This window comes from Sphaerisporangium sp. NPDC004334 (assembly GCF_053602655.1).
Genome location: NZ_JBSGDZ010000046.1, coordinates 1 through 52,788 on the forward strand (window position 1 = coordinate 1; position 52,788 = coordinate 52,788).

General features: G+C 70.9%; 46 protein-coding genes. 31 read left to right on the top strand and 15 right to left on the bottom strand.

The genetic code is table 11. The annotated features are described in order from the left end of the window. Positions 1 to 142 precede the first annotated feature (142 nt). The 5 genes from ACWEN6_RS37930 to ACWEN6_RS37950 all read left to right on the top strand — a co-directional run bounded on the left by ACWEN6_RS37930 (position 143) and on the right by ACWEN6_RS37950 (position 3,471). Positions 143 to 1,207 carry a DUF6461 domain-containing protein gene (locus ACWEN6_RS37930; protein ID WP_452576800.1) on the top strand — a complete coding sequence of 355 codons (1,065 nt, stop codon included), beginning with the start codon at positions 143 to 145 and terminating at the stop codon, positions 1,205 to 1,207. A gap of 195 nt (positions 1,208 to 1,402) precedes the next feature. Beyond that, the gene (locus ACWEN6_RS37935; protein ID WP_452576801.1) at positions 1,403 to 1,612 is read left to right on the top strand and encodes an alcohol dehydrogenase catalytic domain-containing protein; all 210 of its coding nucleotides are present in this window, start codon (positions 1,403 to 1,405) and stop codon (positions 1,610 to 1,612) included. 130 nt (positions 1,613 to 1,742) lie between these two features. Then, positions 1,743 to 1,931: a zinc-binding dehydrogenase gene (locus ACWEN6_RS37940; RefSeq protein WP_452576802.1), complete on the top strand. Its 189-nt coding sequence runs from the start codon at positions 1,743 to 1,745 to the stop codon at positions 1,929 to 1,931. Between the two features lie 24 nt (positions 1,932 to 1,955). After that, a complete protein-coding gene (locus ACWEN6_RS37945) occupies positions 1,956 to 2,309 on the top strand; it encodes a zinc-binding dehydrogenase (protein WP_452576803.1) in 354 nt (117 codons plus the stop codon). 196 nt (positions 2,310 to 2,505) lie between these two features. Then, entirely contained in the window at positions 2,506 to 3,471 is a 966-nt protein-coding gene (locus ACWEN6_RS37950) for a Fic family protein (RefSeq protein WP_452576804.1), read from the top strand. Between the two features lie 128 nt (positions 3,472 to 3,599). Here ACWEN6_RS37950 and ACWEN6_RS37955 read toward each other — a convergent pair whose 3' ends face one another. After that, entirely contained in the window at positions 3,600 to 4,586 is a 987-nt protein-coding gene (locus ACWEN6_RS37955) for an NAD-dependent epimerase/dehydratase family protein (protein ID WP_452576805.1), read from the bottom strand. Between the two features lie 236 nt (positions 4,587 to 4,822). Between ACWEN6_RS37955 and ACWEN6_RS37960 the strand changes: the two genes are divergently transcribed. Further along, positions 4,823 to 5,050, top strand: a complete 228-nt coding sequence (locus ACWEN6_RS37960; protein ID WP_452576806.1) for a hypothetical protein — start codon at positions 4,823 to 4,825, stop codon at positions 5,048 to 5,050. A gap of 58 nt (positions 5,051 to 5,108) precedes the next feature. On the opposite strand, the gene ACWEN6_RS37965 is transcribed toward ACWEN6_RS37960, so the two are convergent. Both ACWEN6_RS37965 and ACWEN6_RS37970 read right to left on the bottom strand, forming a co-directional pair. Next, a complete protein-coding gene (locus tag ACWEN6_RS37965; RefSeq protein WP_452576807.1) occupies positions 5,109 to 5,471 on the bottom strand; it encodes a nuclear transport factor 2 family protein in 363 nt (120 codons plus the stop codon). Between the two features lie 93 nt (positions 5,472 to 5,564). Continuing rightward, positions 5,565 to 6,323 carry an SDR family NAD(P)-dependent oxidoreductase gene (locus ACWEN6_RS37970; RefSeq protein ID WP_452576808.1) on the bottom strand — a complete coding sequence of 253 codons (759 nt, stop codon included), beginning with the start codon at positions 6,321 to 6,323 and terminating at the stop codon, positions 5,565 to 5,567. A 61-nt stretch (positions 6,324 to 6,384) separates the two neighbouring features. On the opposite strand from ACWEN6_RS37970, the gene ACWEN6_RS37975 reads away from it, so the two are divergent. After that, positions 6,385 to 6,861 (top strand): MarR family winged helix-turn-helix transcriptional regulator, encoded by a 477-nt coding sequence (locus ACWEN6_RS37975; protein ID WP_354843040.1) that lies wholly within the window; start codon positions 6,385 to 6,387, stop codon positions 6,859 to 6,861. A gap of 150 nt (positions 6,862 to 7,011) precedes the next feature. Here the strand turns inward: ACWEN6_RS37975 and ACWEN6_RS37980 are convergent, their stop codons facing one another. Beyond that, positions 7,012 to 8,124 carry a Vgb family protein gene (locus ACWEN6_RS37980; protein ID WP_452576809.1) on the bottom strand — a complete coding sequence of 371 codons (1,113 nt, stop codon included), beginning with the start codon at positions 8,122 to 8,124 and terminating at the stop codon, positions 7,012 to 7,014. 283 nt (positions 8,125 to 8,407) lie between these two features. Then, a complete protein-coding gene (locus tag ACWEN6_RS37985) occupies positions 8,408 to 9,451 on the bottom strand; it encodes a hypothetical protein (RefSeq protein ID WP_452576810.1) in 1,044 nt (347 codons plus the stop codon). 485 nt (positions 9,452 to 9,936) lie between these two features. Here ACWEN6_RS37985 and ACWEN6_RS37990 point away from each other — a divergent pair, with 485 nt between their 5' ends. Next, positions 9,937 to 10,497: a hypothetical protein gene (locus tag ACWEN6_RS37990; protein WP_452576811.1), complete on the top strand. Its 561-nt coding sequence runs from the start codon at positions 9,937 to 9,939 to the stop codon at positions 10,495 to 10,497. A gap of 174 nt (positions 10,498 to 10,671) precedes the next feature. Here ACWEN6_RS37990 and ACWEN6_RS37995 read toward each other — a convergent pair whose 3' ends face one another. Next, positions 10,672 to 10,974 carry a hypothetical protein gene (locus tag ACWEN6_RS37995; RefSeq protein WP_452576812.1) on the bottom strand — a complete coding sequence of 101 codons (303 nt, stop codon included), beginning with the start codon at positions 10,972 to 10,974 and terminating at the stop codon, positions 10,672 to 10,674. 113 nt (positions 10,975 to 11,087) lie between these two features. Here ACWEN6_RS37995 and ACWEN6_RS38000 point away from each other — a divergent pair, with 113 nt between their 5' ends. The 7 genes from ACWEN6_RS38000 (at position 11,088) to ACWEN6_RS38030 (ending at position 18,186) form a co-directional block, all read left to right on the top strand. Further along, on the top strand, positions 11,088 to 11,588 hold the full coding sequence (locus tag ACWEN6_RS38000; RefSeq protein WP_452576813.1) for a hypothetical protein: 501 nt from the start codon (positions 11,088 to 11,090) through the stop codon (positions 11,586 to 11,588). Positions 11,589 to 11,894: 306 nt separating this feature from the next. Continuing rightward, entirely contained in the window at positions 11,895 to 13,133 is a 1,239-nt protein-coding gene (locus ACWEN6_RS38005; protein WP_452576814.1) for an MFS transporter, read from the top strand. 235 nt (positions 13,134 to 13,368) lie between these two features. Then, positions 13,369 to 13,512, top strand: a complete 144-nt coding sequence (locus ACWEN6_RS38010) for a hypothetical protein (RefSeq protein WP_354843022.1) — start codon at positions 13,369 to 13,371, stop codon at positions 13,510 to 13,512. A 97-nt stretch (positions 13,513 to 13,609) separates the two neighbouring features. After that, a complete protein-coding gene (locus tag ACWEN6_RS38015; protein ID WP_452576815.1) occupies positions 13,610 to 14,719 on the top strand; it encodes a HesA/MoeB/ThiF family protein in 1,110 nt (369 codons plus the stop codon). Beyond that, a complete protein-coding gene (locus ACWEN6_RS38020; RefSeq protein ID WP_452576816.1) occupies positions 14,707 to 15,945 on the top strand; it encodes a hypothetical protein in 1,239 nt (412 codons plus the stop codon). Before ACWEN6_RS38015 ends, ACWEN6_RS38020 begins: the two co-directional genes overlap by 13 nt. 499 nt (positions 15,946 to 16,444) lie before the next feature. Further along, the gene (locus ACWEN6_RS38025; RefSeq protein ID WP_452576817.1) at positions 16,445 to 17,611 is read left to right on the top strand and encodes a molybdopterin-dependent oxidoreductase; all 1,167 of its coding nucleotides are present in this window, start codon (positions 16,445 to 16,447) and stop codon (positions 17,609 to 17,611) included. Beyond that, positions 17,608 to 18,186 (top strand): hypothetical protein, encoded by a 579-nt coding sequence (locus ACWEN6_RS38030; protein WP_452576818.1) that lies wholly within the window; start codon positions 17,608 to 17,610, stop codon positions 18,184 to 18,186. The genes ACWEN6_RS38025 and ACWEN6_RS38030 overlap by 4 nt, the downstream gene beginning before the upstream one ends. 137 nt (positions 18,187 to 18,323) lie before the next feature. Here ACWEN6_RS38030 and ACWEN6_RS38035 read toward each other — a convergent pair whose 3' ends face one another. Next, positions 18,324 to 19,055: a TIGR04282 family arsenosugar biosynthesis glycosyltransferase gene (locus ACWEN6_RS38035; protein WP_452576819.1), complete on the bottom strand. Its 732-nt coding sequence runs from the start codon at positions 19,053 to 19,055 to the stop codon at positions 18,324 to 18,326. Continuing rightward, on the bottom strand, positions 19,052 to 19,708 hold the full coding sequence (locus ACWEN6_RS38040) for a glycosyltransferase family 2 protein (RefSeq protein ID WP_452576820.1): 657 nt from the start codon (positions 19,706 to 19,708) through the stop codon (positions 19,052 to 19,054). The genes ACWEN6_RS38035 and ACWEN6_RS38040 overlap by 4 nt, the downstream gene beginning before the upstream one ends. A gap of 241 nt (positions 19,709 to 19,949) precedes the next feature. Between ACWEN6_RS38040 and ACWEN6_RS38045 the strand changes: the two genes are divergently transcribed. Continuing rightward, positions 19,950 to 21,200, top strand: a complete 1,251-nt coding sequence (locus ACWEN6_RS38045) for an anhydro-N-acetylmuramic acid kinase (RefSeq protein WP_452576821.1) — start codon at positions 19,950 to 19,952, stop codon at positions 21,198 to 21,200. On the opposite strand, the gene ACWEN6_RS38050 is transcribed toward ACWEN6_RS38045, so the two are convergent. Beyond that, complete coding sequence (locus tag ACWEN6_RS38050) at positions 21,171 to 22,397, bottom strand: MFS transporter (protein ID WP_452576822.1); 1,227 nt, start codon at positions 22,395 to 22,397, stop codon at positions 21,171 to 21,173. The genes ACWEN6_RS38045 and ACWEN6_RS38050 overlap by 30 nt on opposite strands. 242 nt (positions 22,398 to 22,639) lie before the next feature. On the opposite strand from ACWEN6_RS38050, the gene ACWEN6_RS38055 reads away from it, so the two are divergent. Further along, entirely contained in the window at positions 22,640 to 23,245 is a 606-nt protein-coding gene (locus tag ACWEN6_RS38055) for a TetR/AcrR family transcriptional regulator (RefSeq protein ID WP_452576823.1), read from the top strand. Between the two features lie 223 nt (positions 23,246 to 23,468). Further along, positions 23,469 to 24,578 (top strand): aldo/keto reductase, encoded by a 1,110-nt coding sequence (locus ACWEN6_RS38060; RefSeq protein WP_452576824.1) that lies wholly within the window; start codon positions 23,469 to 23,471, stop codon positions 24,576 to 24,578. A 19-nt stretch (positions 24,579 to 24,597) separates the two neighbouring features. Here the strand turns inward: ACWEN6_RS38060 and ACWEN6_RS38065 are convergent, their stop codons facing one another. After that, positions 24,598 to 26,679: a beta-galactosidase gene (locus ACWEN6_RS38065; RefSeq protein ID WP_452576825.1), complete on the bottom strand. Its 2,082-nt coding sequence runs from the start codon at positions 26,677 to 26,679 to the stop codon at positions 24,598 to 24,600. Between the two features lie 413 nt (positions 26,680 to 27,092). On the opposite strand from ACWEN6_RS38065, the gene ACWEN6_RS38070 reads away from it, so the two are divergent. From ACWEN6_RS38070 to ACWEN6_RS38085, 4 genes are all read left to right on the top strand, one after another. Next, positions 27,093 to 29,342, top strand: a complete 2,250-nt coding sequence (locus tag ACWEN6_RS38070; RefSeq protein WP_452576826.1) for an alpha-glucuronidase — start codon at positions 27,093 to 27,095, stop codon at positions 29,340 to 29,342. 195 nt (positions 29,343 to 29,537) lie between these two features. Then, on the top strand, positions 29,538 to 30,671 hold the full coding sequence (locus ACWEN6_RS38075; protein WP_452576827.1) for a LacI family DNA-binding transcriptional regulator: 1,134 nt from the start codon (positions 29,538 to 29,540) through the stop codon (positions 30,669 to 30,671). A 162-nt stretch (positions 30,672 to 30,833) separates the two neighbouring features. Beyond that, positions 30,834 to 31,967 carry a Gfo/Idh/MocA family protein gene (locus ACWEN6_RS38080; protein ID WP_452576828.1) on the top strand — a complete coding sequence of 378 codons (1,134 nt, stop codon included), beginning with the start codon at positions 30,834 to 30,836 and terminating at the stop codon, positions 31,965 to 31,967. Beyond that, entirely contained in the window at positions 31,960 to 32,868 is a 909-nt protein-coding gene (locus tag ACWEN6_RS38085; protein WP_452576829.1) for a DUF6807 domain-containing protein, read from the top strand. The genes ACWEN6_RS38080 and ACWEN6_RS38085 overlap by 8 nt, the downstream gene beginning before the upstream one ends. A 53-nt stretch (positions 32,869 to 32,921) precedes the next feature. On the opposite strand, the gene ACWEN6_RS38090 is transcribed toward ACWEN6_RS38085, so the two are convergent. Beyond that, positions 32,922 to 33,932 (bottom strand): LacI family DNA-binding transcriptional regulator, encoded by a 1,011-nt coding sequence (locus ACWEN6_RS38090; protein WP_354842976.1) that lies wholly within the window; start codon positions 33,930 to 33,932, stop codon positions 32,922 to 32,924. Positions 33,933 to 34,277: 345 nt separating this feature from the next. Between ACWEN6_RS38090 and ACWEN6_RS38095 the strand changes: the two genes are divergently transcribed. The 5 genes from ACWEN6_RS38095 to ACWEN6_RS38115 are packed head-to-tail and all read left to right on the top strand — an operon-like array spanning position 34,278 to position 38,652. Then, a complete protein-coding gene (locus ACWEN6_RS38095) occupies positions 34,278 to 34,409 on the top strand; it encodes a hypothetical protein (protein ID WP_354842974.1) in 132 nt (43 codons plus the stop codon). Further along, a complete protein-coding gene (locus ACWEN6_RS38100; RefSeq protein WP_452576830.1) occupies positions 34,409 to 35,389 on the top strand; it encodes an ABC transporter permease in 981 nt (326 codons plus the stop codon). The genes ACWEN6_RS38095 and ACWEN6_RS38100 overlap by 1 nt, the downstream gene beginning before the upstream one ends. Then, positions 35,383 to 36,261 (top strand): carbohydrate ABC transporter permease, encoded by an 879-nt coding sequence (locus ACWEN6_RS38105; RefSeq protein WP_452576831.1) that lies wholly within the window; start codon positions 35,383 to 35,385, stop codon positions 36,259 to 36,261. Before ACWEN6_RS38100 ends, ACWEN6_RS38105 begins: the two co-directional genes overlap by 7 nt. Before the next feature lie 37 nt (positions 36,262 to 36,298). Beyond that, a complete protein-coding gene (locus ACWEN6_RS38110) occupies positions 36,299 to 37,939 on the top strand; it encodes an ABC transporter substrate-binding protein (protein WP_452576832.1) in 1,641 nt (546 codons plus the stop codon). Next, positions 37,936 to 38,652: a hypothetical protein gene (locus ACWEN6_RS38115; protein WP_452576833.1), complete on the top strand. Its 717-nt coding sequence runs from the start codon at positions 37,936 to 37,938 to the stop codon at positions 38,650 to 38,652. Before ACWEN6_RS38110 ends, ACWEN6_RS38115 begins: the two co-directional genes overlap by 4 nt. A 50-nt stretch (positions 38,653 to 38,702) precedes the next feature. Here the strand turns inward: ACWEN6_RS38115 and ACWEN6_RS38120 are convergent, their stop codons facing one another. Next, a complete protein-coding gene (locus ACWEN6_RS38120; RefSeq protein ID WP_452576834.1) occupies positions 38,703 to 39,743 on the bottom strand; it encodes a LacI family DNA-binding transcriptional regulator in 1,041 nt (346 codons plus the stop codon). 414 nt (positions 39,744 to 40,157) lie between these two features. Here ACWEN6_RS38120 and ACWEN6_RS38125 point away from each other — a divergent pair, with 414 nt between their 5' ends. From ACWEN6_RS38125 to ACWEN6_RS38135, 3 genes are all read left to right on the top strand, one after another. Continuing rightward, positions 40,158 to 41,438 (top strand): ABC transporter substrate-binding protein, encoded by a 1,281-nt coding sequence (locus ACWEN6_RS38125; RefSeq protein WP_452576835.1) that lies wholly within the window; start codon positions 40,158 to 40,160, stop codon positions 41,436 to 41,438. 76 nt (positions 41,439 to 41,514) lie between these two features. Then, positions 41,515 to 42,474, top strand: a complete 960-nt coding sequence (locus ACWEN6_RS38130; protein ID WP_354842954.1) for a carbohydrate ABC transporter permease — start codon at positions 41,515 to 41,517, stop codon at positions 42,472 to 42,474. A 10-nt stretch (positions 42,475 to 42,484) separates the two neighbouring features. Then, the gene (locus ACWEN6_RS38135) at positions 42,485 to 43,327 is read left to right on the top strand and encodes a carbohydrate ABC transporter permease (RefSeq protein ID WP_452576836.1); all 843 of its coding nucleotides are present in this window, start codon (positions 42,485 to 42,487) and stop codon (positions 43,325 to 43,327) included. Here ACWEN6_RS38135 and ACWEN6_RS38140 read toward each other — a convergent pair. After that, the gene (locus ACWEN6_RS38140; RefSeq protein WP_452576837.1) at positions 43,317 to 44,387 is read right to left on the bottom strand and encodes a LacI family DNA-binding transcriptional regulator; all 1,071 of its coding nucleotides are present in this window, start codon (positions 44,385 to 44,387) and stop codon (positions 43,317 to 43,319) included. The genes ACWEN6_RS38135 and ACWEN6_RS38140 overlap by 11 nt on opposite strands. A gap of 522 nt (positions 44,388 to 44,909) precedes the next feature. On the opposite strand from ACWEN6_RS38140, the gene ACWEN6_RS38145 reads away from it, so the two are divergent. Continuing rightward, complete coding sequence (locus ACWEN6_RS38145) at positions 44,910 to 47,783, top strand: cellulose-binding domain-containing protein (RefSeq protein ID WP_452576838.1); 2,874 nt, start codon at positions 44,910 to 44,912, stop codon at positions 47,781 to 47,783. A gap of 249 nt (positions 47,784 to 48,032) precedes the next feature. On the opposite strand, the gene ACWEN6_RS38150 is transcribed toward ACWEN6_RS38145, so the two are convergent. Next, positions 48,033 to 50,372 carry a beta-L-arabinofuranosidase domain-containing protein gene (locus ACWEN6_RS38150; protein WP_452576839.1) on the bottom strand — a complete coding sequence of 780 codons (2,340 nt, stop codon included), beginning with the start codon at positions 50,370 to 50,372 and terminating at the stop codon, positions 48,033 to 48,035. 67 nt (positions 50,373 to 50,439) lie between these two features. Next, a complete protein-coding gene (locus ACWEN6_RS38155) occupies positions 50,440 to 52,509 on the bottom strand; it encodes a family 43 glycosylhydrolase (protein WP_452576840.1) in 2,070 nt (689 codons plus the stop codon). Positions 52,510 to 52,788: the final 279 nt, after the last annotated feature.

The window sequence follows — 52,788 nt, forward strand, 5'->3', positions numbered from 1 at the left end:
GGCGGGTACGGCGGACGTGACATCGGCACTTGTGAACTCCTCCCAGGACACATCGTCCCAAGCACTCGGCTGTCCACAAGACCGGGGCAACATCAGATGCGCCTCGCGGGCCTTCTCGCGACACAAGCGGGAGCATGGTCAGATGGATTACGACGATTCGCCCGTGGTGGCGGATGACGTGTGGGAGTTGCTGGACGAGGCCATCTGCGTCACGTGGGTTCGCGGGGCCGAAACCGAGGACGTCGTCCGGGCCTTCAACGGTGAGCCCACCGACGCAGCCCAAGGCCAGGTCACCAGCATCGGCGACCAATTGGCGCTCCGGGTGGCTGAGGAGCAAGAAACCGTGGTCCTGCTGCGCAGGCAAGGCGAATGGATCATCGTGCTGGAACCGGACAGCACCATCGGCGCGCGCGGTGACGTCCTGCTCGAGGCCTGCGGCTCCGGCGAGGGGCTCAACTTGACCTGGTGCGTCAACGCGAGCCTCTCCTACGCCACCGGTTCGGCGATCGCCGTAACCTTCGACCCCGCCAGTATGGGTGACGACCACGAGGGTCTCGTCGACGCTCGCCGATGGAGCAGGTCCCTGGGGATCGATGACGAAGACTGGCGCACTTCGTGGAAGGCCACAGCCTTCGCCCTCGCAGAGGCGGTCACCGGCATCGAGACCGACGACACCTGGACGGAGCCGGTGTGGACGCCCATCCGGATACGCCCGTCCCGTCCTGCTCGTCAGGGCGCCGTCCGGCTACCGTACGCGGACATGCGGGAACTTCTGGCCCGGGCACCGCAGATCCGCGACGTTGTCGAGCACCCCGGGCCAGAGCAGGTGCCCAGGATGCTGCGGATGGTCATCACCATCGGCCTGTCCACCGCAGACGTGCGCACTCCCCTCACCGAGGGAGCCTTGGCCGCCATCGACGCGAGGCCGCCAGAAGCGGAGATCGAGCTCCTTGTTCAGCGGCTGCGGACCCTGTCCGACGAGTATGGCCGCCAGATCGACACAGCTGGTTCGCAAGCCCAGGTGGACGACCTGCACCGCAAGTGCAACGCGCTGTCGGCCGCCATTATTGCGCTGGGTCCCGACCCCCTGGATGCCTTTCCCCAGGTGGCCAGCCTCACCTGGGGCCTCGGGCTACGCCGGGACAACGACGATTATCTGAGCCTCGAAGTATTGAATATCTGCTACAGGCACATCGTCTCTACCTGAACCTGCGCCTGCGTGCGGGTCAGGGTGCATGCAGGCGCCGTCCGCCGCCTACCAAGGCCGCAAACCAAAGACCTGCGGCTATGAGTGGGAGTTTTGTTAGGTCTTGTTCCGGTTCACGGTGAACAGGCCGGGTTCTGGTTCGGTGAGGGCCCGGTCGTAAGCGCCGGTGTATTGACCGAGGGGTGCACGGTCTGGGTGTCCAGGACCATCACGCTGGGGTCCTCGCTTCGTCCGGCCCGCTCCCGGACCTGGCAGCGAAGCAGATCATTTCCCCCTGTGCTGGGCTGGGACGTCGCCGGTACGGTGAGCGCGACGGGCGCGGGAGTCCACGCCTTCGCCGTCGGCGACCGTGTCTTCGGCCCGCCGGCCTTTCCGCGGCCCCCAACGCCTACGTCGAGTACGTGACGGCCCATGTGAACGAGCTGGCCGTGCTGCCTCAGGGGTCACCTTTCCAGTGGCCGCAGGTGCGCCGTCGGCCGCCCTCACCGCGTGGCAGGCGCTCTTCGAGGCCGCGAAACTACGAGGGGGACAGTGGGTGCTCGTCAACGCTGCCGCCGATGGGGTCGGGCACATCGCCGTGCAGCTTGCCCGCGGGGGCGGTGCCGAGGTCCTCGCCATCGCGTCGCCCCGCAACCGTTCCTTCGTCGAGGGACTCGGAGCCACGCAGGTCGTGGATTACTCGCGGGAACTCGCCGCACAGGCGAAGGACCGGTCGACGTCGTGATCGATGCCCAAGGGAGAGCCGAGGATGGCCTGGCCGCGCTCCTGCGACCGGGGGGGAGCCTTCGTGCCCATCGTCTCTCCTGATCTGGCAAGGTTTCGGACGCGCGGATTGATCGCACACACCGTGTTGGTCCACCCGCAAGGGCGGCAGCTCGATCGGGTCGCCGAGCTGCTCGGGAGGGAGGATCTGCTGATCAACATCGACAGGACGTTTCCGCTTCACCAGGCCGCCGACGCACATGCGTACGCCGAGCGGGGGCAGGTGCCCGACCGGGCTGACGACCTCTTCGGAGGAGTAGCCCGATTGCTCAGACCGCCGGGCGGTGCTGGTCAGGCCTGCCCGGAGGTCTCGTCGTGGGCGGAGGAGCCCACGGCGTGATGGCGTCGTCAACCAGGCGCCTGGCCGCCTCCGACGTCTGGCTTCCTTTGGCCCGGCGCGGCGAGTTGTTCGGTTCGATTGGTTCGGCCGAGGCGAACAACAAGGGCGAATTTGTTCGGTACAGTTACTTTGGCTTAGCCGAACAAAATCACGGGAGGCACCGGTGTCGGGACCGGGGAGGCCGTCCAGGGCGACCGTGTATCAGCGCCTTGACGAGGCCGTTCGAGAGCTCCGTGACCGCTTGGGCGGTTTGCCTTCGCCCGCCGAGGCGGAGGACATCTGGTCCGACATCTGGCACCAGGAGGCCCACAACAGTACTGCGATCGAGGGCAACACGCTTGTCCTGCAGGAGGTGGAGAAGCTCCTCGAGGAGGGGCGGGCGGTAGGTGCGAAGCCGCTCAGGGACTACATGGAGGTGAGGGGGTACGGCGATGCTGCGAAGTGGGTGTATGGGCAGGCACTGGAGCCCGGAGACTGGCAGAACGGAGATCTCGTCACGCTGCAAGAGGTTCGTCAGATACACCACACCGCCATGTCGCTCGTGTGGGCTGTAGATCCCCATCCGCATGCCACCCCTGCCGAGGGGCCGGGGAACTTCCGACAGCACGAGATCGCCAGGTTCCCCGGGGGTATGAAGCCGCCGTCATGGCCGGAGGTGGATCCCCAGATGCGGGACTGGGTAGAGACGGTTGATGGCCTTCGGCACGAGTCCGACGAAGCCCTCGCCGAACGCTTGGCCCGGATTCATAACCGATTCGAGCAGGTACACCCGTTCCTCGACGGCAACGGACGGACGGGCCGCCTTGTGCTCAACTTGATACTTTGCAGAATCGGGTATCCGCCCGCGATCATCTATAAGCGCGATCGCGACAAGTACCTTCAGGCGATGCGCCGAGCTGACAATGACGAGTTCGGCCCGTTGGGCGAACTCATCGCACGCAGTGTGACGACAAATTCGTACCGCTTCGTCATGCCGGCGGTGGCCGGTCCGGTCAAGCTCGTACCACTACCGGCTCTCGCCACGCGAGACGTCACCGAAAACGCACTTCGCGTGGCCGCCGCACGGGGACGACTCCGTGCGGTCAAGGGGGACGACGGCATGTGGCGCAGCAGTAAGAAGTGGGTGAACGACTACCTCAAGTCGAGGCATCGTAGGTCGTGACGCATCTGCGGACGAGAAGCTACGACCACTCCTATAGTGCATCCATCAACGGCTACCGCGGCATCGGTGGGACCGGCGCGCAGTTACCCCGCGGGCGGCGTCATGACCCGGTTGGGGGTAGTGACTGATCAGGCGAGGGGGGCGTTGGCGAACTCCTTCATGCCCTCGGTGAAGGCGATGGCGGCCTGGAAGCCGAGCTTCTCGGCGGCTCGGTCGGGGGAGGCCACGATGTGCCGGACGTCGCCGAGTCGGTGGTCGCCGGTGACGACCGGCTCGGGGCCGCCCCGCGCGGCGGCGAGCGCGGTGGCCATCTCGCCGATTGTGTGGGGCTCGCCGCTGGCGACGTTGTACGCCGTCACCGATCCCGGCGTGCCACCGGCCAGGGCGGCGAGGTTCGCCCGGGCGACGTCCCGGACGTGCACGAAGTCGCGCCGTTGCCGGCCGTCCTCGAACACCTTCGGCGCGCGACCCGCTTCCAGGGCGGAGCGGAAGATCGCCGCGACGCCGGAGTAGGGGGTGTCCCTGGGCATCCGCGGCCCGTACACGTTGTGGTAGCGCAGGGCGACCGCCGTGCCGCCGGTCTCGCGGGCCCAGTTGGCGGCCAGGTGCTCCTGGGCGAGCTTGGTGGTGGCGTAGGCGTTGCGCGGGTCGAGCGGGGCGTCCTCTCCGATCGTCGCGGAGGTCACCGGGGAGTCGCACTCAGGGCAGCGCGGTTCGAACAGGCCTCGGGCCAGGTCACCGGTGAGGCGCGGGCCCGGTCGCACCCGTCCGTGCCGCGGGCAGTCGTAGGCGCCCTCCCCGTAGACGACCATTGAGGAGGCCAGCACCAGGCGGCGCACGTCATGCCTGGCCATGGCCGCCAGCAGGACGGCGGTGCCGTAGGCGTTGACCGAGGTGTAGTCGGGCAGGTCGGCGACGTCCACGCCGAGCCCGACCTTGGCCGCCTGGTGGACCACCGCCTCCACTCCGGGGAGCAGGCGGTCGAGGACGGCGTCGTCGCGAACGTCCTGCCCGCTTCGCAGGTCTAGACCCACTACGTCGTGCCCGGACTCCGTCAGCGCCTCGACGACATGACTTCCGATGAACCCGGCCGAACCGGTCACGAGTACCCTCACCGGGCTGAGCGTAGGCCGCGCCCGGCCCGCCGCGGCGACGGCGCCCGCGGCCGTTCGCACACCGTAAGAAATCTCGGCGGCGACGGGAAACGACCGTGTGCCGGGCTGGGGCGGGGCGCCGCGGGGGCCGCGGAGTAGCGTTGGAGACAAGAGCGCTCTCACCACGGTGGTCGCGCCGGGCGGCGTCCGAAGCCGGCCGGCCGGAGCCGCCGGCCCACTCACGAGGAGCGACAGTCATGGCCGAATCGCACACTCCAGCCGACGACATCGTCTACGACCTGGTCAGCATCCAGTACCACGCGCTCAAGGGCGCCCACGTGTACGCCCAGTACGTCGAGGACGCCGAAGGCCACAAGGACGTGGTCGAGTTCATCGAACAGGTCCGCGAGGAGGACGCCAACCGGGCCGTGCGCGTCCACGAACTGCTCGGCGAGCTCACCGCCCGGCGCGGCGGCATAGGCTGACCTCCGGCCACCGGGCAGGGAGGGATCACCGGCGGCGCGGCCCGCGTGGGGCGGGCGCTCAGCCCGGCGGCGGTCCATGCGTGCCCCATCCTGAGACGACGAGGTCGCCGTCCAGGACGAGCACTTCGCAGGATCGCCCCCCGTCCTGGTTGCGGAAGTTGATGACGACGCAGTCGACGCCGGCGTACACCCCGAGGAGGTCGAAGCGCAGCCCGGGGTTTCGCCGCAGGCCCTCCGCCCAGTACGCGCGCAGCGCCCGCTTGCCGCGGATGACGCCCTGCGAACCCTCGACGAGCCGGGCCGCGAGCGGCGAGCGGAACACGACGTCGTCGGCGTAGCGCCGCATGATGCGGTCGAGGTCGCGGGTGTTCCAGTCGGCCACCCATGCGTCGGCGAACGCCTGCGCGCGATCGAGATCCATGGCGCCATTCGAACACGGTGATCGCGACGTCCGGCACCTGAGGCCATGCCGGACCCTGCGCCGGACGCGGCGTGAGCGGCACCGGCGGGATGGCTAGCGCGTGAGTTGTCGGCCGCCGGCTATGGAGAGGGTTTCGCCGTTGATGTGGCCGTTGGCGGCTGAGCCCAGGTAGGCGACCGCGCTCGCGACGTCCTCGGGGGTGCAGATGCGTCCCGTCGGTGTTTTCGCCCCCTCGGCGTCGACGGCCTGCTGTCCGAGCCCGGGCCAGGTCAGCGCCCGGTCGGTCAGGGTGAAGCCGGGCCGGACGACGTTGGTGAGGACGCCGTGCCGCGCCTCCCGGACGGCGAGCACCTTCGCGGCCGTCTCGATCGCGCCCTTGACCGCGGGGTAGGTCACGGCCGCCGGCATCGGCTGCTCGACCACGTCGGAGGAGATCAGCACCAGCCGTCCCCACCCGGTGTCCCGCATGCGGGGAAGGACGGCGTCGACCAGGGCCATCGTCCCGGTCACGTTCGCGACCAGGCCCTCGCTGAGGATGTCCCAGGTGTCGGGCGCCATCGGCGGCCAGGCGACGGCGTTCGCCACCAGGACCGCGATGTCGCCGAGTTCGCGTTCGACCTGGTCGGTCACCGCCCGGGCCGAGTCGCGGTCACGCTGGTCGATGCGCACCGCGATCGCCTTCCCGCCCGCCTGGGTGATCGACTCGACCACGGCGCGCGCGTTCTCCTCGTTGCCGTGCCAGCCCGCGGCGACCAGAGCGCCCTCCTGCGCGAACGTCGCGGCGATCGCGGCACCGATGGCGCCGGACGCCCCGGTGACCAGCACGACACGCCCGTTGAGCCCGAGATCCATGGCTTCTCCAAATAGTTAGTCGGCTATCTATTAGCCGACTATACATCGATAGGATGGGGCCATGGACAGCAGTGAGGTCATGCGCGTCAACCGGGCGCTGAACAAGATGAGCAAGCTCTACCGCGCCGCGAAGGCGCGCAAGCTCGCGGCGCTCGGGCTGCACCCGGGGCAGGACGTGCTGCTGTGGCTGCTGGTCCAGGAACGCGACGGCATGACGATCTCGGAGCTGGCGGCGCGGCTCGGCATCGAGCCGCCCACCGCAACTCGCAGCCTGGCCCGCCTGGAGTCGGGCGGATGGTTCCGGCGTGAGCCGGTGCCCACCGATCGCCGCCAGGTGCGCATCGTGGTCACCGAAGCCGGCCACGAGCTGGTGCCCGCCATCGAACGCGTGTGGACGGAGCTGGCCGAGCAGACACTGGGGGAGGCGAGCGGCGAGCAGCGTGAGATCGTGCTGAGCGCGATCGAGGACGCCAACGACCGGCTGCGCGGCCTCGTCGGGGGCGAGGATCAGGCCCAGGCCGTCCTGGCCGACGAGTGAGTCGCCACTCCCTGGAGATCATATTCGAACCTGTGTACGAGTCTGTGGAAACTGTGGATAACTCTCGTACGGCAGGACGGCAGGGACGACAGGGACGACAGGACGGCCGGCGGCCGCGGCGCCGGGGCGGCGGCCGCCGGGATCACCGGGTCAGGGGGTGACGATGGCGAGCTTGTCGACGTAGTCCTCGGTGACCCAGAGATTGTCGTCGGAGGCGACGGTGAGCTGTAGCGGCCCGGCGACACTGGTGGGCAGGGCGTACTCGCTGACCGTGCCGGTCGTGGTGACGCTCGCGACATTGCCGGCGGACTGCTCGGCGAACCACACGTTGCCGTCCAGGCCGAGGGTCATTCCCCAGGGCAAGGCGTTGGGGTCGGTGAGGGAGTAGTCGGTGAAGGTACCGGTGGTGGTGACCGAGCCCACCTTGCCGTTGCCGTCGCCGTACCACAGGTTGCCGTCCGAGCCGGTGGTGATGCCCAGCGGCATCGCACCGGAGGGGGCGGTGAACTCGGTGACCGTGCCGCCGGTGGTGATCCGCGCGACCTTGCCGAGGAGCGGCTCGGTGAACCAGAGGTTCCCGTCCGGTCCGGCGGTGATGAACAGCGGGTAGGCGCCGGAGGTCGGCAGGGTGTACTCGGTGATGGTGCCCGAAGTGGTGATCTTACCGACCTTGTTGGCGTCGGGCTCGGTGAACCACAGGTTGCCGTCCGGCCCCGAGGTGATCGACCAGGGGTAGGAGCCCGAGACCGGCAGGGTGTACTCGGTGATGGTGCCCGAGGTGGTGATCTTGCCGATCCTGTTGCCCGTCGCCTCGGTGAACCACAGCAGGCCGTCCGGTCCGGCGGTGATGTGCGCGGGCTGGGAGTCGGCGGTGGGCAGGGAGTACTCGGTGAACACGCCCGCCGTGGTGACCTTGCCGATCTTGTTGCCGGCGTTCTCGGTGAACCACACGTTGTCGTCCGGCCCGGAGGCGATGCCGACTGGGGTGGCCGGGCTCGTCGGGATGGAGATCTCGTTGATGGTGGGCGTCAGCGCGGATCGCTCCGCGCTCGCGCCCCGCCGCTCCCGGGGCTTGGGCGGGATGGAGCAGCGGATGTGCTTGTGACGGGGCTGCAGCTTGAGCTTCAGGCAGAGCTTCACCCACGGACGCGGGGGCGAAGGCCGGTGCGGCGGTGCGGTGGACGCGGCGGCCGGCATGTGGGCCGCCAGGATCAGCGCCATGGCCATGAGCGGATATCCCAGCGATCTGCGGCTGCGAAGCATGACATTCCTTCCGGGAATATGCGGAATATGTGAGTGCATTGGTTTCTCGGGCGGCTCGAATGCTCTCGGTGCCATGGCGTCATGCTTGATGCGCGGATTTCACCGGCAGTGGGCGTCGAACGCTCTGCCACGAGCCGTCCGGGTGAAATGCCACCGCGGTTCGGCCCAGCCGGTGCAACTATCTCCCGGCGCCGCGGCCCTGCCTCCGGCGCGTTTGTTCGTGGCCGGTCAGGAGTCCGCCAATAAAGAAGGAGAATGCGGCTCCCGGCGGAGAAAGCCGCGATCAGGCGACCGCGTGGGTGATGACGCCGGTGTAGACGCCCGTCTGGACCGAGACGGGGATGGTCACCACCAGCGTCGGCTGCCAGCTGGTGGTGGCCGCCAACGGCGACTTGGTGCCCTTGAAGGCGACCACCGGCGACGACAGCGGGACGCGCTGGGCCGCGGTGGGTTGCCCAGGGGTGCGGGTGCCGGCGCCGGAGGAGGCGGTGGTCGGTCCGGACCAGTAGGCGATGTTGGCTTTCGAGATGGTCTGTGACGCCGTTCCGGCACCGGTGGTGAAGTCGGTGGCAGACACCGTCGCGGTCCAGGAGGCCGACCCGTTCCGGGAGTCCTCCACGGTCACCGTGCCGAGGCTTGAGCTGATGGTGCCGCCGAGGTGGCCGGCGCCGAGGTTCGCCGTGGCGGGCACGGCGATCGTCAAGGTGTTCGCCAGCGCCGCCCTTCTCTGCCGGCGCGCCGGGCGCGAGCCGGTGTCCCCGGCCTCCGCTCTGCCGGCACGGGGCCGGGGCCGGCGGGGTGGCGGCTCTGAGAGCGGGACCTCTCGCGGCGGTTCGGCCGCCTGCTCCGGCGACGGCTCGACGAGCGGCCCCCTGAACGGCTCGTCGGACGACGTGGCGAAGGGCGTGGCGAAGGGTGTGGCGAAGGGCGCGTCAAACGGCTCGTTGGACGGCGCGGCGAAGGGCTCGTCGGACGGCGCGGACGACGGCCCGCGAGACGGCTGGACCGGCGGCCCGGCGAACGACGGGTGCGGAGGGATGGACGGGTGCGGCGGGGACGGCTCGGAGGTGGGCCGGGTGGACGGGGAGTGCCATGCCAGGGCGGGCGGCGGCTCGGAGGTGGGCCGGGTGGACGGGGAGTGCCATGCCCGGGCCGGAGGCGGCTCGGAGGTGGGCCGGAGGGACGGGGAGTGCCACGCCGGGGCCGGGGGTGGCCGGAGGCGGTCCGGCGGCTCGGGAGCGCCGGCCGCGACCGCGGGCGTGCTCAGCACGCCGGCCAACGTGATCGAGGCCAGCAGCGATGAGCCACCGCTGTGGCGGTTTTTCATCCGTTCCCCCCGATCACCTGGTTCGTGTTTACCCTTGGGCGCCGCCTCCCGGTATGCCAAGAGAACATTGGCAGCCTAGGGCTCCGAATCGGCCGGTGTTGGCCCACCGGAACCCGCGTACGGCAAACACGGCGCCAAAAAGTGATCGTCGGCATGCGGGAGCGGTGCCAAAAGGGCGAAGGTTCCAACACGGCGCATTCAGTGCGTGTTTGGAAATACCGGTTCTATCAAGGGGGGCCGATCCGGCCGACCGTTCTGGATAAGTTGCCATCTGGCAGATCACCAGATATCCGGCGGTACTCGGCGAATCGCCCCTTAGACGATCATCGGCCCTTCAAACGGTGATCAAAAATCCCTCCGGCAACCCGCCCGTCCGGTTTCGGGCCGCTGATCACCGTGCAAGATCTGATCACGTATCAGAGCCCGCGCGTGGGGCCCGGGTCAAGGGGGATCGGCAGTTGCCTGGAACATTCCGTCGTAGTGCCATGCCGGCCGCTGCCGTCGCCATCGGCGCCGCCCTGATGGTGGCGCCCTCCGCCACTCCGGCGGAGGCCGGCACCTGCGCCGCCTCGACCACCTGTCCGACCACCGTGACGTTCACGGTGACGGCGCCGGACTCGCTGACCATCGCGGTGCCGGACGGCCCGGTCCCCATCGGCGGCAACACCCCGGGCAACCCGGTCACCGGGCAGCTCGGCCTGATCACGGTCTCCGACCAGCGGGCCGCGTTGACCGCCACCTGGACCGCGACCGTCTCGGCCACGAACTTCACCACCGGCGGCGGCACCGCCGCCGAGACCATCCCCACCACCTCGGTCCAATATTGGTCGGGACCCGCGACCGCCACCACCGGCACCGGCACGTTCGTCGCCGGCCAGGCGAACGCCGCGGCGGCGGTGACGCTGGACCAGCCGCGCACCGCGTTCAGCAAGACCACCGGCTCGGGCAGCAACTCCGCCACCTGGAACCCCACCCTGATCGTCAACATCCCCGCCCAGGCCGTGGCCGGCACCTATACGGGCACGGTGAACCACCTCGTTGCCTGATCAGCTGTCCCGGCGCGCCCGCGCGTCGCTGCTCACGCTCACCTTCGCGGCCTGCGCGCCGATCGCCGCGCACGCCGGTGCCGAGACCGCCGATCCACCCGCCCCGGGCGGGCGGATCGGCATCGGGGTGGCCGAGATCCCGGCCAGCCGGCTGGACGACCCGCGTGCGCGCGTCTACATCGACGACCACGTCAACCCCGGAACCACCTTCACAAGGGCCCTGAAGGTCTTCAACTTCTCGGCGAAGACCCGGCACATCACGCTGCACGCCGGCGGCGCGGCCATCAGGAACCATCGCTTCACCTTCGCGCCGCCCCCGGCGGGCAACGAGCTGACCTCCTGGATTCGCCTGAACCGGACCAAGCTCGACCTGCGTCCTGGCGGCAGCGCGCTGGTGAGGGCGACCATCGCCGTGCCGGCCTGGGCGGGCGAGGGAGAGCGGTACGCCGTGATCTGGGCGAGGGTCGCCTCGCCCAAACCCGGACCGGGGACCAACATCGCCCTGGTCAACCTGGTGGGCGTCCGCGCCTACCTGCACGTGGGCCCGGGCGGCGAACCGGCCACGGACCAACATCGCCCTGGTCAACCTGGTGGGCGTCCGCGCCTACCTGCACGTGGGCCCGGGCGGCGAACCGGCCACGGAATTCGAGATCGGCCAGGTGCGCCCCCGCCTCGGGGCGGGCGGCGACTACCGGGTCGTGGCGACCGTGACCAATACCGGACATCGTGCCATCGACGTGCAGGGCCGGCTGTACCTGTTGGAGGGCCCCGGCCGGCTGAAGGAGGCCGGTCCCTATCCCATCGTCCGGGGCACGACCCTGGCCCCCGGCGAGGAGGCGGAGGTCACCGTGCCGCTCGGTCGCGGCGTGCCCGACGGACGGTGGAACTACCGTCTCACCGTGCAGAGCGGCCGGGTCGGCCGGACCGCGACCGGCACGCTGACCCTGTCGCGCCGGCCGGCCGCCCCCCACCGGGCGCTCGCGCTGCTTCCCCTGCTGGTCACCGGCCTGGGCTGCGCCGCGCTGACCCTGCTCGCGGCCATCGTGCACCGCCGGGTGCGCGAACGCGTGTCCGGCCACCAGGCCGGGTGATGGCCGGTCGATGACCGGTTGACGTCCGCGTGACGGCGGTTGACGGCCGCCTGATGACCGTCTGAGGCCGGTTCCCGCGACCGAGGCCATCCGTGTTCGGCGACCGGTATCGCGGTCGTGGCCGGGACCCGGCGACGGCGCCGCCTGGCATGGCCGGAACGCGGAAAGGTGCGCAAGAATGAGGCGAGCCGCCGGAGAAAGCCGAAACAACCTCCCTTGCGGGTTCTGACTCATCGAGGTTGATTTCGTGGCATGCGCACTCGTGTGGGGAAAGCCAATCGTCCTACTCGTCCCGTAGATGGTTCTGTGACGAGAAATCGGGAGTTCCGTCTGCTATGGCTGAGCTTCACCATGTCGGTGGCGGCCGACCAGATCTTCCCGGTCACGGTGACCATCGTGGCCCTCAACGCGGGCGGCACCGCCTCGACCGTCGGCGCGATCTTCACCGGCCGGTGGGTCGCGCTGATCGTGTTCTCCCTCCTGGGCGGGCTGTGGGCGGACCGGCTGCCGCGCCGGACGGTCATGATGGCCTCGCTGGCCTTCCAGGGCTGCGTGGTCGCCGTCGGACTGCACGGCGGCGGGCCCCCGTGGCTGCTGGCGTCCCTGGTCTTCCTCGTCGGGGCGGCGGAGGCGTTCCACCGGCCCGCCTACCAGGCATGCCTGTCGTCGGTGCTCACCCCCGCGCAGCGCCCGGCGGCGGCGGCGCTGATGGCGGTCTCCTGGCGGCTCGGCGCCATCGTCGGACCCGGTCTCGGCGCGTACGTCGTGACCGCCTGGTCTCCCGGCATCGGGTTCCTCGCCGTGATGACGGCCTACCTGCTCGCCCTGCTCCTCCTGTTGCCGCTGCGCGAACCGGCCGTCGCGCCGGCGCGGCGGTCGTCGGCCGTCCGGGAGATCGCCGACGGCCTGTCGGAGGTGTCACGACGGCCGTGGGTCCTGGGAGGCACCCTCGCCATGGCGTTCCAGCACATGTTCGCCATCGCTCCGGCGCAGGTCATGCTGCCCCTGGTCTCCCGCGAGGCTTTCGGCGGCGACGCCGTCTACGGAGCCGCCCTCGCCCTGCTGTCGGTCGGCGGCCTGATGGGCGGGCTGATCAGCATGAGGTGGAGACCGAGCCGGCCCGGGGTGGCCGCGATCTGCGGGGTCGCCATGTACGGCGCCGTGCCGCTCGCGCTGACGTGGCCGGTGTCGCCGCTGATGCTGTACGGGTGCTACATCGCCGCAGGTCTGGGGCTGGAGATCTACGGCGTGCAGTGGGCGGTGAACCTCCAGCGGGAGATCCCGCCGGAGCGCCTGGCCCGGGTGATCTCCGTCGACTGGCTGGTCTCCTCGTCGATGACGCCCCTCGGCCTCATGCTGACCGGCCCGGTGAGCGCGGCGGTCGGCCGGTCGGCGCTGCTAGGGGTCAGCGCGCTGGCCGCGTTCGCCGTGCCGCTCGCCACCCTCTTCCTGCGCGGAATGCCGCGCTTCAGCAGCGACCTGCCCCCGGCCGGCGTGGAGCGCGTTTCCGCGGAGGCGGCGCCCGCCCCGCTGGGAACGCCCTGACTTTCCCGGTGGCGCCCGCGCTTTCGGCACCCGTGACGTTTTCCAAATTACGGTGGGACCGGAATGCGGCCGGAATTCGTGCCGGTCCGCCATATTGTGAAACCTCGACAAGAAAGGATCTATCGCTCTGATTGCCGGCGATCTATTCTGAGGGGCGGTCGGACGGCCGTCGATCAGGTCAAAGAGTCAGCAAGTCGGCAAGTCAGCCGAGCGTGTCGACGAGAAGAGGCAACTCGTGAGCGACATCAGAGACTTCGACGAGAACCACGAGAACAAGGCCGCAGAGGACCCCTGCTCCACCGACGCCGTGAAGATCGAGATCCGCAGGCTGGACCGCCTCGAGACCACCGAACGCCTCAGCAACCCCTCCGGGTCCTGACCGGCCCCTACCGGCGGAGCCGCGACCGGGCCTCGCGCGCGCCCGACCGCGGCTCCGCGCCCCCCTGGGCGTCCACGCCTTCACCGGGGAGGCCGCTTTGCGGTTGCCGAGAGTGAAGCCCGAGCACGCGCCCTACCGTCTCGGCGGCGGCCTGGTCCGCATCGGCGGCGACGTCTACGGGCTGGCCCACGAGATCAAGGACCCGAACGGCTGGGTGTGGACGGCTCTTGCGGCGATGAACGGCACGCGGACCTGCGCCGATGTCACCGCCCTGCTCCTGGCCGGCTTCCCCGAGCTGACCCTGCGCGACGCCGAGTCGATCGTCGCCCAGTTGCTCGGTTCCGGCCACATCGAGGACGCGGGAACGGCGGAGGCGCCCGAACTGACTCCGCGCGAGCGCGACCGGTACGGCCGCGGTCAGGCGTTCTTCCGCTGGGCGGACCTCACTCCGCGGGAGCACGGCTGGGACGCCCAGCTCCGGCTGCGCCGCTCGCGCGTCCTGGTGATCGGCGTCGGCGGCGTGGGCGCCTGCGCCGCGCAGGCCCTCGCGGCCTCCGGGGCGGGGGTGCTGCGCCTGGTCGACGACGACCGGGTCGAGTTGGCCAATCTCAACCGCCAGCTCCTGTTCACCGAGGCCGACATCGGCCGTCCCAAGGTGGAGGCCGCCGTCGAGCGGCTGAGCAGGCTGAACTCCGACATCGAGGTGTCGGGCGCCGTCCTGCGCGTCCGGAGCCAGCGGGACCTCGCGGCCCTGCTGCCGGGGTTCGACGTGGTGGCCATGTGCGCCGACGAGCCCAAAGGAGAAGACGGCATCCGCGTGTGGGCCGGCCGGGCCTGCTTCGCCGCCGGGATCCCCTGGGTGGGCGGCGGCTACAGCGGCCCGCTGGTGACGACGGGCGTCTTCGCCCCCGGCCGCGGAGCCTGCTACGAGTGCATGCAGCGCATCGAGGACCGCAGGCGCGCGGGACCCGGTCACGGCCCGCCAGGGGCCGCGGGCCGTCCCGTCCACCTCGGCGGTCCCGGCGCGATCGCCACTTCGGCCGGGATGTGCGGCCACATGGTCGCCCATGGGGTCATCCGGCTCATCACCGAGGTCCCGCCGGTCACGGCCTGCTATATCCAGGGCGCCAACCTCGTCGCCCCGGAGCAGCCGATCTTCGCCGAGTTCCCGCACGGCGAGCCGGGGTGCGCCGTATGCACGCGGTGACGGGAGCCTCCCGCGTACGGCTCCACCGGCTCAGAACGCGTCGCGACGGTTCCGGCTGGATCATCGGGCGGGTCGAGACCGGCACGTTCGCGTCCTTCCCCGACATCGGCCGGACGGTGATCGACCTGCTGGCCGAGGGCCGGACGGTCGACGAGGTCGCGGCGCGGGTCACCGCCGAGACCGGGACGAGAGTCGACGTGGCCGACTTCTGTGCGGCGCTGACCGACCTGGGGTTCGTGGCGGGCATGGACGGCCGGCCGGTCGCGGACACCGGGCGGCGAAGGCCCTCGCTTCCCTGGCTGAAGCCGCGCCACGTCCGGTGGACGCTGAATCCGGCCGTCCACGCCGGGGTGGGGTCGGTGGTCCTGTGCGGGCTGGTGGTCCTGGCCGTCCGGCCGGAGGTCATGCCGAGTCCCGGCATCATGGCCTGGAGCCGGTTCGGCACCGTCTCGCTGCTCACCCAGGTCGCCATCACCTGGGGGCTGGTGCTGCTGCACGAGCTCGCCCATCTCGGCACTGCCCGGGCCGCCGGGGTGCCCGGGCGGATCACCCTCGGCTCGCGCCTGCAGTTCCTCGTCGTGCAGACCGACGTGTCGGGGGTCTGGGGCGAGGACAGGCGCGTCCGGATGAGCGCCTACCTCGCCGGCATGGCGCTGGACGCGGCCGTCATGGCGGCCGGGCTGACGCTGCTCGCCGTCTGGCCGGGCGAGGGCGGCCCGCACACCGTTGCCGCCATCGTCGTCCTGACCCAGATCGACGCGCTGAGCTTCCAGTTCCTGGTGTTCATGCGGACCGACCTCTACTTCGTCGCCCAGGACCTCGCCGGGTGCCGCAACCTGTACGGCGACGGCGTGGCGTACGGGCGGTTCCTGATCGGCCGCCTGGCGAAGGGGGGTGGGGCGAACCCGCTCGCGGGCTTCCCGCGACGCGAGCGCGTCGCGGTGCGTCTTTACACGGTGCTGCTGGTGGTGGGCACGGCGGCCTGCCTGACCGTGGTCGCGACGCTCATGCTCCCCGCGCTCGCCGCCATCGCGGGGCCCGCGATCGGCACGCTGGTGAACGGCGGCGAGGCGCCGGCCGTCGTGGACGCCGTGGCGGTGGTCGCGGTGCTGGCCGGCGTCCAGGGCCTGTGGGCCTGGACGTGGTGGCGCCGGCACGGGCCGAAGGTCCGCCGATGGTGCGCGTCCGCCGCGGCGGCCCTGACGCCCTCCCGGCGGCACGGCTGACCCGCGGGCACCGGGCCGAAGTCCTGGGCTCCGGCCGCCCGGCCGCCCGGCCGCCCGGGCGACGGGCGGGCTCTCGAAATGGCCGGAGCATGCCGCGACGATTCTCCGGTGCGGCGGGCCCTCTGCCGGGCCGATTCCTTTCGCGGGCACAGCGTGCTCCGCATCTCCCCTTGGCGACAGAATTCCACCATGCGGTGAATCGACCGCTCAATCGCCGGCGCGATGGTATTGAGAAGCCGTTCTCCCGCAGCGCGTCCCGCCATTTCGGCCGTTGCCTCCCGAGAGACCGCTTCATGTCCGTGCCGACACCAAAGTGCAGGTCAACGGCTTACAGGCTGATCAAGACCCTCGATCGCGTCACAGGTTCGTAAGAATCGGTGAATGCCTTCCGCTGTAAGGTCGCAGAAGTCGATCGGACAGTGCGGCGCGCGCGGCCGGCCGGTGGAAATGGCCGACGCCGGAATGCGGGCGCGCGAGAACACCGGAGCGAGGCGGGACGATGGTTCGCCGTAGTGACGGAAAAAGCCTGGAGCGCCGGGCGGAGGAATTCGTGCGCGGCGTCTCCGGGCGCTTCAGCAGCGGGCTGCACTCCGAGCGGACGGCCGCTCAGCTCGGCGTGTGGCTCGGCCTGAGCTTCACGGTGGCCTTGGTCACCGGGCTGGTGAGCCACTTCATGCAGCATCCGCCGGCCTGGCTGCTGTGGCCGTCCCGGCCGGTGAACCTGTACCGGGTCACGCAGGGAGCGCACGTCATCGGCGGGCTGGCGACCATCCCGTTGCTGCTGGCCAAGCTGTGGACGGTCTACCCGCGGCTGTTCCAGTGGCCGCCCTTCCGTTCGGCGCCGCAGGCCGTGGAACGCGCGCTGGTGCTTGCTCTGGTGGGCGGATCGTTGTTCCAGCTGGTCACCGGGCTGCTGAACATCTCTTACGCGTACCTGTGGCCGTTCTCCTTCACCGCGGCGCACTACTGGACGGCCTACCTGGTCTACGGCGCGCTGGTCATCCATGTGGTGAACGAGTGGGCCAAGGTCCGTGCCCGGTTCTGGACGCGGGAACCGGTCGGACCAGGCGACATGGCCCGGCGGCGTTTCCTCGCCACGGTGGCGGCGGCCTCGGGCGTCACCGCCCTGGTCACGGTGGGCGAGACCTATCCGCCTCTCGCCCGGCTGGCCGTGCTCGCGCCGCGCGGCCCGCGCATCGGCCCGCAGGGCGTCCCGGTGAACAAGACCGCGGCCGCGGCCGGGGTGAGCGCGGTCGCCGCGGACGCGGGATACCGGCTCACGGTCACCGGGGCGGTGCGCACTCCCCTGTCCCTCACCTACGCCGACCTGCTGCGGTGGCCGCAGCACACCGCCCGGTTGCCGATCTCGTGCGTGGAGGGTTGGAGCGCGGAGGCGGAGTGGGCCGGGATCCGCCTGCGCGACCTGCTCGCCCGGGCGGGTGCGGCCCCCGACGCCGTGGTCACGGTCGAGTCGCTGGAGCGCGGCGGGGCCTACCGGTCCAGCGAGGTGCGCTCGCCGCACTGGGGCGACCCGCTCACCTTGCTGGCCCTGCGCCTCAACGGCGCCCCGCTCGCACCCGACCACGGCTTCCCCCTGCGTCTCATCGCGCCCGACCGGCCCGGCGTGCTGCAGACCAAGTGGGTCACCAAGGTGGTGGTCACATGAAGCGGCCGGACGGCACCTCTCCCGACGCCCGCACCGAACCGGGCGACTCCTTCCTCGCCGCGATGACAGGGCCCGACGGCGCCTCCTCCGACGCCGTGCACGAGCGGGACGACGCTTCGCGTGCCGGCTCGGGCCGGTGGCGGTGGGCGGGGTACGGCGTCGGAGGCGCGCTGGTCGCCGTCGGGCTGGCGGGTCTCGTGGCGGACGCCCACCACACCGACCCCCTCGGCTGGGCCCTGTGGTTCGGCGGGCTGGTCGCCGCGCACGACGGCGTCCTGGCGCCGCTGGTCGCGGCGGTCGCCGTGCTCACCGGGGCGGTGCGCGAGCCGTACCGGTTCTGGGTGCGCGCCGCGCTGGCCGTGGCCGGCGTGCTCGGCCTGCTCGCGTTGCCGATGGTGCTGGGCATCGGCCGCAGGGCCGACAACCCGTCGCTGCTCCCGCTGGACTACGGGCGCAACCTGCTCCTCGTGCTGGCCGTGATCGCGGTTGCCGCCGCGGCGGCGATGGCCGCGGCCCGGCTGCGAGCCCGGCGAACCGGACGGGCGCGGCCCTTCCGGCGGCGGCGGACGCACTGAGAGCGGGCCGTTCCCCGGCTCGGTCCATATGGTGGGGACGATCTCACGCCCGGTGAAGACGGCGAGGACGGTCTCAGGTCTGCGTAGACGGCGAGGACGGTCTCAGGTCTGCGCAGACGGCGGGGACGGTGTTCGGCTCAGTGGCCGCGGGCCGGACGTCCGTCCCGCACGTCGCGCTGACGGGCGCTGCGCCGGTCGCGGGACGCGGCCGGGGACGCGGCCGGCGCCATCTGGTGGCCGAGGGCTTCGCGCACGGTGGTCAGCGTCGCGGCGAACCGGGTGCCGGGCGCCGACGCGGCGACGTCGCAGGCGTCGGCGAAGGTGTCCACGTCGCGCAGTTCGGGCAGCACGGCCAGGCTCAGCCCCGCCTGGCGCAGGCGCCGTAGCTGGGCCGCTCCGGTGTGGGGCTGCGACATGGGCACGCCGAGCACCAGCGCCGGATCCGGGCGGCGCAGGCCGAGCAGCCAGAACCCGCCGTCCGCGGCGGGCCCGTACACCGCGTCGTGCGAGGCCAGCGCGGCGCGGGCGGCCTCCAGCAGGGGTGAGGTGAGCTGCGGGGTGTCCATGCCGACCAGGACGGTGGGCATCGCGTGCGGCCGGCCGGCGTCGGTGAAGGCCGCCGCCAGCCGCTCGTCCAGCCCGGCCCCGCGTTGCGGGATGACCGTGAACCCAGGGGGCAGCCAGGGCCCCGGCATCCCCTGCAGGGCGAGCACCCGGCGCGGCGTCCGGGTCGCCGCCACCGTGCGCAGGGTGTCCTCCAGGGCGGCGGCCGCTAGCCGGGCGGCCTGCTCGGCCGTGCACGGCGGGCAGAGCCGGGTCTTGACCCGGCCCGGCAGCGGTTCCTTGGCGATGACCAGGACCTGGGTCACGCGTTCTCCCGCATGACCCGCCGCATGTCGCCGATGGCGCGCACCGTCCCGCGCACCGTGCCCGTCACCTTGGAGCGTCCCGCGCGCGGGAGGTAGTCCACCTCGGCCTCGGCGATCCGCCAGCCGGCCGCGGCGGCGCGCAGCACCATCTCCAGCGGGTAGCCGAACCTGCGGTCGCTCAGCCCCAGGGCGAGCAGCGCGTCACGGCGGGCCGCGCGCATCGGGCCGAGGTCGTGCACCCCGGCCCCGGTGCGGCGGCGCAGGCGGCGGGCCAGCAGGGCGTTGGCGGCCCGCGCGTGCGGCGGCCAGGCCCCGGCCGAGCGGGTGATCCGCCGGCCGAGCACCAGGTCGGCGTCTCCGGCCGCGACGGGCTCGGTGACGCGCGGCAGTTGCCGCGGGTCGAGGGAGGCGTCGGCGTCCATGAAGGCGACGATGCCGCTGGTCGCGGCCAGCAGCCCGGCATGGCAGGCGGCGCCGAACCCGCGCCGCGGCTCGACGACCACCTGTGCCCCGAACCCGGCGGCGACCTTCACCGAGCCGTCCGTCGAGCCGTTGTCCACCACGATGGGCCGGCAGCCGGCCGGCATGCGCTCCAGCACCCAGGGGAGGGCGGCCTCCTCGTCCAGGCACGGCAGCACCACGTCGATCTCCATGGGCCGACGCTAAGGCAGGCGCGGCCCGGAGATTCTTACGGTGTGGTGACGCCCGGGAGGCGGTCCCGCCGCCGCGGGCCGTGATGCGGCGAGCCCGGATCGGGTGCGGTGCCGCGGGTACTACTTCCAGGGAAAGGGCACGCGTTCGCCCAGGACAGGGGCGGTTCGCCGCGTGCGCCGTGTCCGCGGCCCCGCGCGGGGCGGTGGCCGGGCGGCCGAAATCGCACTCGGAGGGGGCGCCGTGAGGGTCCTGGGCATGATCTCCGGCACCTCCCACGACGGCATCGACGTGGCGCTGGTCGACTTCGACCCGGCCTACGACGGCGGCACGCTCAGCGGAGTCGTCGAGTTCACCACCGCCACGCCCTACCCGGACCGGCTGCGCGCCCGGCTGATGAACGCGCTGCCCCCGGCGGCGACCACCCTGGCCGAGGTGTGCGCGCTGGACACCCTCATCGGCCAGAGCTTCGCCGGGGCCGCCGCCGAGGCGATCGGACGGGCAGGGCCGGTCGACCTGGTCGTCTCCCACGGGCAGACCGTGTTCCACTGGGTCGAGGGCGCGCACGCTCTCGGCACCCTGCAGATCGGCCAGCCCGCGTGGATCGCCGAGCGCACGGGCACGCCGGTCCTTTCCGACGTGCGCTCCCGCGACGTCGCGGCCGGTGGGCAGGGCGCCCCACTCGTGTGCCTGCTCGACGTCCTGCTGCTGGCCGGGCATCGCGGCACGGCCGCCGCGCTCAACCTGGGCGGCATCGCGAACCTGACGGTGGTGCGCGGCCCCGGCGACGTCGCCGCCTACGACATCGGCCCGGCGAACGCGCTGATCGACGCGGTCGTGGTGAGCCGGGGGCTGAACGAGCGCGGCTTCGACGAGGACGGGCGCGTCGCCGCCTCCGGCACGGTCGACGAGGGCCTTCTGGCGGTCCTGCTCGGCCACCCGTACTACCGGCTGCCCCTCCCCAAGAGCACCGGCAAGGAACTGTTCCACCTGGGCCACATCGAAGAGGCGATGACCAGGGCGGGCGCCCGGCCGGGTTCGGCCGACCTCGTGGCGACCCTCACCGAGCTCACCGTCCGCACGGTCGTCCGGGAGGTGGCCGCGAGCGGCGCCGGCCTGCTCGTCGTCTCGGGCGGCGGTTGCCGCAACCCCGTGCTCATGGACGGTCTGCGCCGCGCGCTCCCCGGCGTGACCGTCCGGCTGAGCGACGCCTACGGCGCCCCCGCCGACGGCAAGGAGGCGATCGCCTTCGCCCTCATCGGCTGGCACACCGCGCACGGCCTGCCGGGATCGGTCCCCGCGGGCACCGGAGCGCGCGCCGCCCGCGTCTTGGGCACCCTCACCCCCGGCGCGGCGCCGCTCGTCCTCCCGTCCCCGGCCCGCGAGGCGCCGCGCGCCCTCACCCTGACCCCGCGGCGCCACGAGCCCGAGACCGGCACCCGAGGCACCGGTCAGCACCCGGGCTCAGTCGGCGGCCGGCACGGGCCGGGGTGACTTCCGGACGCTGAGCAGCAGCAACGAGCCGACCGAGATGACCACCCCGACGGCGATGACCGGCACCAGGGCCGGGTACCCGAACCCGGTGGCCACCAGGCCGAACAACGGGGGGCCGAGCAGCGATCCGAGGCTGCCCGCCTGGGCGATCACGCCGTTGCCGACGTCGGCGTGGTCCAGACGCTCCAGCGTGAGAGGGAGTGCCGCGATGGCGAGCGCGCCCAGCAGCCCGTTCAGCACCGAGACGCCCCCCGCGCCGGCCAGCGCGCCGGCCGGCGAACTGCCGCCGCCGTAGATGAGCCAGGCGGCCGGTACCACCAGTAGCCCGGTCAGCGCCAGGACGCCGACAGGCGTGCCCCGGCGCAGCAGCACGCCCACCGCCAGCCCGCCGGCCACCCCGAGCATCGAGATCACCGAGGTCATGGCGCCGGCGGCGGCGGCCGAGCGCCCGTACTGCTGGATCAGCAGCGTGGGCAGGAGCACGACCACCGGCATGGTCACCAGCACGATCAGGCAGAAGGCTCCCGCCAGGGCGACCGGTCGCGCCAGCGCCCTCGCCCCGGGGACGGGCCCGGACGCCGCGCGCCGCTCCGCCCCGCGCGGCAGGCGCAGCCAGACGGCCGGCGCGGCGAGGAGGGTCAGCCCGGCGATCAGCCCGATCCAGCCGCGCCAGCCCAGGGCGGAGCCGATCGCGCCTCCGGCCAGTGTGCTCACCCCGATGCCCACCGGGACGAACGTCGCCCAGATGGACAGGACGACGCCGCGGTCCCGCTCGTGGGCCAGATGCAGGATCAGCGCCGGGCAGGAGACGGTGACCAGGATGTACCCGATGCCTTCGACGCCCCGGGCGGCCAGCAACCAGGCGAAGTCGCCCGCCGCCACGTTCGCCGCGCCCGCCACCGCGACCAGCGCCAGGCCGCCGACCAGCGACCTCTCGGCGCCCAGGCGGCGGACCAGGTATCCGGCGGGCAGGCCGGCGACGGCCCCCACGCCCACGACGGCCGAGATCACCCAGCCGAGCTGCGGCAGCGACAGCCCGAGCTGGGCCGCCACCGCCGGCCCGACCGAGGCGAACTTGCCCAGGCTCATCGCCGTGACCACCCCGGCGAGGTAGACGACGGCGATCGTCGCCCATCGCGTGCGTCCTTCGGAATCCTCGGGTCGCCGTGATCGGTCCGTCGTTGGCCGGGGGCTCATGAGAGTTCTCCTTCGCGCGACATCACGACGGCCGGACGCGCCATGTCGCGACGGCCGGCGGGCTTACCGGACGGTTTTCCGACTGCGGAAGGACGCCGCGCGCCCGGCACGTTCCCCTCCGATCGGACGCCGTCGCACCCTCCCCGGTCCGATCATCACCGCCCGGGCGGCTCCGCGCCATACCTGCGGGCGTCTCGTGATTGCATGGTATGGACCCGAACATCCAGTCTGAGAGAGGTGTCATGCCTGCGCTGACCCGCAAGGGCGCCGCGACGCGGGAGCGGATACTCCAGGGCGCGGCCGCGCAGATCCGCGAGCACGGGGTGGTAGCGACCACCCTCGACGACGTGCTCGCCAGGACCACGACGAGCAAGAGCCAGTTGTTCCACTACTTCCCGGGCGGCCGGGAGGAGCTGCTGCTGGCCGTGGCCCGCCTCGAGGCCGACCGCGTGCTGGAGGACCAGCAACCCCAGCTGGGTGACCTGTCGTCCTGGCCCGCCTGGTGGCGGTGGCGCGACAAGGTGGTCGAGCGCTACCGCGCCCAGGGCACGCTGTGCCCGCTCAACGCCGTCATGTCGCAGCTCGGCGGCGTCACGCCCGGGGCCCAGGCCGTGGTCACGGAGCTCATGCGCAGCTGGCAGGCCGAGATCGCCGCCGGCGTGCGCCACATGCAGCGGGCCGGCGAGATCGACCGGGCCCTGGACGCCGACCGCGCGGCGGCGGCCCTGCTCGCGGGCGTCCAGGGGGGCGTCCTGATCCAGATGTCCACCGGTTCGACCGCGCACCTGGAGGCCGCCCTGGACATCGGCATCGCCCACCTCGGCGCCGGCGACCGCGGGCCGGCCTGACGGGCCGCGGGCCGACCTGACGGAACGCCGGCGGCGCTCTGACCTGCATTTTTGGACTTGACAGTCCATTTTCAGGTGCGCAAGCTGTGGACCGTATCGGTCCCGCACCGGGAGGCACGCCAGGAATCCCGGCCGCTCGCACGAGCCGGAAAAGGGGCCGCGTACCGCGAGCCGGAAACAGCCGGCACCCGCGAGCCCGCACCCGAACGGAGTGACAGCTCTCATGTCCATGAACCACTACTACCTGCTCGGACGCTCCGGGCTCCGCGTCAGCCGGCTGGCACTCGGCACGATGAACTTCGGCACCGCCGGCTTCCACGCCGCCTACGGCAAGACCGAGGAGGAGGCGCGCACCATCTTCCGCCGCTACCTCGAAGCGGGCGGGAACTTCGTCGACACCGCCGACTTCTACACCGCCGGCCAGAGCGAGACCATCCTCGGCGACCTCATGGCCGAGGCCAAGGTGCGCGACAGGGTCGTGCTCACCACCAAGTTCACCAACAGCGTCGACCCCGGTGACCCGAACGCGGGCGGCAACGGCCGCAAGCACATGATCCGCGCGGTCGAGGCGTCGCTGCGCCGGCTGCGCACCGACTACATCGACCTGTTCCTGCTGCACACCTGGGACCGGATCACCCCCGTCGAAGAGGTCGTGCGGACCTTCGACGACCTCACCAGGGCGGGGAAGATCCGTTACGCGGGCCTGTCGGACGTGCCGGCCTGGTACGCCGCGCGGGCCCAGAGCCACGCCGAGGCGCACTCCCTCGTGCCGATGGTCAGCCTCCAACTGCCCTACTCGCTCATCGACCGGACGATCGAATCGGAGCACGTCCCGATGGGGCGCGAGCTCGGACTGGGGCTCACCGCGTGGAGCCCGCTCGGCGGCGGCTTCCTCACCGGCAAGTACCGCCAGGCCGACCAGGGATTGGCCGGAGAGGGCAGGCTGGGTGAGGCGGGCTCGTCCGGACGCTCCTACACCGATCGGGAATGGCGGCTGCTGGCGACGCTCGAGAGGGTGGCCGGCAAGCTCGGGGTGACGATGGCCCAGGTGGCGGTCAACTGGGTCGCCACCCAGCCCGGCATCGCCTCGGCGATCGTCGGGGTGAGCAGCGCGGGCCAGCTCGACGCCAACCTGGCCGCGCTCGACTTCGAACTGCCGGCCGAGCTCCGCGCCGAGCTGGACGAGGCGAGCTCGGTGGCCCTGCCGTCGGTCTACCAGATGTTCACGCCCGGCTACCAGAGCTGGCTGATCAGTCCCGGCGTCAAGGTCGCCGACAAGCCGGCCGATTACGCCCCCGTGGTGCGGAACTGGACGGCCGACGCGACCGGTTGATCCTCCAGGTGCGCTTCGATCACCGGGCCGGGCCGGACGGGCGCCGGGAGGCGTCCGCCCCGGCCCCCGTCAGCGCGGACGGCCGCCGGCACTGGATCACCGCCACGCCGAGCGGCGCGAGTGCGACATCGCCGGCGACCGGGGCTCCGGTCAGCAGATCGGTTCCGGGACGGGGGAGCGGGACGGTGGCGGCGTCCGCGCCGTGGTTGAGCAGGAACAGGTACTCGTGCCGCTCGTCCTCGCGCACCGCGCACTCGACATGGGCCGGGACGTCGCGGAAGCGGCTCTCCACGCCCGCCGCCTCCACCTCCGCGAGCAGCACGCCCGCGAAGGCGTCCTGTTCCAGCAGGGTCGCGACGTAGACCACCCGCCCGGCGCCGTAGGCGTTCGCGACGACCGCGGCCCGGCCCTTGAGCAGCCCGTCGGTGTAGGTCGCCAGCGCCGTCCCGGTCTCCAGATAGAGGTCCTCGCGCCACCACGTCGCGGTCGTCGTGCGGCCGTCGGCGAAGCGGACGGCGAACTCCTCGCCGGGACGCGCCGGCCAGTACTCGTCGATCTTGGCGCCGATGAGGTCGCGGAACGCGCCCGGATAGCCGTTCGAGCGCACGCGGTTGGACTCGTCCACGACGCCGGAGAACAAGGACATCACGACGGTGCCGCCGGAGCGGGCGAAGGCGGTGACGGCCTGGACGCCCTGGTCGTCGATGAGGTAGGCGTTGGGCACGACCAGCACCTTGTACGCGCCGAGGTCGCCGCCGGGTGGCACCACGTCGACGGCATGGTGGTGCTCCCACAGGGGCGTGTAGTGGCGCATCACGGTGTCGGCGTAGCTGAAGTCGTTGCGCGGCAGCCCGCCGACCTCCTCAAGGCCCCACCAGCCGTTCCAGTCGAACAGGACGGCGATGTCGGCGCGGGTGGCGGCGCCCGCCACCGGCGCGAGCAGCTTGATCTCGCCGCCGAGACCGGTGACCTCGCGGAAGGTGCGCGAGCCCGGCCCCGAGTGGGGCAGCATCGCCGAGTGGAAGCGTTCCTGCCCGCCCCGGCCGGCGCGCCACTGGAAGAACATCACCGCGTCGGCGCCGCGCGACACCGCCTGGAGCGACCCGAGCCGCATCCGCCCCGGCTCCTTGACCACGTTCAGCCGCCACTGGCTGACCGCGCTCGCGGCCTGCTCCATCAGCACCCAGGGCCGGCCGCCCTTGAGGGAGCGGAACAGGTCGAACTGGAAGGCCGCCGACACGTGCGAGTCGGGCCGGGCGGGATCGGGGTAGATGTCCAGGGCCGCCGCGTCCTCCTCGCGTGCCCACCTCCAGTAGTCGGCGTGCCGGTAGAAGGACATGAAGTTGGTCACGACCGGGATGTCGGCGCGGAAGGAGCGGACGATGTTGCGTTCGGCGATGTAGCACTCGAGCAGCGCGTCAGAGGTGAAGCGCTTGAAGTCGAGGATGCGGCTCGGGTTCATCCAGGTCCGGGGGATGCTCGGGACCTCGATCTGGTCCCAGTCGGTGTAGACCTGCCCCCAAAAGCGGGTGGTCCAGGCGTCGTTGAGCGTGCCGAGGTCGCCGTAGCGCTGCCGGAGCCACCGCCGGAAGTTGACCGAGGCCGCCTCGTTGTAGGCCGTGGGGCCGTACTCGTTGCCGATGTGCCACATGGCGAGGGCCGGGTGGAAGGAGTAGCGCCGGGCGAGCCGGGTGGTGATGGCGGCCGCGTGCTCGCGGTAGATCGGTGAGGAGGGGTCGTAGTGCAGGCGGTTCCCGAAGCCGAACGACTCGCCGTCGGCCATGACCGGGAAGACCTCCGGGTGCTCGCGGGTCAGCCAGACGGGCGGCGCGGCGGTGGGGGTGGCGAGGTCGACGCCGATGCCGGCCTGGTGGAGCAGGTCCATGACCTCGTCCATCCAGCCGAACTCGTACTTGCCGGGCTCGGGTTCCAGCGAGGCCCACGCGAACACGCCGAGCGAGACGAGGTTCACCCCGGCCTCGCGCATGAGCCGGACGTCCTCCCGCCAGACGGAAGGGTCCCACTGCTCGGGGTTGTAGTCGCCGCCGAACGCCATTCCGCCGACGCGCCGGCTGAAGGCGCGCATGCGGGCGTCGCTCACCTGAGCGCTCCCGCCGCGGCGACCGCCATGAGGGGGATGGGATTCTTCCTGCATGCGGGACATGAAAGGCTCCGTGCTGCCGTGGTGGGATCCCGGGAACGGTGATGTGGCGGGCCTGACAGGGGGAATGTTCGCCACAACCGCGGTGGGCCGCAAGTGAGGCACCGCTTCGCTGCCTGGATGCTAGGCAGGGCCACGTGGAGCGTCAACAACGACCGGATGAACCTGCCGCTCACCGTGTACGGCCGCCGCCGAGGAGCGTCGCTGCCGAAACTTTCGGAGTACCCTCGCCCGCGTCGCCCGCGGGCCGGAGGCGTCGGCGGCAACTCCCATGGGGGGAGCGATGCCGGTCATCGCCGTCTGACAACGCCCTTGACCGGGAGCTACCGAGCGCTTAGGTTTCCGCGGTGTCGATGGATCATCCCGAAAGTTTCGAAGTCCGCCCGGCCGCTCATGACGATCCGCCCCCGGTCCACCCGGCGTGGCTGCCGCCGGAGGCGTTCCGGCCGATCGGCTCGCGCCGCACCCTCGTGTGCGGCGGCGGCCCGCTCGCCGAGACCGTGCACGACGAGGTGGCGCGGGCCTGCGCCCGGTACGGCGGCGGTGTGCGGCACTCGGCGCCCGGCACGACGGGCGACCGATCCCCGTGCGCCGACGCCGGGGGCGACGCGGACGTTCCGGGCGGCGCGGAGGAGGGGTCCTTCGATCTGGTCCTCGCGCTCATCGGGGCCGAGCCCGTGCCGGACGCCGTGCGGAAACTGCGGACGGAGTGGCCTGACCACGGGGGCGACGACCGCCCGATCGGGGAGGAGGGGTTCGTCACCGCCCGCCACGACGGCGTCACGGTCGTGCTCGCCGACGAGCCGGCCGGGCTGCTCTACGGCCTGTTCCACCTCGTGCGACTCGGTGAGCGGGCCTTCGGCGCCGCCCGGCCGCGGGAGCTTCACCGGCCCGCGACGCGGCGGCGCATGCTCGACCACTGGGACAACGTCGCGGTGCATCCGGTGATGGGCCAGGTCGAGCGCGGGTACGCGGGCGGATCGATCTTCTGGCGGGACGGCGCCCTGACCGGCGACCTCGCCCGGGTCGGGGCCTACGCGCGGCTGCTGGCCGCGTGCGGGGTGAACGCCGTCACGGTGAACAACGTCAACGTGCACGCCGCCGAGGCCCGCCTGCTGACCGACCGGCTCGGCGACGTCGCCGCGATCGCCGACCGGTTGCGGCCCTACGGCGTCCGGGTGCACCTGTCGGTCGGGTTCGCCTCGCCCGTCGTCCTGGCCGGGCTGCCGACCGCCGACCCGCTGGACCACGACGTGCGTGCGTGGTGGGCGCGGGCCGCGGAACGGGCCTACCAGGCGATCCCCGACCTGGGGGGATTCGTGGTCAAGGCCGACTCGGAGGGACAGCCGGGCCCGTTCGCCTACGGGCGCAGCCACGCCGACGGCGCGAACACGCTCGCCGACGCCCTGGCGCCGTTCGGCGGGGTGGTCCACTGGCGCGCCTTCGTGTACGACCACCGGCAGGACTGGCGCGACCGGTCGACCGACCGGGCCCGCGCGGCGTGTGACCACTTCGCCCCGCTCGACGGACTGTTCCGCGACAACGTGATCCTCCAGGTGAAGCACGGCCCGATGGACTTCCAGCCGCGGGAGCCGGTCTCTCCCCTCCTCGCTGCCATGCCGCGCACCCGCCTGGCCGTGGAAGTCCAGGTGACCCAGGAGTACACCGGCCAGCAGCGGCACGTGTGCTACCTCGCCCCCATGTGGAGCGAGGTGCTGGCCTTCCGTCCCTGGGGGACCGCGGGCCCCGCCGTGGCGCACATCGTCGCCGGCGCGACGGCGGACGACGCGGCGCGGGAGGGCGGCGGCCTCGTCGGGGTGTCCAACGTGGGCGACGACCACTTCTGGACCGGCCACCCGCTCGCGCAGGCCAACCTGTACGCCTTCGGCCGGCTCGCGTGGGCGCCCCGGGCGGACCCGGTCGCCATCCTCGACGAGTGGATCGACCTGACCTTCGCGTCATCGAAGACCGGCGAGATCGGCGAGACCAGCGACGCGGGCGAGAGAGGCGACGCGAGCGAGAGTGGCAAGGCCGCGCGGCTGCGGCGCACGCTGCACGCGATCATGGACGGCTCGTGGCGCACCTACGAGCGGTACGCCGCGCCGCTCGGCGTCGGGTTCATGGTGCGTCCCGGGCATCACTACGGCCCCGACGTGGACGGGTACGAGTACACGCCGTGGGGCACCTACCACTTCGCCGACCGCGACGGCGTCGGCGTGGACCGCACCCGTGCCACCGGCACCGGCTTCACCGGCCAGTATCCGCAGCCCTGGTCGCAGGTGTACGAGTCGGCCGAGCGGTGCCCGGACGAGCTGCTGTTGTTCTTCCACCATGTGCCCTACGGGCATGTGCTGCAGGACGGGTCCACCGTCATCCAGCACATCTACGACACCCACTTCGCCGGGGTGGAACAGGCCGCCGAGGCCCGGTCGCTGTGGGCCGGTCTGGCCGGCGCCGGGTCGGTGCCCGCCGGCCTGCACGCCCGGGTGCGGGAGCTGTTCGACGAGCAGCTCCGGTGCGCGGAGGAGTGGCGCGACCAGATCAACGCCTATTTCTTCCGCAAGTCGGGAGTGCCGGACGCCCGGGGGCGCCGCATCCACTGACACCGAAGGCCTGGCGAGGAAACCTCGCGACGGCGCCGAAAACGCGGGTCACCGGCGTGAGGTCCGGTGAATAGCCGCGACCGTCTTCCCGTAGACCCCGCCGAAAGGCTATATAGCATGTTTACGGGGCGTTCAATAAAGGCTTCCGGTCGTGTGAGATCCGAGGTTCGCGAAGCGGACAAGGGAGGAAGTGCTGTGGGTGGACGGGAGCGTCGTGCCACGGTCGCCGACGTCGCCGCACTGGCCGGGGTGTCGGTGGGCACCGCCTCCAAGGCGCTCAACGGGCGCGGGTCGCTGCGGGAGGAGACCCGCACGCGGGTCAAGGAGGCCGCCCGGCAGTTGAACGTGCTGGTCGGCCCGGCCGGCCGCGGCGTCGCCTCCGGCCGCACCTACACCGTCGGCATGATCACCACCGACCGCATGGGACGCATCAGCCTCCCGGTTCTGATGGGCGCCGAGGACGCGCTGGGCGCCGGGCAGATGTCGGTCTTTCTGTGCGACGGGCGCGACGACCCCATCCGCGAGCAGTACTACCTCAAGACCCTGCTGAGCCGCCGCGTCGACGGGATCATCGTCACCGGGCGGCGCACCCGGCCGCGGGCGCCCATCGGCGCGAACCTCCCCGTGCCCGTCGTGTACGCCTACATCGGCTCCACCGATCCGCGTGACTGCACCGTCGAGCCCGACGAGGCCGGGGGCGTCCGCAAGGGCATCGAGCACCTGCTGGCCATCGGCCGCACGCGCATCGCGCACATCGCCGGCCCGGAGCAGCACAACTCCTCCCGGCTGCGCAGCGCCGCGGCGGCCGACCGGCTGGCGGAGGAGGGCCTGGAACTGGTGACGCCCCCGATGTTCGGCGCCTGGACCGAGACCTGGGGGCGCCAGGCCGTCGGCATCCTGCTGTCCAGCCGCATCGAGTTCGACGCGGTGTTCTGCGGCAACGACCAGATCGGCCGCGGAGCCGCCGACGCGTTGCGCGCCGCGGGGCGCCGCGTGCCCGAGGACGTGGCGATCCTGGGGTTCGACAACTGGGACATCATGGCCGAGTACTCCCAGCCGCCGCTGACCAGCATCGACATGAACCTCACGGGGCTCGGTCGCTCGGCGGCCCACATCCTGCTCGCCGGCATCAACGGCAATCCCTCGCCCGGCCGCCATCTGTACCCCTGCGACCTGGTCATCCGCGAGTCGACCACCGTTCCCCTGCTGTCGGCGCCGCGCACCTCCGAAGTCCGGCCCGCCGACCTGCGGCCGGAGGCGTCCGTGGCCGGCCTCACCGGTCATGGGATGCCCCTGGCCGGTGACGTGCCGCACGCCTCGGCGGGGTAGGCGCCGGAGCGCCGCCTCCGGCCGGCCGATCAGGTCGACGCGCCGGTTTCGGGCCGTCGCCGGGATGAAACGTTCAGATCGGCGTTGACACTTCAAAGCGCTCGTAACTATGTTGAACCGAAAAAGTGATCGATCACTTTACCGTCTCCTGAGGGAGCATCCGTGTCGGAGTCGTCGTCCCCGGTTCGCGTCGCCGTCGTCGGCGCGGGCGGCATCGCCCGCGTCGCCCACCTGCCCGCCCTCGCCGCGGCGGGCGACGCCGTACAGGTCGTCGCCGTGTGCGACGTCGACTCCGGCCGGGCGGACGAGCTGGCCGAAGCCCACGGCGTCCCGGGCCGGTACACCGTCCTGGCGGACATGCTGGCCCGCGAGAGCCCCGATCTCGTAGTCGTCGCGACGCCGCCGGTCGCGCACCGCGAGGCCGTGCTGGCGAGCCTGGACGCCGGCGCGTGGGTGTGGTGTGAGAAACCGCCGACGCTGTCGCTGGCGGAGTACGACGAGATCACCTCCCGCGAGCGGGACGGCGGGCCGTACGCCGCCTACGTCTTCCAGCACCGCTTCGGCGGCGCCGCGCGGCGGCTGCGCCGGCACATCGCCGACGGCGAGCTCGGCCGGCCGCTGGTCGCGGTGTGCAACACGCTCTGGTACCGCGGGCACGACTACTTCGAGGTGCCGTGGCGCGGCAGGTGGGAGACCGAGGGCGGCGGGCCCACCATGGGCCACGGCATCCACCAGATGGACCTGCTGCTCCACCTGCTCGGCGACTGGCACGAGGTGCACGCCGTGGCGGCCACACTCGATCGGCGGGTGCAGACCGAAGACGTGTCGTTCGCGATCGTCCGCTTCGCCTCCGGCGCCATCGGCTCGATCGTCAACAGCCTGCTGTCTCCCCGCGAGACGAGCTACCTGCGCCTGGACTTCACCGACGCCACCGTCGAGGTGGAGCACCTCTACGGCTACGACGACTCCCACTGGCGGTGGACGCCCGCGCCGCACGTCACCGACACGGGCAGGATCGCCGGCTGGGCGCCGGCCGAGAACACGCCCAGCTCGCACCGCGCCCAGCTCGCCGCCCTGCTGGCCGCCATGGCGGCCGGCGAACGCCCTCCGGCCGCCGGCGCCGACGGCAGGCGCGTCCTTGAGCTGATCACCGGGATGTACCAGTCGGCCCTGACCGGACGCCCGGTCACCCGGGCCGAGCTCGACGAGGGCAACCCCTTCTACCACTCGCTCAACGGCGGCGACCCGTCGAACGCCACCGACCGCCTGCACCATGAGGAGACCAGCCGTGCCTGAGCCCGCCCTCACCGTCCGCGACGCGGACAAATCCCTGATCGTCACCGCCGGAGACGTGCGGATCGCGCACTACGTCTACCACCCGGACGCGCCCGGCGCCGAGGCGCCCAAGCCCTACCTGCATCCCATCCGCAGCCTCACCGGCGCGCCCATGTCGGTCCACCGACCATGGGACCACCGCTGGCACAAGGGACTGCAGATGACCTGGGCCCATCTGTCCGGGCAGAACTTCTGGGGCGGCCCGAGCTTCTCGGCGGAGAGCGGCTACCAGTGGCAGGACAACCTCGGTCACATCGATCATGCCGACTTCACCGAGGTCTCCGGCGACGGCCGGCGGGTCACGGTCGAGGAGACCCTGCACTGGGTCACGGCGGCGGGCGAGCGGTGGATCGCCGAGCGGCGCCGCCAGGTGTTCCACGGCGTGGACGCCGCCCGCGGCATCTGGGCGCTGGACTTCACGACGCGGCTGCGCAACGTCCGCGGCGCGGCCCTGGAGTTCGGCAGCCCCACCACCCACGGCCGGCCGGCGGCCGGTTACGCGGGGTTCTTCTGGCGCGGTCCCCGGTCGTGGACGCAGGGCACGATCATCGGCGCCGGCGGGCGGGGCGGGGAGGAGATGATGGGCGCGGAGGCCGCGTGGCTGGCCCTGGCCGGCCGGCACGACGAGATCGACGGAGGCGGCACCGTGCTCGCCGTGGCCGGGCGGTCAAGCGCGCCGGTGCCGATCAAGTGGTTCGTGCGCCGGGAGCCGTTCGCCGTGATCAGCCCATCTCCCGCCTTCGACGAGGAGTTCACGCTGGCCGACGGGGAGGTCCTGGAGCTCGCGCACCGCTATGTCTTCATCGACCGCCTCTGCGAGCGCGCCGAACTCGACGACCTCGGCGCGGAGTTCGCGCTGTGACCCCGCTCGTCCCGCCGCCCTTCCCGCCTCTCGTCCGCCGCCCTTCCCGCCGGTCATCGACGGGCGGACGGCGGCGGGCCCACCGTCTCGCGGAGGATGATGCGGTTGATCGACCGTACCGACGGCGGCGGGGCGGGCTCGCCGCGGACCTCCGCGATGAGCTTGGCCATGGCCTCCCGTCCCTGGACCTCGCGATCGACGGCCACCGTGGACAGCGAGGGAGTGGCGAAGCGCCCCATCTCCTCGTCGTCCCAGCCGAACACGCTGACGTCCTCGGGAACCCGCCAGCCGCGCGAGAGGGCGGCGCGTACGGCGCCCATGGCGACGTGGTCGTTCGCGGCGATGATGGCGGTCACGCCGCTCGCCTCGGGAAGGCGGCGGACCGCGTCGTGGCCCGACTGGGCGGTCCAGTTGCCGATGGCGACGCCGTAGGAGGTGAGCCCGCGGCGCTGGATGGTCTCCTCGTAGACCAGCTTGCGGTTGCGCGCCGAGGTGAAGTTCTGCGCGCCCGCGATGTGGAAGAAGACCCTGTGGCCCAGCGACGCGAGATGCTCGATGATCTCGCGCACCGGGGACGCGTCCGCGAGCTCGTTGACGCCGCGCAGGTCGTCGTCGTAGGCCCCGGTGGCGACGATGGGCACCGGCGACGCCGCGGGGGCGATCTCCAGCGGCGTCAGGGACAGGATGCCCTCGACCTGTCCCGAGCCCGCGAGCTCCAGCGTGCGCTCGGCCCGGGCGCGGGGATCGCCCTCGACGCTGACGACCTCCAGCTGGAAGCCCTCGGCGTGCGCGGCCGCCGAGGCGGCGCTGAGCAGGCGCGCCGGCCACAGGTAGGTGGAGGCGGGCAGGGTGATCGCCAGCCGGTTGGTGCGGCGGGTGCGCATGGAGCGCGCCAGCAGGTTCGGCCGGTAGTTGAGCTCGGCGACGACCAGGTCGATCTTCTTGCGGGTCTCGGGCTTCAACCCCTCGTTGTGGCGGAAGTACCGGGAGACGGTCTGGTGGGAGACGCCGGCTCGCCGGGCCACCTCGTGGATGGTGATGCGCGGCGTCTCAGCCTGGCCCACGGGACCCTCCTTCGCTCCGCCGAACAGCCTAGCCGGTGGCGGACGGACCACCGTTGACACCATAGTGATCGATCACTACCATACGGCGGCAAGCAGGGTGATCGATCACTCCATATCGGGTCCGGCCCCTGGACGTCGTGGGCGCGCCGATGGCCGCCCGGTCTTCGAAAGTTTCAGGAAAACCGCCGCAGAACCAGGTCCAACCCATGGAAACGAGTCCATGGGCAGCGGCCGATCGGGCGAGGAAATAGCAGTTGATGACCCCCTTGACATGTTTCCTTGCTCCCCCTTACGTTGCCGAAATATTGAAAGACCTTCGTTGAAATTTTCGGCCGAAGGGGTGACATGAGGGGCCACGCACCGGACGACACCAGCCCCGCGACCGAGCGGTGGCGGGACACCCGGCCGTCTCCCGCCGAGCGGGCGAAGGCGCCGCTCCCGCCGGCGACGACGGGCGCCGCCTCGGAGGGCGCGTAATGAGCACGACGAGCACACTCGACGACCCGCCGGAGACCCGTCCGGCGCGCCCGGACCCCGGCCGCCGGCACGCGCGGCCGGGCACCTGGCGGCATGCGATCCGCCGCGACTGGCAGCTGTACTCGCTGGCGGTGCTGCCGCTGCTGTTCTTCCTGGTCTTCCGGTACGGCCCCATGATCGGCAACGTGATCGCCTTCCGGCGGTTCGAGCCGGGCGGCAGCGTCTTCGGCGAGTCCTGGGTGGGCCTGCGGTACGTGAAAATGTTCCTCAGCGACCCGACGTTCTGGAACGTGTTCACCAACACGCTCGTCCTCGGCGGGCTGACCCTGCTGTTCTGCTGGCCGCTGCCGATCGTGCTGGCGCTGCTGCTCAACGAGGTGCGCAGCCGCCGCGTCAAGCGGTTCCTGCAGTCGGTGTCCTACCTGCCGCACTTCCTGTCGATGGTCATCGTGGCCGGCATCGTCATGCAGACGCTGGCCATCGACGGGCCGGTGAACCAGATCGTGAAAGCGCTCGGCGGGGAGCCCACCGCGTTCATGCAGAAGCCCGACTGGTTCCGCACGATCTTCGTCTCCTCGGAGGTCTGGCAGACCGTCGGCTGGGGGACCATCCTCTACCTGGCCGCGCTGACGACCATCGACGAGCAGCTCTACGACGCGGCGCGCATCGACGGCGCCGGCCGGTGGCGGCAGACCTGGCACGTCACCCTGCCCGGCATCCGCCCGACGGCGGTCACGCTGCTGATCCTCAACATGGGCACGTTCATGACCACGGGCTTCGAGAAGGTCCTGCTGCTGTACAACCCGCTGACCTATCCGACCGCGGACGTCATCTCCACCTACCTGTACCGGATGGGCGTGGAGTCCAGCAATCTGAGCTACGCCGCCGCGATCGGCCTGTTCGAGGCGCTGGTCGGAGTGGTGCTGATCACCTCGGCGAACCTGATCTCCCGTCGCACGGTGGGAGCGGGCCTGTGGTGACCATCGCGAAGAGCCGCGGCTACCGCGTGTTCCAGGTGGTCAACGCCGTCATCCTGACCGGCGTCGTGATCGTGACGCTGTACCCCTTCCTCAACATCGTCGCCCGCTCGTTCAGCGCGGAGCGCTACATCATCACCGGAGAGGTGAACCTCCTCCCGCGCGGGTTCAACCTGACGACGTACCGCATCGTCATCGCCGACCCGATGTTCTGGAGGAACTACGGCAACACCGTGATCTACACGATCGTCGCCACGGCGATCGCGATGGTGCTGACCACGTCCTACGCGTACGTGCTGTCCAAGCCGCACCTCAGGGGCCGCAAGGTCCTCATCTGGGCGGCCGTCTTCACCATGATCTTCTCCGGCGGCCTGATCCCGCAGTACGTGCTGGTCAACAATCTCGGCCTGACGAACTCCATCTGGGCGATCGCGCTGCCCAACGCCATCAGCGTCTTCAACCTGCTGGTCATGAAGTCGTTCTTCGAGGGCCTGCCGGGCGAGCTGGAAGAGGCCGCCGCGATCGACGGGCTGAACACCTACGGCGTCCTGTGGCGGGTGGTGCTGCCGCTGTCCAAGGCGGTCGTCGCCACGATGGTGCTGTTCTACACCGTCTCGTTCTGGAACTCCTGGTTCACGGCGTTCCTGTACCTGAACGAGCAGGAACTGTTCCCGGTGACCATCTACCTGCGCAACCTCATCGCGGGGGCCACCGGCGCCGAGTCCACCGGCGCGGGGCTGTCGGAGATGACGCAGGCCGCCTCCAACATCCAGTCGGTGACGATCATGCTCACCGTGCTTCCCATCCTCGCGGTCTACCCCTTCGTCCAGAGGTACTTCGTCTCCGGAGTGCTGCTCGGCGCGGTCAAGGGCTAGCCCCCGGTCCAGTCCCCACGGCAAAGGAACCCCCCAAATGCGCGACATCTCACGACGTCAGGCGATCATCGGTCTGGGCGCGTTCACTCTCGTGCTCGCCGGTTGCAGTGAGGAAGAGGCTCCGAAGAAGGGCGCCGCCGGCCAGTCCGCGAACAAGGCGGGCGCGATGGCGAGCTACGGCGTGGGCCAGCAGTTCAAGGCCACGCAGCCGGTCTCGTTCGACGTGCTCTACAACAACCACCCGTTCTACCCGCTCAAGAACGACTGGCTGTTCTGGCAGGAGCTCACCAAGCGGACCAACGTGACGATCAAGCCCGTCGCGGTGCCGCTGAGCGACTACGAGAAGAAGCGCGGCCTGCTGGTGGGCTCCGGCCAGGCCCCGCTGATCATCCCCAAGACCTACCACCCGCAGGAGGAGGCGTTCGTCGCCTCCGGCGCCGTCCTGCCGGTCAGCGACTACCTGGACCTGATGCCGAACTTCAAGGACCTGGTCGCCAAGTGGAAGATGGAGCCCGAGCTGGACACCCTGCGGCAGTCCGACGGCCGCTTCTACCTGCTGCCCGGGATGCACGAGGAGATCTGGGCCGAGTACACCTTCGCCGTCCGGACCGACATCCTGGACAAGCTGAAGCTGGAGGTCCCCAAGACCCTGGATGACTTCTACGCCATGCTCAAGGCGATGAAGAAGGAGTACCCCGACCTGTACCCGATGACCGACCGGTGGAGCGTCCCGACCCCGGGCGGCAACCTGCTCAAGCTCATCGCCCAGGCGTACGGCACCAAGGGCGGGTGGGAGTACCAGCACGCGACCTGGGACGCGAGCGCCGGGAAGTTCGTCTACACCGGCGCCATGCCGCAGTACAAGCAGATGATCGAGTACCTGCGCAAGCTGGTGGACGAGAAGCTGCTCGACCCCGAGAGCTTCACCCAGCAGGACGAGCAGGCCGAGCAGAAGTTCAACTCCGGCAAGTCGTTCGTCATCAGCACCAACGCGCAGTCGCTGATCAACGACTACCGCCCGACGCTGTACAAGACCGTCGAGGGCGCCAAGATCGCCAAGATTCCGGTGCCCATCGGCCCGGTCGGGGAGTACAAGATCGGCAGCCGGCTGGAGAACGGCGTGATGATCTCCAAGAAGGCCCTGCAGAACCCGAACTTCGTCGCCATGATGCAGTTCATCGACTGGCTGTGGTACTCCGAGCAGGGCCAGGAGTTCGCCAAGTGGGGCGTCGAGGGCACGACGTTCACCAAGGACTCCTCCGGCGCCTACAAGCTCGCCAAGGACGTCGACTTCGTCGGCCTCAACCCCGGCGCGCCCAAGCACCTGCAGAAGGACTTCGGCTTCTCCAACGGCGTCTTCGCCTACGGCGGCACCACCAAGCTGCTGAACTCCACCTTCTCCGAGGAGGAGATGGCCTTCCAGAACGTGATGAACACCCGCAAGCCCTGGCCGGTCGAGCCGCCGCACCCGTTCACCGACGAGGAGCGCGAGCAGGCCTCCCTATGGGAGACGCCGCTGAAGGACCACGTCACCCAGAACACCCTGAAGTTCATCCTCGGCGAGCGCGACCTGGGCGAGTGGGACGCCTACGTCAAGGAGCTTGAGGGCAAGAACATGACCACCTACATGACCCTGGTCACCACCGCCTACGAGCGGTTCAAGAAGGACCACGGGTGAGCGAGGCGGCGGCCGGGCGACGGTTCGGCGAGGGCCCTGTGTCGAGGGTCTCGGCGCTGGTGTACACCCTGCTGGTCGTCGAACTGTCGTTCCTGGCCGCCGCCCTGCCCGGCCTGGCCGGGCTCGTCCTGCTCGACCGGTCGGCCGGCAACCTGCCGCTGGCGGTCGCCTGCGCCCTGCCCGTCGGTCCCGCGCTCTCCGCCGCCCTGTACGCCCTGCACCGCCGCGGCCGGGACCTGGCCGATCTGCGGCCCGCGGCGGCGTTCTGGCGGGGGTACCGGGCCAACCTCGGTGGCGTGCTGAAGCTGTGGATCCCTTATCTGGTCTGGATGGCCATCGTCGCCACGACCCTGGCGAACCTCGGCGCGGCGGGCGTGCCCGGGTGGTGGGCGGCGCTGCTGGTCGTGGTGGCGGTGGCGGCCACCCTGTGGGCCGCCGGGGCGCTGGTCATCACCTCGCTGTTCGCGTTCCGGGCGGCGGACGTCGCCCGGCTCGCGGCGTACTTCCTCTCGCGCCGCCCCGCGGTGACCCTCGCCAACGCCTGCCTGCTGGTCGTGGCGGGCGGGGTGACACTGGTGGCCACCGAGGCGGTGACGGCGCTGCTGGCCTCCGTACTGGCGGCGGCGCTGCTGTGGAACACGCGCCCGGTCGTCGCGGACGTCGAGCGGGACTTCACCGCGCCCACCGCCGGCCCACCCGCGGCGGCGATCTGAGTGCGCTCCGGGCACGGACACCGCCGTTTCCCCGAAAATGTTTCGCAGCCTTACCCGGTCGCCGGCGGGGCGGTGCTACGGCGGGTGACCAACTGGGTGGTGAACTCCAGCCGGGTCTGCGGCGGCCGGCCGCCGTCCATGAGGGCGACCAGCATGCCGGTCGCGGCGGCGGCCATGTCGGTGAGGGGCTGGCGGATCGTGGTGAGCGGCGGGACGAGCCACTGCGCCATGGGCAGGTCGTCGAAGCCGACCACGCTGAGGTCGTGCGGGATGCGCACGCCGGCCTGGTCGGCCGCCTGGTAGACGCCCACGGCCGTGGCGTCGTTGCCGGCGAAGACCGCGGTGGGGGGGTCGGGGAGGGCGAGCAGGGCGCGGGCGTGGGCCAGGCCCTCGGCCACGTCGAAGTCGCCCGCCACGACCAGGGCGGGATCGACGGGCACCCCGGCCGCGTCCATCGCCGCCCGGTATCCGTCCAGCCGGGCCCGGCTCGACAGGACATGGGGCGCCCCGGTGATGATGGCGATGCGCCGGTGCCCGAGGTCGAGGAGATGACGCGTGGCCGCGAGGCCGCCGGACCAGTTCCCGGCGCCGACCGACGGCACGCGGTTGGGAGCCCCGGCCGGATCGACGAGCACCACGGGGATGTCGCGCGTGCGCAACTGCGCGCGCTGGGCGTCGGTGAGCTCGCAGAAGATGGCGATCACCCCGCATGACCTGCGGCTGAGCACCTCCTCGACCCAGCCGCGGGGCGGTGTGGGCCGCTCGCGCATCTCCGAGAGCACCACGGCCAGGTGGTGCTCGCGCGCCACGCGCTGGACGCCTTTGATGATCTCGATGGCGCACGGGCCGTCCATCTCGTGGAAGGCCACCTCGATCAGGGCCGCCGCCTTCGGCCGCTTCTTCTGCCGCCGGTAGCCGTGCCGGTGGATCAGCCCCTCCACCAGGGTGCGGGTCGCGGGGGCCACCTCGGTCCTGCCGTTGAGGACCTTCGACACCGTGGCCGTGGACACGCCCGCCAGTTCGGCTATCTGCGCGAGGGTGAGCGCATGGGGCGGATCTGCGGGAGAGGCGGGCTCTGTCATCGCGCTCATGGCCGCAGTGTAGTTCCGAAACTTGCGGCTACAAGCCGATTGTTTCAGAGGTGTTGCCTGAACATTATTGACGCTCGCCTTGACCCGGGCCTAGGGTCCCGAACTAACGATCGGCATGGCGCTCGGCAGTTTTCGGCCCACCCTTCCGCCGTTTTTCGGGCCGAGCTCCGAAGTCAGGCCGGTGCCACAGTCGCGGGCCTGAACAGGCCTGCCGACGCGGAACTCGGCATAGATCGGTGTAGCTCTGGCCTGGTTTCGGTCGGTCTCGCGGCCGAAATGTGAGGAGCGCAGAAATGCACCGCACCCCCTTGGCCGCGATCTCGCGTCCCCTGTACCGGACCTGACCGCACCACAGCCCTCGTACCGGTTCTGACGACCCCAACCCCCTGACCACAGCATGTGAAAGAGGTCGCCGTGAAGTCCCGCATCGTCTCCGTGGCCGCGATCGCCGCGGCCACCACTCTCGCCATGGCAGGTTGTTCAGGCTCATCGACCGGGACGGCCTCCGGAGGAGCGGCGGACGCCAAGACGTTCGAGTTCTGGTCGTTCACCGGGATCAACGCGAAGGGGTCCGCCGCCGAGTACAAGGCGAAGAGGCCGGACATCCAGATCAAGCTGACCGAGGTGGGGAACGCGCAGGAGACGGCGCAGGCGCTCACGACGGCGCTCGCCGGCGGCAAGGTGCCCGACCTGGTGCTGATCCAGGGCGACGACCTGCCCAAGTTCGTCCAGCAGCCGCAGAACTTCGTCGACCTGCGCACGTTGGGCGCCGACAAGGTCAAGGGCGACTACCTCGACTGGGTGATCAGCCAGCCCACGGCCAAGGACGGCTCGATCATCGGCATCCCGACCGACGTCGGCGGCATGGCCATCGCCTACCGCGCCGACCTGTTCAAGAAGGCCGGGCTGCCGACCGGCCGCGAGGAGGTGGGCAAGCTCTGGCCCACCTGGGACGCCTTCATCGAGACCGGCAAGAAGTACACCGCCGCGACCGGCAAGGCGTTCGTCGACAACGCCGCCACGAGCGTCTTCGCGCAGGTGGTCAACCAGGGGCAGGAGAAGTACTACGACCCCTCGGGCAATCTGGTGTACGAGCGGAGCCCGCAGGTCAAGACCGCCTTCGACGAGGCGCTCAAGGCAATGGCCGCCGGGATCACCGCCAAGCAGAGCACCTTCACCGACGGCTGGAGCGCCGCGATGAAGAAGGGGGACTTCGCCGCCATCGCCGCACCGGTCTGGATGCTCGGCGCCATCCGCGACAACGCCCCCGACACCAAGGGCGACTGGGACGTCGCCACGATCCCCGGCGGGTCGGGCAACTGGGGCGGCAGCTTCCTCGCCATCCCCAAGGGTGCCAAGAACCCGAAGGCCGCCTGGGACTACATCTCCACCACGCAGTCTCCGCAGGGCCAGCTCGACCACTTCGCCCAGGCCAGGTCGCTGCCCGCGACGCCGTCGGTCTACAAGGACCCCAAGCTCACCTCGGTGAAGGACCCGTTCTTCTCCGGCGCGCCCCTCGGCAAGATCTACACCGACTCGCTGCTCGGCCTCAAGCCCTTCCTCATCGGGCCGGACAGCACGACGATCGGCACGGAGTTCGGCAACGCCCTGCAGAACGTCGAGCAGGGCAAGGGCGATCCCGCGAAGGCGTGGGACGCGGCGGTCACCAACATCAAGAACGCGATCGGCGGCTAGGACCCCCTGCCACGAGCGCCGCCGGCGCCGGGCGTCCCGGACGCCCGGCACCGGCGGCGGGGAAGCGACCACACCCGTGACGACGAGCATCAGCCCTGCCAAGGCGGCGCCGCCCCCACCTGCGCCGGTGACCAAGACCTCCCGGGGCGGCCTCACCGAGTTGGTGGCCCCCTACGCCTACATCGCCCCGTTCTTCGTGCTCTTCGCGATCTTCGGCCTCATCCCGCTGCTGTTCACCTTCTACGTGGCGTTGTTCGACTGGAACCCGATCGGCGAGCACGTGTTCGTCGGCCTGGACAACTTCACGCGGCTGTTCCAGGACGTGCGGTTCTGGAACGCGGCGCGCAACACCGTCAGCATCTGGGTGCTGTCGACCGTGCCGCAACTGCTGGTGGCACTCGTGCTGGCGCACCTGCTCAACCACGTCCGGCTGCGCTTCGCGACGCTCTTCCGCATGTCGATGCTCGTGCCGTACATCACCTCGGTGGCCGCCACCGCGATCGTCTTCGCCCAGATGTTCGACCGCGACTACGGGCTGCTGAACTGGCTGCTCGGCCTGGTGGGCATCGGGCACATCGACTTCATCCAGTCGGTGGCGGGCAGCCACGTGCTGATCGCGGTGATGATCACCTGGCGGTGGTTCGGCTACACGGCGCTGCTCTACCTCGCCTCCCTGCAGGCCGTCCCCCGGACGATCTACGAGGCGGCCGCCGTCGACGGCGCCGGCACCCTGCGGCAGTTCCTGCACATCTCCATCCCGGCGTTGCGGCCGGTCATCGTGTTCACCATCGTGACCTCGACCATCTACGGGCTGCAGACCTTCACCGAGCCCCTGCTCATCTCCCGGAGCGCGCCGAGCACCTGCGGGCCGATCCGCCAGTGCCAGACGCTGACCCTCTTCCTGTTCGAGCAGGGCTTCACCCAGTTCAAGTTCGGGTACGCGGCGGCCATCGGCGTGGCGCTGTTCGTGATGGTCGTGGCGCTCGCCGGCCTCAACTACTTCCTGTCCACCCGGACCCGCCCGGAGAGGGCATGAGGGAGCCATCATGAGTAGGACGACACCGCGGTCCGGCGACCGCCTGCGATGGTGGGTCTACGCCCTGCTGATCCTGGCCGCGTTCGCCTGCGTGTTCCCGCTCTACTGGATGTTCGTCGTCGCCACCACCGACACCGCGGCGGCCACGGAGCTGCCCCCCAGAGTCGTCCCGGGCGGCAACTTCTTCCACCTCGCGGGCCTGGTCTTCTCGACCGTGCCGTTCGTCCGGTCGATCATCAACAGCCTGGTCGTGGCCGGGACGATCGCCATCGGTCAGGCGTTGTTCTGCGCGCTGGCGGGCTTCGCGTTCGCCAAACTGCGCTTCCGCGGCCGCGACCTGCTGTTCCTGCTCGTCGTGCTGACGATGACCGTGCCCACCCAGCTCGCCATCGTCCCGCAGTACATGATCATCTCCTCGCTGGGCTGGGTGGACACCCTGCAGGCGCTGATCGTTCCGGGCCTGGCCAACGCGTTCGGGATCTTCTGGATGCGCCAGCACATGGCCAACGCCATCAGCGACGAGATCCTCCAGGCGGCCCGCATCGACGGGGCGACCACCTGGCAGATCTTCTGGCGCATCGCGTTCCCGCTGGTGCGCCCGGCCGCGTTCGTTCTCGGCCTGATCGGGTTCGTCTACGCCTGGAACGACTTCCTGTGGCCGTTCGTCGTGCTGAAGTCGCCGGAGATGTACACCGTGCAGATCGCGATCAAGGCGCTGCAGACGAACTTCAGCATCGACCTCGGGCTCGCGATGTCCGGCTCCTTCCTCGCCACCCTCCCGCTGGTCGTCCTGTTCGTCTTCGTCGGTCGGCGCATGGTGGCCGGGATCATGGACGGCGCCTTCAAGGGCTGACCCCCTGGCGCCGCCCCACCGGGCCCTGGCGCCGGGGAGGAGCGGTGCTGTCGCGGACGACCAGGTCGGTGGCGAACTCGATGCGGTCACGCGCCAGAGGCTCGCCTCTGGCGAGCGTCAGCAGCATGTCGGTGGCGGCGGCGGCCATCTCGGTGAGCGGCTGGTGGACCGTGGTCAGCGGCGGGACCGTCCACCGCGTCTGGGGCATGTCGTCGAATCCCACGACGCTCAGGTCGTCCGGGATGCGCAACCCCAGCTCGTAGGCCGCGCGGTAGACGCCCATGGCCTGGCCGTCGTTGCAGGCGAAGACGGCGGTGGGCGGGTCGGCCAGGCGCAGCAGCCGGTGGGTGTTGGTCACGCCGTCCTGGATCTGGAAGTCGCCCTGGCAGATCAGGTCGGGGTCCGCCGGCACGCCGGCCGTGTCCAGGGCCGCGCGGTAGCCGTCGAGCCGCGCGCGGCTGGACAGCGCATGGGCGGGACCGGAGATGACGGCGATCCGCCGGTGGCCGAGCTCGAGCAGGTGGTGGGTGGCCGCGAGCCCGCCGGTCCAGTTGCCGGCGCCTACCGAGGGGACCGGCTGGGCCGGGTCACCCAGGGGATCGAGCAGGACCAGGGGGATGCCCCGGGTGGCGAGCCGGTCGTGCTGCAGGTCGGTGAGGCTGGAGAAGACCGCGATGACGCCGGTCGGGCGGCGGCCGAGCACGTCCTCGACCCAGTCGCCGCCGCTGCCGTGGCCGCTGCGCAGCTCCGAGACCGTCACGGCCAGGCGGTGCTGGCGGGCCACCCGCCCGACCCCCTTGATGATCTGGGTGGGATAGTCGCCGGCCAGTTCGTGGAACAGCAGCTCCACCTGGGCGGCCGGGTTGATCCGGCGCCGCTGCCTGCGGTAGCCGTGCTCGCGGATGAGGCCCTCGATCAGGGCGCGGGTCTCCGGCGCGACGGCGGAGCGGCCGTTCACCACTTTGGAGACCGTCGCCGTGGACACCCCGGCGAGCTGGGCGAGCTCCGCGATGGTCAGCGGTTCGGCGCCGAACGCGGATGACTCTTCCAAAGCGGTCATGCCAGTAGTTTAAGAGCGAACAACTTGCACCAGCCAATTTCCGCCCTTACGGCTGCTCCATGAAACGCGCTCACCGGACACGGCGTGAATACGTTTCGAAATGGCGGCGAGGCTTTCTGCCGTCCTCGGGCACGCAGGCCGCTGTCGGGTGATGGCCGTCACCGACAGCAGACCACGCCCGCACATTCTCGATCGCGGCGTCGCGCGCGAATCCGGCACCGGTCCCGGGCGGGGAATCCGTACGTTAATGCCCGCGAGAGTGAAACTTACAGACCGCGCGCCGACGGCCTTGGCCGTGTACGCGGCCTCAACCGCAGGTCGGGGCCTGGTGCCGGGCCCGAACGCCGCACGGGTGCGAGCGCGGATCGTTGACGTACCTCGCGGCGTCGGATTGGCTCCGCGCACAGCGCCTTCCACGCTCGGAGTCGCCGTGAGGACCGAACGAGGATGTTAGCGCTAACAACAGCTCGTGACCACGCTCCCGTGCCCCGCGCATCCGTCCACCGTCTCTGAGGAACCCGCATGCGAGTCATCCCCCACCGGCCGCGGTCGGCGCTGATGGCCATCGTGGCCGCGCTCGCCGCCGTCGCCGCCGTGGTCACCCCGGTGACCTCCGCCGTCGCGGCCGTCGCCTGCCGTGTCACCTACACCGTTTCCAGCCAGTGGGACGGCGGCTTCGGAGCCAATGTTAGCGTTAACAATTTTGGTGACGCGGTCGACGGCTGGCGGCTCACGTGGTCGTTCTCCGCAGGGCAGAGCATCACCCAGTTGTGGAACGGGACCTCCGCCCAGTCGGGCTCCCAGGTCACCGTGACCAACGCCGCCTACAACGCCGCCATCCCCGCGGGCGGCAGCGTCTCCTTCGGGTTCAACGGAAGCTGGACCGGCTCCAACCCGGTGCCGACCGACTTCGCCCTCAACGGCACCACCTGCAACGGCCCCGCCACCCCGACACCCACCCCCACGCCGACGCCGACCCCGACCGTCACCCCGACGCCCACGCCCACGCCCACGCCGACGCCGACGCCGACGCCGACGGTCACCCCCACCCCCACGCCGAGCCCGTCGGTCTCCCCGTCGCCGGGGGCCACCACGACGGCGTGGCAGAACGGCGCCTTCGTGGTGGACACCCCGAACGTGGTGCGCCGGTCGAACATCGTGCTCAACCGGGCCAACACCAGCTCCACCCAGTTCATCCCGCTGGGGAACGGCACTCTGGGAGTGGCGGCGTGGGGAGCGAACGGGTTCACCGCGCAGCTGAACCGCAACGACACCTTCCCGGACCGCAAGTCGCCGGGTCAGGTGTACATCCCGGGGCTGAGCCGGCTCACCGGCGCCTCGGACTTCAAGGGCTACCTGGACATGTACGACGGGACGCTGTACGAGTCCGGCGGCGGCATGACGCTGAAGGCCTACGTGCGCGCCGACACCGCGCAGCTCGTGGTGGACGTCACCGGCGCCGACCCGAACAGCTCCCAGACGGCGCAGGTGAAGCTGTGGAGTTCGCGCAACCCGAGCGCCCAGGCGTCCGGCTCGGTGGCGACGCTCTCGGAGACCTGGACCGACGGCAACGGCGGCAACGGCACCTCCGGCAGGACGTTCGGGACCATGGCGGGCCTCAGTGCGGGCGGGCGCAACGTCCGGGCGACCAACCCCGACTCGCGGACCGCGCAGGTGAGCTTCCAGCCCAACGGCGACGGGTCGTTCCGGGTCATCGTGGTGTCCCCGGGCTGGACCGGCGGCAACGCCCTCACCACCGCGACCACGCTGCTGGGAGGCGACCTGACCCGCGCCTCGGCGGACCTGGCCGCGAGCACCCTGTCGTGGTGGCACGACTACTGGAGCTCGACCGGACTGATCAAGATCACCTCCAGCGACGGGTCCGGCGAGTACTTCGAGAACATGCGGACGCTGTACCTGTTCAGCATCGCCGCGAGCAACCGGGACGCCCTCCCCGGCACCCAGGCCGGTGAGGCGAACCTGTTCAACGTCGGCCAGGACACCCAGCCCTGGTACCCGGCGGGGTACTGGTTCTGGAACCTGCGGATGATGATGCAGGCCGACCTCTCGGCCGGCGCCTTCGCGCTGAACTCGCCGATGTTCACCCTGTACCGCACCAACCTGAGCAACATCACGGCCTGGACCAGCGCCCACTACCCGGGTCACGAGGGCATCTGCGTGCCGGAGACGATGCGGTTCAACGGCAACGGCACCTGGTACTCGGGCAACGAGTCCTGCGAGTCGCGCATCGCGCCGTCGTACAACTCCCAGACCGTCACCAGTGGCGCCGAGATCGGGCTGTGGATCTGGCAGACCTACCTGGCCACCGACGACCGCTCGTTCCTGTCGGCGAACTACCCCGTCATGCGGGACTCGGCGAAGTTCCTGCTGTCGCACGCCAAGACCGGATCCGACGGCCTGCTGCACACCACCTCCAACGCCCACGAGACCCAGTGGGCGGTCAACGACCCGGTCACCGACGTGGCCGCGATGCAGGCGCTGTTCCCGGTCACGGTGTCGGCGGCGCAGACCCTCGGCCTCGACTCGGACCTGGTCGGCCGGCTGCAGGCGGCGATCCCCAAGATCCGGCCGCTGCCCCGCACCGACTTCGGGCAGACCCAGGTGCTCACCCCGTCCAGCGACGCGGGCGGCAACGACATGATCGCCCTGTCCGCGCAGCCGACGGCGGCCAGGCACAACGTGGAGAACCTCGGCCTGGAGGCGGTGTGGCCCTACAACCTGATCGGCGACAGCGGCAACCAGTCGGACCTGGCCAAGCGCACCTTCAGCCACCGCAGCTACATCACCGAGACCGACTGGAGCTACGACGCGCTGCACGCGGCCCGGCTGGGCCTGGGCAACGACATGCGGACCGCTCTCATCGCCAACGTCAACAAGTACCAGGTCTTCGCCAACGGGTTCGCCAGCTGGGATGTCAGCAAGACGACCAATCCGTACCTGGAGCAGCTGGGCGTGACCGCCGCGGCGATCGGCGAGGCGCTGGTCCAGGACTATGACGGCACGCTGCGCGTCGCACCCGGCTGGCCGAGCACCTGGAGCGCCGACGGGACGGTGTACATCCAGCACAAGGGCAAGGCGCATGTTCAGATCCGCAACGGCAACCTGGTCACCGTCGCGGTCCAGGCGGGGGCGGACGGCGCCATCACCGTACGCAACCCCTGGCCCGGCCAGAACGTCACGGTCGTGGACGGCTCCGGCGCCACCGTGCTGAGCAACCAGACCGGGACGACCTTCGCCATTCCGGCGCGGGCCGGCACGTCCTATCTGATCCAGCGGGCCTTGGCGCCCACCACCGCCCTGCCTTACTGGCCGGTCACCGGCACCCCGGCGACCGCGCCCAAGGTCCTGGGCAGCCGGACCATCGGCGTCCGCTGACCCACCGCCCCGGCCGCCGGCGCCCGCCGGCGGCGGGGGCCTTCCCCCGCGGCCCCACGGCCCGCGGCCCTGCCGCTCCGTCGGACCGCCGCACCTCCGGACCGCCGGATGTCCGGGACGGACGAGCGCCCTGCCACCGGGCGTCCGGCATGGAAGAGCGCCGGGCCGCCAACGCGGCCCGGCGCTCGGTGTGGTCCCCTGAACGGTGCCTCTCGCCCAGGCGACCGGCTCCCGGTTCGGCCGGCGGGTCTAGTTGGGGACCAGCCGCCACCGGTTGTCGGCGGTTCCGTTGTCGGAGTCCTGGACGGCCTGGGCTCCGTTGGCGGTGGAGTTGTTCTGGATGGCGAGCAGCTTGCCGCTGTTCACGTTGCGGATCTTGTAGGTTCCGTCGCCGTTGTTGAGCATGGTCCACCGGTGGTCGGCGGTGCCGTTGTCGGACCACTGCAGGACGCGGGCGTTGTCGGCGGTGGACATGTTCTCCACGCCCAGCACCTTGCCGCTGTTGACGTTGCGGAACCGCACCGCGTCACCGTCGGTGACCATCACCCAGTTGTGGTCGGCGGTGCCGCTGTCGGTCCACTGCAGCGCGAGGCCGCCGTCCGCGGTGGACATGTTCTGGATGCCGAGGACCAGACCGCTGGCGGCGTTGACCAGCCGGTAGCTCGTCGTCCCGCCTCCGCTCTGCCCGTTGGCGTTCCAGTAGACGGTGTAGTTGTGCCCCTGCGCGTCGTAGAAGGGGATGATGTTGACCGTCGCGTTGTTGGCGGTCGCCGTGAAGGTGAGCGCCGAGGTGCTGGTCCGGGTGATCGAGGAGGTGTTCAGGCTCGGCAGCGCCGACAGCGAGGTGTTGCCGTAGTTCCCCGACAGGACGAGCGGTCCGTAGGTGATCGCCGAGACGTTCTGGTTGTCGTTGGCGGCCTTCATGACCACCCGCATGGGCAGGCGCACCGTCACGGTGTCGCCGGAGGTCCACGTCCGGGTGAGGGTGGCGTAGGAGCCGGGGGTGGTGTCCACGCTCTGCTGCGTGCCGTTGACGCTGATCGTGGCGCCCGTGGTCCAGGCCGGGATGCGCACGCGCATCGTCCAGGAGTCGCCGGCGCCGCCGGTGACCTGCAGGGTCGTGGTGTCGCTCGCCGGGTAGGAGGTCGTCTGGGTGACCGTGATCCCGCGCTGTGACCAGTTCAGGGTGGAGGGCTGGAACATGTTCACGAACAACGTGGTGCCGTTGTAGGAGTAGATGGAGTCCATCAGGGCCGTGTTGACCTCGACGCCCGTGCCCTGGCAGCACCAGAACGAGTTGTAGTCGGTGCTCCACGTGCCGCCGCCCCACGCCGGGCCCACGCCGCGGCGGCCGCCGGGCTTGAGCGGCGTGAAGTAGGTGACGTGCCCGTGGCTGTCAGCGGGATTCTGCGCGCCGAGGATGTGGTTGAACAGCGCCCGCTCGTAGAAGTCCATGTAGGACGCCTGGTTCGGGTTCAGCAGCCACAGCTCGCGGGTCAGCTTGAGCATGTTGTAGCTGTTGCAGTGCTCGCAGGTGTCGTTGGTGAGGTACCCGGCGATCGCGTTGGGCGCCCGGAAGTGCTCGGCCTGGCTGTTGCCGCCGATGGCGTAGGTGTGCGCGCCGACGGTGATGTTCCAGGCGTTGCTGGCGATGTCCCGGTAGCGGGTCGTGCCGGTGGCCTTGTACTCCCGCGCCGCGCCGATCCACTTGGGCACCTGGGTGTTGGCGTGCAGGCCGTTGAGCTGGTCCTGATTGGAGGCGAGCGGGTTGAACACGGCGGCGTGGTCGAACCGCTGCGCCGTGGTTAGCCAGCGGGAGTCGCCGGTCTGCTGGTAGATGTCGGTCAGCACCGCGTTCATGCCGCCGAACTCGGTGCCCAGCATGTTCTGCATCTGGCTGGAGCTGAGCCGGGAGGTGCGCTGGTCCACCCAGCCCGCGAGTGAGAGCAGTACGTCCCGGGCCTGGGTGCTGCCGATGAGGCGCCACACGTCGAGCAGGCCGGCCAGGGTCTTGTGCATGACGTAGTACGGCACGTTGCCGTTGCTCAGCGTGCGCGCCTCCAGGGCGCTGAAGTCGGACTCGGGGAAGCCGCACAGGTACCCGGAGGAGAACCCGGCCGCGCCGTTGTTCGCCTGGCACTTGGCCAGCTCGGCGACCATGTAGGTGGCCTTGTCCCGGCAGGTGGTGTCACCCAGCACGGCCCAGGCCTGGGCCCACGCGGTGAGCAGGTGCCCCTGCATGTGGGTGCGGAACGGGAACGAGGGCGCGTCCCATCCGCCGTTGGAGGCGGCGCCGTTGGTGGACAGCCGGTGGTTGGCCCGGAAGTTGTACAGCATCCGGTCCACGTCGACGAACCGCAGGTACGACAGCGTGCGGTTCTGGTTGTCCAGCCAGCGGCCGGAGGTCAGCCGCACCTGCCCGAGGTCGAACATGTACGCCGACACGCCGATGTCGGGGCGGGCCGGGGCGACCGCGGCCGAGGCGGCCGAGGCGCCGGCGACCTGTCCGGCGGTGGAGACGGCGGAGGCGGCGACGGCGACGCCCGCGGCCTGGAAGAGCTGGCGGCGGCTCAGTGATGAGGGGGACACTTCTGCTCCAGGACATCGAGGGGAGCAGGCCGGCGCGGGCGCGCGCCGGCCTGTGGTGTGGGGTCCGTCAGGGGGTGGTCATGGTGAAGCGGGGAACGCTGACGGCTCCGCCGAGCGATTGGGTGGCGTAGTTGAAGATCGCGTAGCGGTACCCCATGAAGAACTGCCAGGCGTTGCCCATCGTGAAGGCCGGGCCGAGGGTGGTGAAGTTGGTTCCGTCGGTGCTGTAGGAGAAGCGGGCCTGCCTGCCGGTGCCGGGGCGGATGTCGGCGTTGACGCGCAGCCAGATCCGGCCGCCGGAGACCGCCGCGCTCGCGGCTTCGGTGCCGGTGCCGGTGGTGTTCCAGCTTCCGTCCATGCTCAGGCCGTTGGTCATGACCACCCGGGTCTGCCCGTTGTCGCGTTTGACGCCGATCCAGGCCGAGGAGTCGCGCAGCATCGCCAGCCCGGTCCGGTCCCCGTCCCGCATCGCCGAGTAGTCCAGCTCGACCGTCGCCGTCGAACTGGGGCCGAGTATGCGATGGGTCAGGGTGTTACGCGCCGCGTACAGGTCGTTGGTCACGGTGGCGGTCTGCAGCCGCAGCCCGTTGTTCACGCTGTACTTGGTGGTGTCGGGGTTGTGGTTCCATTCCCACTCGGGGCCCAGCGTGGTCCCGGCGAAGGTGTCGGTCCCGGTGGGCGACTTCACCTGGCGCGGCGGGCGCGGGACGTTGGGGTAGGGGTAGGAGGCGCCCCACGCGCCGTTGACCGTCTGCACGGTGGGCCAGCCGTCGGAGGTCCACGTGATCGGGGCCAGCACCGGCACCCGGCCGCCGGGGTAGGCGTCCTGGAAGCCCATGTAGTACCAGGCGCCGTTCTGGGTCTGCACCAGCCCGCCCTGGTGCGGCACGCCGCCACCGGAGATCGGCCCGGACATGTTCAGCAGCACCTGGCGCATCTCGTACGGTCCGAACGGGCTGGAGGACTTCAGGACGTACTGGCCGTTGGCCGGGCGGGTGAGGAAGATGTAGTAGTTCCCGTTCCGCTTGTACATCCGGGAGCCTTCCAGGGTGCCGACGCTGGAGGGCGTCTGGAACACCTGCTGGGAGCGCACCTCGGACTTCCCGTCGGCAGAGAGCTGGGCCACGCTGATGCTGGTGTTGCCGTAGGAGACGTACATCGTGTCGTTGTCGTCGATCAGCAGGCCGGCGTCGTAGTAGCACTTGTTGATCGTGGTGTGCCGGTTCCACGGCCCTTCGACCGAGCTCGCGGTGTAGATGTAGGTCTTGCTGAAGTCGATGCAGCCGCCCCAGTAGAACGTCTTGTTGCTCTTGCGGTAGTTCAGGAACGACGCCCAGACGCCGTCGATGTAGGCCCGCCCGCCGTTGAGGTCGTACTTGGAGCCGAAGTCCAGCTTGGGCACCGAGTGGCCGGCGTACTCCCAGTTGACCAGGTCGTAGGAGCGCAGGATCGGCGCGCCCGGCGAGTAGTGCATCGTCGAGGCCGAGTAGTAGTAGGTGTCGTCCACCCGGAACACGTCGATGTCCGCCAGGTCCTCCCACAACACCGGGTTGGCGTACTGCGACGACGGCGGCCACGGGCCCGTCGGCGTCGGCGTGGGGGTCGGCGTGGGGGTCGGCGTAGGAGTCGGGGTGGGCGTCGGCGTGGGGGTGACCGTCGGCGTGGGCGTGGGCGTCGGGGTGACGGTCGGGGTCGGCGTCGGCGTGGGGGTGGGTGTCGGGGTGGCGGGGCCGTTGCAGGTGGTGCCGTTGAGGGCGAAGTCGGTCGGCACCGGGTTGGAACCGGTCCAGCTTCCGTTGAACCCGAAGGAGACGCTGCCGCCCGCGGGGATGGCGGCGTTGTAGGCGGCGTTGGTCACGGTGACCTGGGAGCCCGACTGGGCGGAGGTCCCGTTCCACAACTGGGTGATGCTCTGCCCTGCGGAGAACGACCACGTGAGCCGCCAGCCGTCGACCGCGTCGCCGAGGTTGGTGATCTCGACGTTGGCGCCGAAGCCGTCCTGCCACTGGTTGGTCACGGTGTAGCCGACCCGGCACCCCGCGGCGGCCTGGGCGGAGACCGCGGTCATGACTCCGGCGAGGCTGAGAAAGACGGCCGTCGCGGCCACGAGCAGGCGCCGCCATCGATTGGCACGCACGGAAGCCCTCCAGGGTGGATTCGGATCGACGGGGGTCGCTGACGCCGTGGGATTCGACGCCCGCGATCTTGCGGCCCGCCGGGCCGCGGTGCGGCACCGGCGGGCGGCGCCTCGGGTGCGGCGGGGTCAGGTCCGCCGCACCCGGGGCGGGTCTCGTCGGGGCTCAGCGCTGGAGGGTCAGCACGCCCGGGCGGTAGGGCAGCAGGCCGTAGTCGACGCCGTTGGAGCTGGGGCTGCGGCCTTGGTAGAGCAGTTGCAGGTTGCAGGGGTCGACGGTCT

Excerpts from the sequence above, each read along its gene's own strand:
- ACWEN6_RS37965 (WP_452576807.1), bottom strand. The coding sequence starts at position 5,471 with ATGGATCTCGATCGCGCGCAGGCGTTCGCCGACGCATGGGTGGCCGAC.
- ACWEN6_RS38040 (WP_452576820.1), bottom strand. The coding sequence starts at position 19,708 with ATGGAGATCGACGTGGTGCTGCCGTGCCTGGACGAGGAGGCCGCCCTC.
- ACWEN6_RS38095 (WP_354842974.1), top strand. The coding sequence starts at position 34,278 with ATGAGGGGCCACGCACCGGACGACACCAGCCCCGCGACCGAGCGGTGG.
- ACWEN6_RS37990 (WP_452576811.1), top strand. The coding sequence starts at position 9,937 with ATGCCGGCCGCTGCCGTCGCCATCGGCGCCGCCCTGATGGTGGCGCCC.
- ACWEN6_RS38030 (WP_452576818.1), top strand. The coding sequence starts at position 17,608 with ATGAAGCGGCCGGACGGCACCTCTCCCGACGCCCGCACCGAACCGGGC.
- ACWEN6_RS37970 (WP_452576808.1), bottom strand. The coding sequence starts at position 6,323 with ATGGATCTCGGGCTCAACGGGCGTGTCGTGCTGGTCACCGGGGCGTCC.
- ACWEN6_RS38140 (WP_452576837.1), bottom strand. The coding sequence starts at position 44,387 with ATGACCGCTTTGGAAGAGTCATCCGCGTTCGGCGCCGAACCGCTGACC.
- ACWEN6_RS38020 (WP_452576816.1), top strand. The coding sequence starts at position 14,707 with ATGCACGCGGTGACGGGAGCCTCCCGCGTACGGCTCCACCGGCTCAGA.
- ACWEN6_RS37930 (WP_452576800.1), top strand. The coding sequence starts at position 143 with ATGGATTACGACGATTCGCCCGTGGTGGCGGATGACGTGTGGGAGTTG.
- ACWEN6_RS38025 (WP_452576817.1), top strand. The coding sequence starts at position 16,445 with ATGGTTCGCCGTAGTGACGGAAAAAGCCTGGAGCGCCGGGCGGAGGAA.
- ACWEN6_RS38055 (WP_452576823.1), top strand. The coding sequence starts at position 22,640 with ATGCCTGCGCTGACCCGCAAGGGCGCCGCGACGCGGGAGCGGATACTC.
- ACWEN6_RS37985 (WP_452576810.1), bottom strand. The coding sequence starts at position 9,451 with ATGAAAAACCGCCACAGCGGTGGCTCATCGCTGCTGGCCTCGATCACG.
- ACWEN6_RS38100 (WP_452576830.1), top strand. The coding sequence starts at position 34,409 with ATGAGCACGACGAGCACACTCGACGACCCGCCGGAGACCCGTCCGGCG.
- ACWEN6_RS38050 (WP_452576822.1), bottom strand. The coding sequence starts at position 22,397 with ATGAGCCCCCGGCCAACGACGGACCGATCACGGCGACCCGAGGATTCC.
- ACWEN6_RS38110 (WP_452576832.1), top strand. The coding sequence starts at position 36,299 with ATGCGCGACATCTCACGACGTCAGGCGATCATCGGTCTGGGCGCGTTC.
- ACWEN6_RS38070 (WP_452576826.1), top strand. The coding sequence starts at position 27,093 with ATGGATCATCCCGAAAGTTTCGAAGTCCGCCCGGCCGCTCATGACGAT.
- ACWEN6_RS38145 (WP_452576838.1), top strand. The coding sequence starts at position 44,910 with ATGCGAGTCATCCCCCACCGGCCGCGGTCGGCGCTGATGGCCATCGTG.
- ACWEN6_RS37975 (WP_354843040.1), top strand. The coding sequence starts at position 6,385 with ATGGACAGCAGTGAGGTCATGCGCGTCAACCGGGCGCTGAACAAGATG.
- ACWEN6_RS37960 (WP_452576806.1), top strand. The coding sequence starts at position 4,823 with ATGGCCGAATCGCACACTCCAGCCGACGACATCGTCTACGACCTGGTC.
- ACWEN6_RS38060 (WP_452576824.1), top strand. The coding sequence starts at position 23,469 with ATGTCCATGAACCACTACTACCTGCTCGGACGCTCCGGGCTCCGCGTC.
- ACWEN6_RS38135 (WP_452576836.1), top strand. The coding sequence starts at position 42,485 with ATGAGTAGGACGACACCGCGGTCCGGCGACCGCCTGCGATGGTGGGTC.
- ACWEN6_RS37945 (WP_452576803.1), top strand. The coding sequence starts at position 1,956 with ATGGCCTGGCCGCGCTCCTGCGACCGGGGGGGAGCCTTCGTGCCCATC.
- ACWEN6_RS38120 (WP_452576834.1), bottom strand. The coding sequence starts at position 39,743 with ATGAGCGCGATGACAGAGCCCGCCTCTCCCGCAGATCCGCCCCATGCG.
- ACWEN6_RS37980 (WP_452576809.1), bottom strand. The coding sequence starts at position 8,124 with ATGCTTCGCAGCCGCAGATCGCTGGGATATCCGCTCATGGCCATGGCG.